Genomic DNA, 57,671 nt, shown 5'->3' on the forward strand with positions numbered 1-57,671 from the left:
AAAACAATAAACAAGATGAAACTGACAATCAAGAAACTTTCCTGTATGGCGTTGCTGGTGGCAATGACCATGATGCAAACATCGTGCGACGAACTGTTGGGCGAAACGGATAACCCAACGCCTCCCGTATCGGACGTCACGCTCGACGAGTCGACGCTCGAGATGGGCTATGCTGGCAAGGCCGTGACGCTCGAGGCCACGGTAAGTCCCAGCGATGCTGAATACGACGATATCACATGGTCATCGTCTGACGAGAGTGTCGCTACGGTAGACGATGAGGGTGTGGTTCATGCCGTGGGCACAGGAACGGCCGTCATCACCGCCAAGGCTGGCGACAAGAAGGCCACATGCGACGTCAGCGTGGTGATCAACCTGGAGACACCGCTCACCTTCGAGGCCGCTGTGGATGGGGCGACCGTCAAGTTTAATAAAAATAGTGGCGATGTCGTTGCTCCTAACGTGGAGTACTCGCTCGATGGCGGCATCACATGGAAGGACGACCTGACAGCGGATGGTGTTACGCTGGCTGCCGCGGGCGACAAGATCTCGTTCCGAGGCACGAACGAGACGTACGGGGCTGATAATTATATCGATTGTTATCGCTTCGAGCTCTCTGCCGAGACATTTGTTTACGGCAACGTGATGAGCCTGATAAACAAGGACAACTACCCCACCAATAAGACGTTGACAGCCGACAATACTTTCATGGGATTGTTCAATGGTCAAGATATGCTGAAGAACAAGGACGCTGATCACCAGATATTCCTGCCCGCCACGACGCTGACAGAATACTGCTATGATAGCATGTTCAGTTTGTGCACAAGCCTGACCACAGCGCCAGAGCTGCCCGCCAAGACGCTGAAAAAATTGTGCTATTATAGCATGTTCTTTGACTGCACAAGCCTGACCACAGCGCCAGAACTGCCTGCCACAACGCTGGCAGAAGAGTGCTATAATTCTATGTTCTCATTCTGCAAGAACCTGACCACAGCGCCAGAAAAACTGCCCGCCACGACGCTGGCAGAAGGGTGCTATGATAACATGTTCAGTTGGTGCGAAAGCCTGACCACAGCGCCAGAACTGCCTGCCACGACGCTGGCAGAAGAGTGCTATGATACTATGTTCTCATTCTGCACAAGCCTGACCACAGCACCAAAACTGCCCGCCACAGAAATGAAGAAAAACTGCTATTCTTGCATGTTCTTGAACTGCGAAAAACTGACCACAGCGCCCGAGCTACCCGCCAAGACGCTGGCAGAAGGGTGCTATCATGGCATGTTCCAGGGCTGTAAGAAATTATCCAGCGTCACCTGTAAGGCTACGGATCTCAGTGCTTCTGGCTGCCTTGCAGACTGGCTCAATGGTGCTGGCACGGATGAATCTGTAACGACAAAGACGATTTATATCAGCAGCGCTTATTCGGCTTATATAGCAGATATGAATAGCAATCTGGCAGGAACAGCTGATGATGCACAGATCAATGCGAATGTGCCCTGGAAAAAAGGCGGTGTAGGCATCCCCGCTGGCTGGACCATCGCCGCCGCAGCAGCAGAATAACCCCGCCACGCAATAAAAACAGCAATCCCCGCTCTAAACGCTCAGGACGGGGATTTTATATTGTTAAGATTTCTCGCTTAAAGTAATACTTAAGACACGGGTGGTCTCGGGGGTGACACGATAACGATGATCGGGCCTATGGCCTACGAGCCAGAGAATGTCGCCATTGGCGTTGACGACGACGAGCGTTCGACGCTTCTCGAGGAGCGACAGCTTGCGATCAGTGAGGTAGTCGCTCACCAGCTTGCGCCCTTCCATGCCCAAGGGACAGAAAGCGTCGCCTTCCTGTACCAGACGGATGGTCAGCGGATACTGAATGTTTGCTGCATCGAGCGTCGCACAATCGGCTGATTTTGAAATCGATACTTCTTCGGATTCCTTGAAAGAGAACAGTTTTTCGCCATTGAAACGGTAATTGCCTGATTCCGGCACTCTGAGCGGCTTCACAGGCTCGGAAACGGGCTCTAAGACGAGCGTACGGCGATCGATGAGCAGGACGTGACTGGGCGACAGGAACTCCCTACCCGGCTCGCCCATCAGTGCAGCCAGTATGCGCTCTATCTGCGAGGCATTGAAGCCATGGGGCGACAGCCACTCGAAGAGGAAAGACTCGGGCGATGGTTGTCGGAGAATTTCATCCGCAGAAATGGTCTGAGAGGCTGAAGAGGCGGTGCTGACGGCATTCTGCATGAATGCATCGTAGACTTTCTCGGCCTCACGGAGATAAGAGGCGGTTTTATCGATGTTTTCGACCGCTTTCGGGTTAAGCTGCTGTAAGAGCGGGATAACCTGCAAGCGAAGCTTGTTGCGCAGCACGATGGATTCGAGGTTTGTAGAATCCGTGACGTAATCCTGAGCGATGGAATCGAGGTATTCGAGCACTTCCTGACGGCTCACGCCCAGCAGCGGGCGCACCACGATGCCGTTCCGGGGACGGATGCCTGTGAGTCCATGAATGCCCGAACCCCGAAGCAGGTTCATCAGGAAGGTCTCGACGGCATCGTCGCGATGATGGGCCACGCACACCGTAGAGGCTCCGATATCCTGACAAAGACGCTCGAAATAGCCATAACGCAGCTCGCGAGCCGCCATCTCGATGCTTACTTGATGAACACGGGCGTATTCGTCTGTGTCAAAATGGATTAAGTGAAGTGGAACATTGAGCGATTCGCAGAGATGCTTCACAAAAGCCTCGTCGCGGTCGCTCTCGGCGCCTCGTAAATGAAAATTACAGTGAGCAGCCTCGACACGATAGCCCAGAGCGATGAGAACGCGCAAGAGCGCCACGCTGTCGGCTCCCCCGCTCAGCGCCACGAGATGGAGCCCTGAGGGGTCGAGAAGCCTGTGCTTCGCGATGAAACCTGCTACTTTTCTCTTCATTTCCAAAAATTATTCTACATAGAGCACCAGGCCCTTGAGGTATTCGCCCTCGGGGTGGTAGATGTTGATGGGATGGTCAGCTGGCTGGTGAAGCTGGTGCAGGATACGGACCTTGCGACCAGCCTGGGCCGCTGCCGTGAAGACGGCATTGCGGAAATGATCCTTCGTGACAACCTGAGAACAGCTGAACGTGAAGAGGATGCCGCCTGGCTGAATCTTCTGGAAAGCCTTGTTGTTAAGGCGGGTATAGCCCTTCAGGGCGTTATGAAGCGCACCGCGATGCTTGGCAAAGGCGGGCGGGTCGAGGATGATCAGGTCGTACTGGTCGCCAGCCTGCTCGAGATACTTGAACGCATCCTCGCAATAGGCCTGGTGGCGCTCGTCGCCCGGGAAGTTGAGCTCGACGTTGCGATTGGTGAGCTCGATGGCCTTGGCGCTGCTGTCGACGGAATGGACGAGGCGGGCGCCGCCACGCATGGCGTAGAACGAGAAGCCGCCCGTGTAGCAGAACATGTTGAGCACGCTCTTGCCCTTGGCGAAACGCTCGAGCAGGGCACGGTTCTCGCGCTGATCGACGAAAAAGCCCGTCTTCTGCCCGCGCAGCCAGTCGACGTAGAACTTCAGGCCGTTCTCGAGGGCCACGTTGTCGTCGCTGCCACCATAGATGAAGCCGTTCTGCATCTCTTCCATGAAGGGCAGCGTGGTCTCGCTCTTATAATAGACGTTCTCGAGGCGCGAACCCATCACGCCGACCAGCTGCTCGGCAATCTGCTTGCGACAGAGATGCATGCCGATGCTGTGAGCCTGCATGACGGCCGTCTTGCCATAGACGTCGATGATGAGTCCGGGCAGGTTGTCGCCCTCGCCGTGAACCAGGCGATAGGTGTTGTTCTGAGGGTTGTCGGCGATGCCGATGGCCTGGCGCATCCTGAGCGCTGACGAGAGGCGCGAAGCCCAGAACCGGGCGTCGATGTCTACGTCGCTGAACGTCAGCACGCGGACAGCGATAGAGCCCTGCTGATAATGGCCCACAGCGATGAAATCGCCGTTGGCGGTTACTACACGCACGATGTCGCCTTCGGCGATGCCTTCGTCAGCATGCTGAATGGCGCCAGAGAACACCCAGGGATGGAATCTCAGCAGACTCTCCTCCTTACCTCGTTTCAGATATATCTGTTTCATCATTCTGTTTTGTTTCTTCTGCTACTACAACAAGTTCGTAATCGCCCGTCTGCTTCAGTCGCAGCATCTCGCGGTAAAGATTCACGCAAGCCCACGCGTCGAGGGCGGCATAGTGCTTCTGAGAGTCCTTCAGCACGTCGCGCTCCCAGTTGGACAGGCGCTCGGCCTTACTGATGCGACCATTGAAGATGTTGGCGTAGAGCTTCACCAGACTCTGGTCTTCGATGCCCAGTTCGCGGGCCATATCCTGAAGGTCGACAAACGTTCCGGGCTCGAACTCGCCCAGCTCGCGGAGCGACATCAGATCGTTGTTCCAGGCCAGGCCAACCTTGGTGACCGTCTTGTCGGAGAGCAGACGAACGATGGCTGGCGAGAGTCCGATGTGATTGAGACGGAACAGAAAGCAGCAGTCGTCGCTCGCAACCTGAAGGAGCGAACACTTGTAATGGACGCCCTTGCGGAAAGACGGACGTGTTTCGGTATCAAATCCAAGAACAGGTTGCGACAGCAGGTAATCGACGCTGCGCTCGGCTTCCTCAGCTGAAAGAACGACTACGGTCTTGCCCGTATACAGCACCCTTCGCAGGCTCGCAATCTTGCTCTTTTCGAACTTATTATATATTAACTTTTTCATTTCTGAGTGCAAAATTACAAAAAAAACTGCGATTTATGATGAAATCTGAGTTTTTTCAACTACTTTTGCAACAAAATATGCAAAAGAACAAGGAAATGGCCAAGAAAAAGAAAACCAGAAACGACAAAAACAGCTCCAGCCTGAGCGGTGTGCTGGGCTTTAAAGATATTTTCCTGAACGAAAGACTGAAATTCGTATTTGGCGTGCTGCTGCTGGCAGTGGCCATCTACATGATGTTTGCCTTCATCTCGTATTTCACCACGGGAGAGGCTGACCAGAGCGTGATTGAAGACCCCAAGGAGGGCGAGCTGCTGAACCGGAATCACGAGTACGCCAACACATGCGGCAGCATGGGAGCCTACATCTCGTGGTACTTCATCAAGCGATGCTTCGGACTGTCGGCCTTCCTGGTGCCCGTGTTCATCTTCCTGCTGAGCATTCATCTCATCAAGGCCTATCGCGTAAACCTGCTGAAATGGTTCCTCTCGCTGATGGTGCTGATGGTGTGGAGCTCGGTGACGTTCGCTAAATTCCTCTCGCCGCTCTTCGTCGACGCAAGCTATAACCCCGGGGGCGACCACGGCATGTTTATCAGCCAATATCTCGAGAACATCATAGGTACGCCGGGACTTTCGGCGCTGCTGGCTCTGGTGGCCATCGCCTTCCTGACCTATCTGAGCGCTGAGACCATCTTCGTGATACGCAAGATTCTGAACCCGTCGAAGTTTATCGACAAGGTGAAGTTCAAGGTAACGAACAACGATCCCGACGAGCCCGTGGAGTCGTATGAGACTCAGATGGACGAGGAGGAAGAGCTGGTTTACGACGACCCCGCCACGCAGACCGTGGAGTTTAAGAGCAACGGCGACGCCGTGGTGATAGACGAGGGTTATCAGAACGAAGACAACAACGTCATCAAATCCAAGAAGCCCGAAAGGCACAGAGTGGCTGACAGCGAGGAGATGATGATGGAGGTTGAGGTGGCCAAGGGCGACGAGGAAGAGGCCGACGCCAACACGCTCGTCGACACAGACAGCATGGAGCCCTACGACCCCAAGCGCGACCTGGAGAATTACAGGTATCCGACGCTCGACCTGCTGAAGAAGTACGACAACGACGGAAAACCCTATATCGACATGGCTGAGCAGACGGCCAACAAGAACCGCATCGTCGAGGTGTTGCGCACCTTCGGCGTCGAGATTGCCAGCATCAAGGCTACCGTGGGGCCTACGATCACGCTCTACGAGATTACGCTGGCGCCTGGCGTGAGAATCTCGAAGGTACGCTCGCTCGAAGACGATATCGCGCTGAGCCTCTCGGCACTGGGCATCCGTATCATCGCGCCTATCCCTGGCAAGGGTACTATCGGTATCGAGGTGCCTAACGCCAAACCGTCGATCGTGTCGATGGAGTCGATCCTGAACTCGAAGAAGTTCCAGGAGAGTCAGATGGAGCTGCCCTGTGCGGTGGGTAAGACGATTACCAACGAGGTGTTCATGTTCGACCTGGCCAAAGCGCCCCACTTGCTTGTGGCTGGTGCCACTGGACAGGGTAAGTCGGTAGGACTGAACGCCATCGTGACCTCTTTATTATATAAGAAGCATCCGAGCGAGCTGAAGATCGTGCTCGTTGACCCCAAGAAGGTGGAGTTCTCGATATACAACCCGCTGATTAACCACTTCTTGGCAAAGGTGCCCGACGAGGATGCCGACCCCATCATCACTGACGTGACGAAGGTGGTGCGCACGCTCAACTCACTATGTAAGCTGATGGATACACGATACGACCTGCTCAAGGAGGTTGGCGCGAGAAACATCAAGGAATACAACAAGAAGTTTATCGAGCGCAGGATTCCGCCTCGCAACGGACACGGATACATGCCGTATATCGTGGTCATCATCGATGAGTTCGGCGACCTGATCATGACGGCAGGAAAGGAGATCGAGCTGCCTATAGCCCGTATCGCACAGCTGGCGCGCGCGGTGGGTATCCACATGGTGATTGCCACTCAGCGACCTACGACGACCATCATTACTGGTAACATCAAGGCTAACTTCCCGGCCCGTATCGCCTTCAAGGTCTCTGCGGGCATCGACTCGAAGACCATCCTCGACCGTACGGGCGCCCAGCAGCTGATAGGTAAGGGCGACATGCTCTACCTGGGCGGCGCAGAGCCTATCCGTGTGCAGTGTGCCTTCGTGGATACGCCAGAGGTGGAGCGCATCAATGAGTTCATCGCCTCGCAGCAGAGCTTCAACATGCCGTTTGAGCTGCCTGAGCCTGATATGCCAGAGGCTGATATGGGCGGCATGGGCGAAAGGGATGTGGACATGCAGCACCTCGATCCGCTGTTTGAGGAAGCTGCCCACCTGATTGTGGTGAACCAGAGCGGAAGCACTTCGCTGATTCAGCGTAAGTTCGCTATCGGATACAACCGCGCAGGACGACTGATGGATCAGCTGGAGAAGGCTGGCGTCGTGGGCGCAGCGATGGGCTCGAAACCGCGTGAGGTGATGATTCAGGACGAGAACAGTCTGAACAACCTGCTCAACGCACTGAGGTGAAAAGTAAAAAGCTAAAAAGGTAAAAAGAATAAGGATAATGAAAACAAACATGATCAAGATGGCAGTGATGGCGCTACTCGCCATTCACTGTTCACTATTCACTGCAACGGCTCAGACAGCTAAGAGCGTTCTCGACAAGGCTGCCGCAAGCATCACGGTAAAAGAAGGCGTAAAGGCAAACTTCAGAATGTCGGGCACGCACGGAATGACAAACGGCTCGATCGCTATCAAAGGAAAGAAGTTCTACGCCACAACGCCACAGGCCACCATATGGTTTGACGGAAAGACCCAGTGGACCTATATGAAGAATAACGACGAGGTGAACATCAGCACGCCAACAGAGGCACAGCTGCAGGCTATCAACCCCTACAACTTCATCAACCTCTATAAGAAGGGCTACAACTATACCTTGAACAAGTCGGGAAAGGACTATGTGGTGCATCTTACTGCGGCGACTGCTGACAAGAAAATCAAAGAACTGTTTATCAGCGTCAACAAAACGACGTATCAGCCTACTCAAGTAAAGATGCTACAGGGAAAGAAGTGGACCATCTTCGACATCACAAACCTGAAGAAGCAGGCTATCAGCGACAGCCAGTTCCGCTTCAACTCGAAAGATTTCCCACAGGCAGAAGTTATTGATCTCAGATAATACCCCTCTTCGACAATATGAACAGATTCCAACTATACAAGTTACTCCGTAAGAACACAACCCTGAGTTATAAGCGCAGTCCGGCATTCGAACAGAACAAGTGGGCCAAGGCCATTATCTATGTGGGCGGCGCCTTTTTCGCCATCTATCTCATTATGTACGGAACGCTGATCGGTATGACCGCAGAAGGCGATGTTGGCACGATGATAGCAGCCATGACCCTTGTGATGCCTATCGACTTCATGCTGAGATTCATCGTTCAGACCACTCCGGGCATGATGGTGAAACCGTATATCCTGCAGCCTATCTCGCGCTATACGGCCATCGAGTGCTTCCTCATATCTGAGCATGTGAGTGCCTACAACCTGTTGTGGTTGGCGATGTTCATCCCCTACTCTGTCATCATCCTGGTGGGCGGAGCTGGCTTCGGACCTATGCTGCTCGAACTGCTGACTGTAGAGCTGCTGATTATCTTCAACAGTCAGATCTATCTCTTCTTCCGCACGCTCATCAATCGCAACGTGCTGTGGTTCATCCCTGCTGCCGCATTCTATGCGCTGCCCTTCAGTCCTGCGCTGATCACGATGAACAAGAAGGTGATCAACAAAATGATCGATACCTATATTGAGGTTGGCACAAGCTGGTACTTCATCCTCATCGTTCTGGCGCTGATTGTCGCGCTGTTCTTCATCAACCGCTGGTTCCAGTTCAAATATGTCTACGAGGAGATTTCGAAGAAGGAGGAGCGCAAACTGAAGCACGTATCGCAGTTCAGCTTCCTGAACCGTTTCGGCATCGTGGGAGAATACCTGAAGATTGAACTGAAGTCGAACATGCGCAACAAGACCATGCGCTCGCGTTGTATCATCAGTCTGACGGTGGTGATCTTCTTCTCGCTGATCATTGCCTATACAGAAATCTATAACGGGGAACTGGCGCTGAACTTCTGGGGTATGTACTGCTTTGCTATCTACGGCATCACGGTCTTGGTGAAGATTATGGGTCAGGAGGGCAACTATATCGACTTGCTGATGACACATCGCGAAAACATCATCGCTGTGCTCGAGGCTAAGTACTGGTTCTATACCGCCGTACTCGTCATCCCATTCCTCATCATGCTGCCTGCCGTGTTTACTGGCAAATACAGCGTGCTGATGCTGCTGGCATATATGCTGATGACTGCAGGACTGCTCCACTTCATCATCTTCCAGTTGGCTGTCTACAACAAACAGACGCTGCCGCTTCAGCAGAAGATGACGGCCAAAGGAAACTTCGAGAACGGCAGACAGCTGGCTATCGAACTGACGGCACTCATCGGACCTATCGTGTTGACGAGCATAGGACTCTATACCATCGGGATGACGAACACTTATCTCGTCATGATTGGCATCGGAGGCGCCTTCGTCGCAACACATAAATTATGGATCAGAAACATCTATAAGCGCATGATGGAGCGCAGATATGAGAACTTAGAAGGTTTCCACGGCACAAGACAATAACTTTTTTGAAGAAAATCGCCAAAAAGTTTGGTGGAATCAAAAAAAGTGCGTACCTTTGCACCCGCAAAACAAAAATGATGCACCCGTAGCTCAGTTGGTAGAGCACCTGACTCTTAATCAGGGTGTCCAGAGTTCGAGCCTCTGCGGGTGTACAAAAGGGAGGAAAGAAACCTCCTTTCATCATGAAAAGGGATGCACCCGTAGCTCAGTTGGTAGAGCACCTGACTCTTAATCAGGGTGTCCAGAGTTCGAGCCTCTGCGGGTGTACAAAGAGTTAGAGAGAGATGAGTTTTAAAAAGACTTGTCTCTCTATTTTTTTACTAAATTATCAAAACCGTATGATTAACAAGAAACTGAAGGCTGCCGCAATTCTTATGATTATTCACGGCGCTATGATTGAAGCGATTCCTTCGCTGCTGATGATGCCCTCTATCGCCTCAGGCCTTGGCGGGACAGAAATGCCCCCTATCTTTGCCATCGACTTCTTTAAGGACAATCTGATGCTGATGATGCCTATGGCCGTTATGTTTGGTATCACAAGGGTTATTGGCGCGATGGGCGTACTGAAAAACAGAATGTGGGGATTCTACCTCTCTGTGATAAACTGTGTGATAACCATGAACCTGATGCTGTTCATGATTCCTGCAGGAATAGCAGACGGAATCCTGGCCTGCTCGGCACTGATACTGTTGCTGATAGGATACTTCGGAAAGCAGACCATCAGATAATACAAAAAAAACAGAGGCATCCCCAAAAGGAATGCCTCTATTTCAATAACAACAATAACCTTATTATATTGTGATTCTTACTTGTTGAGACCACGATTGTTGATGGTGGCGTTCAGCAGACGAAGGTAAGTGTGCATCTGATCCTCATCGAGTACACGACGCATGCTCTTAACATCGTTCTTGATAGCCTTCTCAACCATTGAGTCGCGATCGCTGTTACCATAGTGAGCAGCAAACATCAGCTCTGAAGCGAAAGTCTTGTGAATGTTCTCTACAGCGTCCTTCTGGAAACCGTCCAGCTTCAGGGTCTGAGCGAGCTTGTCGCAATTAATGTTCAACTCGTAAGCCTCTGCGTTCTTAACCTCGGCTACTTTCTCGTCCTCAGCAAATGCGGTTGTCATACTCAGCATTGCTACCATTGTCAAAATCATCTTTTTCATCTTTTTACCTTTCTTTCTTTACTCGGAACGGTGTGTCGAGCCGCCCTACTTTAATAATTAATTTGTTATCCTTATGTCTTTTGACGGTGCAAAGGTACAACGATTTTTGATACTGAACAAACAATTTGTGAGTTTGTGTGCGAACACAGCCTTTTTATTGATACAAATCAAATATCCTATATCATTAGTTTTTTTTAATCAAATTCAAATAAACCTTTGGTAATTACAAATAAAAGTGTTACCTTTGCACGGTTTTAAATAACAACTTATAATCAACCAACATAGAATAACTTTATTATTTATGAAAAAAATCATTACCTGCCTATTATTGGCTAGTACAGTTGCCGCCTCGGCACAAATCGCCCGTTTCTCGGGCAAGTCAGCTTTGGAAGAAATTACGGAAGACAAGTTCTTGGCTGCTGGTAACATGGTCGACTACGACCGTCTGCCCAAAGGCAAGCTGACACCTACCCCTAAAGGTTACGAACCTTATTATTTCTCACACTACGGTCGTCATGGAGCACGCTATCTGCTCGAAGAGAACGATTATGCCATGCCCGTACAGACGCTGCGCAAAGCAAAGTTCGCAGGCAAGCTGACACCTCTGGGTGACAAGGTGCTGGCAAAACTAGACTCAATGCAGAAGACTACAAAGGATCGTCTGGGTGACCTGACGGCTGTTGGTCAGCGTCAGCATCACGGCATCGCCAAGCGTATGACTCAGAACTTCCCAGAGATTTTCAAGAGTCCCAACCTGCCCATACATTCTGTATCTACAACCTCTATCCGCGCTATCATCTCGATGATGGCAGAGTGTGAGGAGTTTCAGGCTGCCAACCCTTCGGCTCGTATCTACAACGATGCCAGCAAGGCTGATATGTTCTATATGAACTATTCGCCCTCACGTCAAGGTGGCGGCGGTGGCGGTATGCCTCAGATGAACGTCATGAGGGCTATGCAGAAGCAGCAGGCCATGAGCGACAGCCTGAAGCATCCAGAACGCCTGATGGAGCAGCTCTTCAACGATCAGCACTGGGTATATCTGAATGTACAGACGGGATCGCTGATGAGTAAGATCGCTGATGTTGCACTCAACATGCAAAGCCATGATGGCGACGACTCGCTGCTGGAACTGTTTACTCCTGAAGAGTTGCGCGACTTGTGGCGCAGCAACAACCTCTATTGGTATATTCTCTACAGCAACGCGCCTCAGACGGGACACAAGATGCCCTGGAACCAGAAGAACTTGCTGAAGAACATTATCGAGACTGCTGACACCGTAACCCAGGTTCAGGCTTCGCTCAGATTCGGACATGATACCGTCGTGCTGCCTCTGGCTTGTATGCTCGACCTCGACGGAAGCGCTGTATCAGTAGACAATCTCGACGAGCTCGAGAATTCGTTCCGTAACTACTATCTGATTCCTACTGGCAGCAACGTACAGTTTATCTTCTATCGCCCCAAGAAAGATAAGGATGGCGAAAAGCTGGTGAAGGTATTGCTGAACGAGCGCGAAGCAAAGCTACCACTCGAGACCGACAACTGGCCCTACTACAAATGGTCGGACGTTCGCGAATATTATCTGGCACTATTAAACAAGTAAGGTATAGCCCTTCGATAAAAGAAAGAGAGCAGCCCTCGTCGGGACTGCTCTCTTTTCTGTTTAACAAATAGGGGAACTCCTATCGACATATAGGGAATACCCTTAGGCTGTGTTATGAAGAACCAATACCTTTGCAGTAGTAATAAAACAAACAGTGAAAGTATGAAACAGCTATTTGCAACTCTACTCATGATGCTCTTCGCATCAACCGTCTCAGCCAGTCAGGTTGGCGTCTACTGCATGATGGCCGCTGAGGGAACGGAAGTCTATTCCGACAATAATATCCGACTGAAGATTGTACTGACAACAGACGGCACAGCCCTCCTCGAAATCTCGAACCTTACCAGCAAGATCATCTACGTAGACCGAGGCCGTTCGTTCTCATGGGTCAACGGCATGTCGAGACCTCTGGATATTTCGCCCTTCTACGAGAACCGTCTACAGGCCATAGCTCCTCACGGCACCACACCAATCTATGTATGGGAACATCTGCCACTATTGCTTAATCCTGATATGATATATATAGGTAAACCCAGCGAATGGTTCTCAAAGCGCTGTAAGGGTAAGTTTCTGGATACAGGGAGGAAGTTCACCAAGGGGACCAAACGTCGCTACACTCGTAACAGAACTCCATTGTTGCTGGGAGCCGACATACAATATAGTTTCAAGGAACTTGGCGAGCCTGAGACCAGAGCTACGGTGTCTGACTATGTAGAGACCATCAGAATCGACTCACGCAACTATGTGAGCAAGTATGGCCGACTGCAACAGACCAATATGTTCTCAAAGCCCTGCTTTGCCTTTCGCAGCGGCAAGTCCACGGGTACGATTCTTGGCGAATGCTTAAGCGTTGCCGCAGTAGCGGGAGTGGTTCTTATCTGTACCGCAGCTACACCAGATGAACCTGATTTTGATTGGTAAACGATAAAAGAAAGAGATTTCAGCGAAAAAAAGAGGTCTAAAATTTGCATGTACCAAATAAAATGAGTACTTTTGCACCCGCTAAAGGTGATCGCCGATATGGCTCAGTTGGTAGAGCAACGCATTCGTAATGCGTGGGTCCCCGGTTCGAGTCCGGGTATCGGCTCATAAGGAATAATCAGAAACTTTATTTATTGCGGAATTAGCACATCGGTAGTGCACGGGCTTCCCAAGCCTGGGAGGCGGGTTCGATTCCCGTATTCCGCTCTTCCGAGGGTGGCTCGATTCATCCACAATGTAAAGAAAGCATGCTTAAAAAAGCGCCTCTCTGTCTGCTCAATCTAGAGAAACAGAGAGGCGTTTTTATGGTGTTTGGGAGTTTCCTTACGACTAACTGGGAGTTTCCTTACGACTAACTGGGAGTTTCCTTACGACTAACTAGCAGTTTCCTTACGACTAACTGGCAGTTTAGACGTCACAAACCTAGTGTTTGGATAGGACCTTCTAGTCGTCTGTTTACAAAGATGGCATTATCTCGAGTCGCTTTGCAGCAATGTTTTACCACGAGGGGGCACCATCCACTTTGGCTGATTGCCATCATTATCTCAGTCGGAGGCCTTCGCCAACAAATATCTGATGATCGGGCTCCAAATGGTTCAGCTTATAAAGGCTCTTCAGGCGGATGCCATACTTCTGGGAGATAGAGTACATGGACTCGCCAGGCTGAACATAATGCAGACGCCCCTTATAATCCTTGGGCGCTTTCTTCTGCTTCTTCTTCAACCAGATAATCTCACCCTCTTCAAGTTGGTCCTTCCTGTTTCGCTCGTTGTATCTGGCTATCTTACGATAGCTGATGCCTATTTCCTGACCTATAGCCTTAAAAGTGTCACCACGACGAGCTACAAGATAGTAGTTCTTGTTGAAGATACGAATGATATGCAGACTGGCACCATTAATCTGCTGATCCTTGGTGCGCTGCGACATAAACTTATCGTAGCCCTTGGCATTATCGTACTGGTCGAGCTTGTAAAGCTGGATTATCTCTATCAGTTTATTGGCATACTGAGGATTGGTAGCATAGCCTGCGGCTTTCAAACCTCGCGCCCACCCTTTATAATCGGTGACGCCCAACTGGAACAGCTGACTATAGCGGCGACTGCCTGCAAGGAAACGGGAATGATCCTCGTAAGACTCATAGGCTGAGCTATAGGCTCGAAAACACTCGCCACGAGCATCATCGTCATGATAGCTGGTTGGCCCCGTCCAATCATTATGACACTTAATTCCAAAGTGGTTGTTAGCCTTACGGGTAAGCTCACTACGCCCCGCCCCACTCTCAAGAAGACCTTGAGCCAGCGTAATAGAAGCAGGAATCTTATATCGCTGCATCTGCTCGATGGCGATATCCTTATATTGGTCGATATATTGCTGATAAGCCTGATTCCATCGCACCTGGGCAGAAGCGCCCAAGGCCAAGAATAAAGCAGTAGTTATAAAAAATTTCCTCATAGACCTGATATTTCTCTGCAAAAGTAGTGATTTCTCTTGAATTATTCGTAAATTTGCCGAAAAATAACGATTTTTATGAAGGAACTCGAACTGAAATCAGTCATCAAAGTCTGCCAGATGGAGGAATTGACTCAAGAAGAGCAGCATTTGATTGAGCTGGCCATTGAAGGCACAAACCGCAGCTATGCCCCCTACTCAAAGTTTCACGTTGGCGCTGGTGTCAGACTTGACAACGGTGTGGAGATTATAGGATGTAATCAGGAAAATGCTGCTTATCCCTCGGGACTTTGTGCTGAGCGTACGGCGTTGTTTGCCGCAGGCGCCCAATATCCAGACGTTCCTGTAAGAATGCTGGCGATTGCCGCTCGAGGAACAAATGGGAAGTTAGTAGAAGAGCCTGTTGGTCCTTGTGGAAGTTGTCGCCAGGTGATTATCGAGTCGGAAACGCGTGCAGGAGGCCCTATCCGCATCTTACTCTACGGGCAGAAGCACATCTATGTGATTGATGGAATCAGAAAACTGATGCCGCTCACATTCTCTGAGTTCTAATAGCATCCTAATCCTACAGCTGGCGATTGAGGCAAGAGATGGAAATCGTAATACAGATTATCTTCGTCGATTGTCACAAAATGTTTCGTACCTTGTATAGAGTCGCTGGATGATTCCCAGATAATCTGCTCGTAATGCTCCGCGTCTTCTACCTTTGGCGTACGAAGCAGACTATTACTGAAATGATAGACAAACGGCGTATCATCGTTTTTCTGAGAGCCCAGCACCACATCATCTTCATAACCTGTGATGATACTCGCTTCACAAGCGAAACGACGTAAAGGCGAATCTTGATTTGAAAGGAAAAGTGCTGCACCTCGATTGGCAGAGAAAGGATAGAACTGACCAATAGTACAGCTTTTAATATCTACCTCACCACCCGATATCGACAAACAAGGTCCTAAGGTGTTTGTGAGCTGACATCTCTCCAGAAGTGCACGAGTATGTTTCAACTCTACTCCTGAGCCCTTACAGTTATGGACCACACACTGCATCATTATAAGATGGGTGGTGTCATCTACAACTTCAGAATCACAGACGATACCGTTTTCAGAATTACGGATTTCGGTATTAATCAGTATATTGTCTGTGGAAGAGGCATAAAGACGAACTCCCTTCCACTGACCGCTAACACGATCATAAGGCAGATAAGAGAACATACGGTCGAGGCGATCACCTCGCATCAGACAGTTCTCTGTGTTCAGACTGCCATAGACCTCTAAACCCGAATCATCGTGAAAATAAAGCGTAGTATTTCGAATGGTAAGTTTGACGCCTTCCATCACTTTCATATCGCCATATATAATATAAGGTACGCGAGAATCAATTACAGAATCTCTCGTAATGACTGGCGAATAGAGCTTCACGGCATCCCAAGTCCAGGCCCTTAAAGCCACTTTCTGCTCTACACCACTCTCCAAGTCAAACAACAAATCGTCTTCTACCAAAGTCGGCTCCTCGCGAAAAGCCTCTGGTGCCGTCAGTTCCACGAAAACAAGGATACTGTCATTCCTGCGAATCTCAACATCGCTGGTCTGCGAACCATTGGCATTATCAAGATAGACGCCATCGACATTCACACGATAGCCAGACTGATTGCCTCGCTTCAAACGTACAGCCTGCAAACGGAGCCCATCATTATTGCGATTATACACCCAGAAAGAGTATGTTGAAGAAGGGGTACGGCTGAAAACGGTGTCGAGTTTCAGGGTATCAACCGAGAAAGACAACTTGAGTGATGAGCTTGTAGAAAACGAGTCTTCGTCTGCACAAGCCACAAGCAGTAGGATAATCAGAAAATAAAAAATCCGTCTCATCGTATAGATAAAACGGATTCGCTATAGAATTATTGTATGACTACTTACCGAAATAGCGCTTCAGCAGGCCAGCAAAGCCAGCACCATGACGGGCTTCATCCTTAGCCATCTCATGAACGGTATCGTGAATGGCATCAAAGCCAGCAGCCTTAGCGTTCTTGGCAATACGAAACTTGTCCTCACAAGCACCAGCTTCAGCAGCAGCACGCTTCTCGAGATTAGTCTTAGTATCCCATACACATTCGCCCAGCAACTCTGCAAAACGAGATGCATGGTCAGCCTCCTCAAACGCATAACGCTTGAAAGCCTCGGCAATCTCAGGATAGCCCTCACGGTCAGCCTGACGAGCCATAGCCAGATACATACCAACCTCGCCGCACTCGCCATTGAAATGGTTGCGAAGATCGTCTATCATCTCCTGTGACACACCCTCAGGCTTACCATCACCAATACGATGAACGGTAGCATATGTGGTTTCACCATCTTCCTTCAGTTCTGAAAACTTTGAAGCAGGAGCTTTACAAATTGGGCACTTCTCGGGAGCAGCATCGCCTTCATAGATATATCCACAAACGGCGCAAATAAACTTTTTCTTCATAATCGTATTTGTTTAGTTAATAAATAAAACCTCATAAATTCTGTTTGCAAATATACAATAAAAAAATGAATTCCACAAGTATTTTGTAGAATTCATTCTTATTTATACGATGTCTAAACTTACTTCTTACGATATCTGTTTAACAGAGGTACTTCTTCACAGAGAGCGTCAGCCAGAAGATTGGCAACAACCTTTGCACCATATTTATTATAGTGCGTGTTGTCCTGTTTGCCTTGCGGTTCTGAAGGTTCTTCACCTGGGCGGAACCACATGTGAAGTTTCTTTGACGCTTCAGTACCCAGTCCTTGCTCAAGATCATGGGTTATCTGATTTGCATCGATGAAATGGCAATTCATACGTTGAGCTACAATCTTTGGAGCAATACGATAAAGTCCATGAGTATCAATAAGCGAATCGCCCTCAATCATCTTAGTACCATCCAGAAAAGTTGAAGTGCGAAGTATCTCGTCATCATCATTTTCTGGAGCCTTTACGAAAAAGTTACGGCGAACCACACTATTCATGAGAACTGGAATACCACCCTTTTCACGCGTTTCTCTCACATACCTGGCCAGATTGTCGTCGAAGGTAGAACCAGGATCCGTATGACGATCAGCTTTCGGCTTCTCATCGTTGTGACCAAATTGGATGATGACATAGTCACCAGGTTTGATGCGTTCGAGCACTTTATCCCATCGTCCTTCTTCAAGGAAACTCTTTGAAGAGCGACCATTCACAGCATGGTTATCTACAACGATATAATCGGAATCGAAACAATCTTGAAGCATCATCGCCCACCCCCGTTCCACTTTTCCACCCGTAGTATCCTTATTAGCTGCGGTGGAATCGCCTATCACGAAGATGGTTGTGCTCTTGTCTTTAGTTGCCGCTGTCAAGCCACATACAATACAAGTCAATATGATGACGCTCTTAAGAGACCTCACTGCTTTACAATATCGATAAGCTGTTCTGCATCAACAAGTTGCTGATCGCCAGTCAACATATTCTTCAATGTAAGTTTTCCATCCTTTATCTCGTTCTCACCAGCCAGCGCAACGAAAGGTATCTGCTTGGCATTAGCATACGACATCTGCTTCTTCATCTTCGATGAATCGGGGAAAATCTCCGTACGGATACCTGCAGCACGAGCCTTAGCCACAGCGGGGAGGCAATAAGCCGTTTCCTTCTCACCAAAATTGATAAACAGGAGCTGCGTACCATTAACGGCATCCTTAGGATATGCATCGAGCGCATTAAGTACATCGAAGATACGGTCAATACCGAACGAGATACCAACACCAGAGATGCCAGGCATTCCGAAGATACCAGTCAGGTTATCATAGCGGCCACCGCCAAGGATAGAGCCCATGGGAACATCAAGCGCCTTAACCTCGAAAATAGCGCCCGTATAGTAATTCAAACCACGGGCCAATGTGAGGTCAAGCTGAATTTCATTATTCAAGCCCAATGTCTTCAGTGTATCAAGGATATAACGAAGCTCATCTACACCCTTCAGACCTACCTCGCTAGAGGCAAGCACCTCAGCAATAGTGTTCAGTTTCTCATCGTTACTCCCTTCAAGGGTGATGATTGGCTGAAGCTTAGCAATCTGATCATCGGAAAGGCCATCCTCACGAAGCTCAGCATTCACATTATCGAGTCCGATTTTATCGAGTTTATCGATAGCTACGGTAATATCCACAATCTTCTCTGCAGCACCGATGACTTCGGCTATTCCTGTAAGAATCTTACGGTTGTTGATCTTTATCTGAACACGAACACCAAAACGGGTGAATACGGTATCTACAATCTGCATGAGCTCTACCTCATTCAAAAGAGAATCAGAGCCAACAATATCACCATCAAACTGCCAGAACTCGCGATAGCGTCCCTTCTGAGGACGGTCTGCGCGCCACACAGGCTGCATCTGATAACGTTTGAATGGAAGTTGCAATTCTTCGCGGTGCATCACCACATAACGTGCGAAAGGAACAGTAAGGTCATAACGAAGTCCCTTTTCACAAAGTTTAGCCGCCAAGTGAAGAGCATGACGTTCCTTCAGTTCCTCATCGGACACCTTAGAAAGATAATCACCACTGTTAAGTACTTTGAAAAGCAACTTATCCCCTTCCTCGCCATACTTACCCATCAGCGTACCGAGAGTTTCCATTGCGGGGGTCTCTATCTGCTGAAAGCCATAGAGCTGATAGGCCTGCTTGATGGTGTCAAAAATATAATTGCGCTTAGCCATCTCCATTGGAGAGAAGTCGCGCGTTCCTTTAGGAATACTTGGTTTCTGTGCCATTTATTACTTTCTTACAATTGTCTGGTCGCGGTCAGGACCGATAGAGATAATCTTAATAGGAGTCTCGAGCTCTTTCTCAAGGAAAGCAATGTAGTCGCTGAACTCTTTCGGGAACTGATCCTCAGAAGTGAACTTGGTCATGTCAGTCTTCCATCCTGGCAGTTCCTTATAGACAGGTTCGATACCCTCCTCGATGTTATAAGGGAAATAATCGATTTCAACGCCGTTCTGCTTATAGGCTACGCAGGCCTTAATGGTATCAAAGCCATCAAGTACGTCGCTTTTCATCATAATAAGCTGGGTAACGCCATTCACCATAATAGAATATTTCAGTGCAACAAGATCAATCCATCCGCAACGGCGCTCACGACCTGTAACAGCACCATACTCATGACCGAGATCACGGATCTTCTTTCCTGTTTCATCAAACAGCTCTGTGGGGAAAGGACCAGCACCAACACGTGTGCAGTAAGCTTTCATAATACCAAATACATCCCCAATTTTGTTGGGACCAATACCCAGACCTGTGCATGCTCCAGCACAAATGGTGTTTGAAGAAGTTACGAAAGGATAGCTACCGAAGTCGACATCGAGCATAGTACCCTGAGCTCCTTCGCAAAGTACGCTCTTACCACTCTTCAGGATGTTGTTAATTTCATGCTCTGAGTCAACAATGGGGAACTGGCGGAGATACTCAACACCCTCAAGCCATTTTTTCTCGACTTCAGTGATATCATATTCAAAATTAAGCGACTTCAGAATAGCCTCATGACGCGCCTTTGCCTTAGCATATTTTTCTTCGAAGTTGTCGAGAATATCACCAACACGCAGACCGTTACGACTTATCTTATCAGTATAGGTAGGACCAATGCCTTTACCAGTAGTACCAACCTTATCCTTACCCTTCTGAGCCTCATAAGCAGCATCGAGTACACGATGGGTAGGCATGATAAGATGTGCCTTTTTAGAAATATGCAGACGTGAATGCAAATCGTGACCACTTGCCTCCAGTGCCTTAGCCTCATCCATAAAGAGGTCTGGGGCCAAAACGACGCCATTACCGATAATGTTCACCTTTCCTCCTTGGAAAATACCAGAAGGAATAGAGCGCAGCACATATTTCTGCCCCTCAAACTCCAGCGTATGACCAGCATTAGGACCACCCTGGAAACGGGCAACCACATCGTACTTCGGGGTCAGAACATCGACCACCTTACCTTTTCCTTCGTCGCCCCACTGCAATCCGAGCAGGACATCTACCTTACCTTTGTTCATAACTATTTTTTGTTCTGTTTTAAATGTTCCTGTTTTTCTAACTTCTCTAACTTGGCGCGCTTCTTCATCTTCGACTGACAAGAGCTGCAAACACCATATACATATAATGTAAAGCCATCCTTGCGGAATCGCTTGAGATGCATACTATCTACCGCACGAATGATCTCCTGAGACTTAACCTCAGTTACATTTCCGCACATCGTACATATCTGATGGCAATGACTGCTATTGTCATAGCAGGCTTCATACTTGGTTGTTCCCTGAAAACGGTGTCTTGTGACCAAGCGCAACTCAAGAAACAGATTAAGCGTATTATATAACGTAGCACGACTGACAGGAAAATTAGATTCCTGCAGATAATCATTCAGTTCCTCTATTGTGAAATGCCCGTTAATACCATAGATGGTTCTCAGAATCTTGTAGCGCTCAGATGTCTTGCGATGATGATTCATCTCAAGATAATTGTCAAGAATACGCTCTACAGCGGCAATTACATTATCTCTGTTTCCCTTAATAGCCATCTGATTTCCTTGAAAACCGCACAAAGGTACTCATTTTCAGTCAGAAGAAAGAGAGTTTATTTATAAAAAATCTAAATTAGCTCGTTTTATTGCACTTTTTGCAATTCTTTCGTATACTAATCCAAGTTCTGCGAATCTCTGAACGGCAGACAGCGCTGCTTTCTTAACAGGAATGCTACTACCCTGAAGAGCCGCCAATGCCTGATCGATGAATTCATTTATGCCACGTTCATTGGGCTCTTGGCCATTCATAAAAAGTCGAGAAAGGATATGGAAACCACACAACTGATACAGTTCTTTCTCTGAAGCCATCCACGTATATGCCTTAGCTGGAGCATAAGGCAAATACTGATAGAGGTTGAAAGCCGCCTGTTCGGCAATCTCCTGGGTCGGAGTCTGTTCCATCCAAATATCAACGACCTCCGACAACATACGATCTGCTGGCATAATCATGGTGGCCAATATCTTACATTCGCGTACATTTTCTTTCCACAGAGCAATAGCCAAATCGTAATTCTTACCGATTTCATCAGCTTTTTCCCGAAGTCGTGGCAGGGTTGCTCCCCAATTGAGTTTATAGTCAAGGCCTTTATCACGCATTGACTTTGCAACCGCTCCATCCATCATCAGACGAAACGATTGTTTGATTTCCTTTATTGTTGTATTAATATCCATCTGACATTGTTTATATTAAGGTACCATACTCTGTGCTATAACGAAGCATCTGATGGGTATAGCTCTCACCGTAGTCCAACTGAATATCACAGATATTCCCGTTTTCATCGTATACAGGCAACATCTGAGGATTAATGAAACCTTTATACGGCGCTAGCCCCAGTTTCTTATAGCGTTCCAAAACCTCCTGATGCAGTTCGGGATCAACCTTCACGGCATAATGCTCCACCAACTGACGAGCGGCTTCAAAGTCACCTTCGCTCTTGATACGCTGAATTTCAGCCAACAAACAAGCAAAGAGACGACGGAGTTCTTCAAAATCAACGATTTCAACATAGGTCTTTCCGTCGCGTTTCTTCAGACGTACAACATCACTGTTCTCATAACACCAATGAGCGATCAAGGCACGATTACGCATGTGAGCCTCTTCTATCTGATTACCGGGAGTGATACGAATCAGCTGTGTCATCAAGCCATTCATCATATAAGTATAATATTGCGACTTATACGCCTCCTCATCGGGCGTCAGACCAAGCTCCACCAGTTTCTTGTCTGCAATATAGTACAAGCCGAAAAGGTCTGCTCTCGCCTCTTCTATCGTGTTGCCATAGGCCTTCAACGCATCAGGATCAACGCCAGGAAGCAGTTGTCCGCTCCCGTGTCCTAAACATTCATGCAGATCGGTATGCAGGTCATCGCAAACGTCACCATATTTATCTATTAGGCTAAGCATCTCAGCATCGATGACAAACTCCTCTTTAAAGCCATTACCATGAGCGGCTTTATTATAAGCATCAGTGATATTGCTGATGGTAATACTCTTACTGCCGTATTCAGCCCGTATCCAGTCAGCATTAGGCAGATTGATGCCGATAGCCGTTGACGGATATTCATCACCACCGAGCATAGCAGCGCAAATAACATTGGCCGACACACCCTTTACAACAGGTTTGCGGAAACGGGCATCGACAGGTGAATGATCCTCAAACCACTGGGCATTATTACTGATGGTTCTGGTGCGATGAGTCGCCTCTTCGTCGATATATTCAACAAGACCTTCCCATGAGCCCTTTAATCCCAGCGGATCACCATACACTTCGATGAAACCATTGATAAAATCAATCGTGGAATCATGGTCTTTCAACCATTCAATGCAATATTCATTAAAAGTTTGCAAATCGCCTGTCTTATAATAGCTTATAAGTATAGAAATAACATCCCTCTGTTGTTCGTTCTCCGCTACAGATAGTGCTTTTTCAAGCCAATATACAATATGGCGAATAGCATTAGCATATCTGCCATTAGCCGACCACGCCAACTCCTTTATTTCATCATTCTCCTTAACCAATGTTGAATTCAAACCATAAGAAGAAGGTGTCTTTGAATCAGCCTGTTCCTGTTTCATCCGCTCATAGAAAGCCTCAGCCTCCTGTTGCGTAACACCACCATCATAAAAATGACAGGCCGAAGTCAATATCAAATCTTCACCATCAGTTTTATTGACCCGTTTAGGAAGCACCGTTTCATCAAAGATGACAGGGAATAACTCTTCACACATCTCATCAATACTCTCCCCTTCTTTCAAAGGGAGTTTACGGGCATCTACACACCGTATAGCGTTATGAAGATACGCTGCGCTGAATCCTGGTCTGAACTTCTCGCACCCATAATGATGATAGATGCCGCTTGAAAACCAAACACGCTTCAGATATATCTCTAAAGCGCGGAACTCATCGGTATCATGTGGAATGGTAAGATCACAATAAACCACTTCAAGCAACTTCCTTATGCGGAGATTATACTTACCAAACTGATCGAAAGTGATATCTCTTCCATACAAAGTTGCCTGAGATAAATAATAAACTAAGACTTTCTGCTGAACAGAAAGTCTTTCAAAGCCGTTCAAACGGTATCTGAGCAACTGCAAATCAGCAAATCGCTCATCCTGATAATTAAAACCCACGCGACAATGCCTCCTTAACCCTTACGGACATTCTTAACCTTCATAGCGGGATGTTGTCTCAAGTGCTGCAGACGATACTCACGAGGTGTAGTGCCCACAATACGATAGAACGAAGCATAGAACGACTGGCGGTTTGCAAAGCCAACCATATCACTGACCTCCTCCATACGAAGATCCTGATAACGCTTGTCTACCAATATACTCATGGCTTCGTCAATGCGGTATTTATTGACAAATGAAGTATAGTTCATATGAAAACGCACATTGACAACAGCCGAGATGTACCTTGTGTTGGTGCCAAGATCTTCTGCCAGTTTCTTTGCAGAGTATTCCTTGTCACGATACTTCTTCTGCATGACGATGATGTTCATAATCTTTTCTTGCATCTCGTCCATCATGTGAGGACTAACCAGACTTCTGTAGGCAGCCTCTTTTTCTTTCTTTTCTGTAATGTTGTACTTAGCCATCTGTGATCGCTTTTAAATTTATTTATGTGCAAATTTACAAAAAATACCAATAGGTGCAAAGGATTTTCAAAAAAAATAACTAACTTTGTACAAAAATTAAAGAATATGGACATTTTTGAAGCACTTAGGTGCTATTTCGGATATAATTCATTCAGGCAAAATCAGGAGGAAATAATCAGACATGTCACAAATGGCTGCGACGCTCTGGTTCTCATGCCTACTGGAGGGGGCAAAAGTATCTGCTATCAGATTCCCGCATTGACCATGAAAGGTACAGCCATTATCATCTCACCACTTATCAGTCTCATGAAGGATCAGGTTGAAACCTTACGGGCCAATGGAATTGAGGCTGAAGCACTTAACAGTGGGAACGACCCGGCAATAGACCTTGTAATACGAAGAAAATGCCTGGCCGGGAGTCTAAAGCTTCTTTACATTTCGCCAGAAAAGCTCTTAGCAGAATTAGACTACCTGATAAGCCATATAGAAGTATCATTATTTGCTATTGACGAGGCTCATTGTATCAGTCAGTGGGGACACGATTTCCGACCAGAATATACGCAGTTGGGCATTCTCAGAGAGAAGTTCCCCAACACACCCATCATGGCTCTTACGGCTACAGCCGACAAGATCACAAGGCATGACATCATTGAGCAGCTCAAATTAAAGAATGCCCGTGAATTCATATCAAGTTTTGACCGCCCAAACCTGAGTCTTTGCGTCAAACGAGGCTATAAAGCCGCCGACAAGATGCATTTCATTCTAAACTTCATCAAGGCGCGTCCTTTTGATGCAGGTATCATCTATTGTCTGAGCAGAAAGACTACAGAGAAAGTGGCAGCCGATTTAAGGAAGAAAGGCATCAACGCCGCTCCTTATCACGCAGGACTTTCTCCACTTGAGCGCAGTCAGACTCAGGAACAGTTCAAGAACGACCAGTTACTGGTGGTATGCGCCACCATCGCTTTTGGCATGGGAATCGACAAGAGTAACGTGCGCTGGGTGATACATTACAACATGCCGAAAAGTATTGAGAGTTTTTATCAGGAAATTGGGCGTGCAGGCAGAGATGGCGCTCCAGCAGAAACCATTCTGTTCTACTCATTGGCAGACATTGTACAACTCACCGAATTTGCCAAGCAAAGTGGGCAACAGGACGTCAATATGGACAAATTGAAGCGCATGCAGGAATATGCAGAATCAAATGTGTGCCGACGCCGCATTTTATTAAACTATTTCAGCGAGCAGACCGATCACGACTGCGGCAACTGCGATGTTTGCGAGAATCCGCCCCAGCGATTCGACGGCACACGCTATGTACAAATGGCTCTCAGCGCTGCTAAGCGCTCTGACGAAAAGATACGCATAGCCACCATCATAGAGATCCTGAAAGGCATGCGTTCGCCAACTGTTGAACGCAACGGATATGACAAACTGAAGACTTTCGGTGTAGGGAAAGACGTCTCATTGAACGACTGGCAGGATTATCTGTTACAGATGCTACAGATGGGATTCATCGAGATTGCTTACAACGACGGCAACAAGGTAAAGATAACAGATATCGGCAACGATGTGCTCTATGGACGGAAAGAGGCCTCACTATGCGTGGTCGATCACAGCACTAAGGAAGAACCGAAGAAGCGAAAGCTGAAACTGGAGATTCCCACAATCACCATTCCTGGTCTTCCACCAACCACTGGCGTCGAAGACCCTAAGCTTTTCGAAGCCCTGCGTGTTTTACGTGCAACATGCGCTAATGAAGAAGGATTTCCACCCTACATCATTTTCAACGACAAAGTGCTCCATTCGCTAGCCACCATCAAGCCCACCACCCTTGAACAATTCGGTCATATTTCAGGCATAGGAGAACACAAGAAGCAGAAGTATGGAAACCGTTTCGTTGCACTCATACAGAAATACGTCTAACGTGCTTTTTTACACCTTGTTTTATGGAAAAAGGGGAAAATAAACTAAAAAATCAGCCTAAAAGTGTCACTTTTTGCTAAAAACTGATGATTTATAGCGGTTTTGTGAAGAGAATTTTGTAAATTTGCAGGGCAAAATTACCAAAGATGGCAAAGAAAAAGATATTATTCATTAATCAGGAGATCTCTCCTTATGTACCTGACAGCTCATTGTCGCTGATGGGTAAGGGTGTTCCACAGGCTATGCAAGAGCAGAGTCATGAAATCCGTACGTTCATGCCCAAATGGGGAATCATCAATGAGCGTCGCGGACAGTTGCATGAAGTTATCCGACTGTCAGGTATGAACCTAATCATTAATGATACTGATCACCCACTGATTATTAAGGTGGCATCAATTCAGTCAGCCAGAATTCAGGTTTATTTCATTGATAACGACGATTATTTCGGCAAACGTCTGATGGCAAAAGACGAGAATGGCGAAGATTATCTTGACAATGGTGAGCGCGCTATATTCTTTGCACGTGGCGTATTGGAGACAGTCAAGAAACTGCGTTGGGTGCCCGATATCATTCACTGTCAGGGATGGATGAGCGCCGTTGTGCCTCTCTATGTCAAGACCGCTTATCACGATGAGCCTTCGTTTGCAGAAGCAAAGGTTGTAACATCGCTCTTTGAGAAGAACATCGACAAGGACCTTGGCGAGAATTTCAAAGAATGCCTTGAGTTCCGTGAGGCCAAAGCAGAGTTACTGAAGGACTATAAGAACGAATTCGATTTCAACGAGTTGAGCAAGCTGGCCATCGATTACAGCGACGGCGTGATACAAGCCGATCAGAAAGTCGATCAGAAGTTGCTGAAATATGCAGCTGGCAAGAACATCCCCGTACTTGATTATCAAGAGGACTTTGCCGACTCATATGAGAATTTCTACAACCAGCTGTTTCCTGAAGAGCAGCCAGAAGTAGAAGAAGATTAAAAATATAGAATACCTCGACACATGAAATGTAAATGGATAACAGCGATTGCTTTTACTGCAATGGCAATACTCTCTTGTAGTGAAGATACAGAAGGCATCGGACAGTCACTGACCGATGAGACGGATAAATTAGAGATAACGACGGGCGTTTTCAGCGCTACCAGCCGCTCTATACAAGTCGACTCTGTCTTTTCAAAGCACTTTGACTGCTACTTCGGCAAGGTGAAAGACCCTGAAACAGGTGCCTATGTGAAGAGTGAGTTCATGACCCAGTTCAACATACTGGAGGATATGGTTATGCCTGACCGCAGTAAAATACTCGGCTCATACGATGGTGATATCGCAGCCGACTCTTGTGAGATATGGCTGATATTCGACCGTTCAAAGTGCTATGGCGACTCACTCACTCCGATGAAGATCAATATCAAGGAGCTGAGTAAACCCATGAGCGACGCGAAGACATACTACAGCAACTTCGATCCCATCAGCGAGGGTTACATCAGAGAAGACGGACTGAAGAAAAGCATGGCATTCTCGTTGGCAAATCTTACCGTCAAAGACAGTCTGCGCAATACCAATGGCTATACCGACTATTCCATTGTCGGATTGAACGATCCTTATACCGACAAGAGCGGCAAGACATACAACAACTACGGCACTTATGTGCTTCGCAGTTACTACGATCACCCTGAGTATTTCAAGAACGTATACACATTCGTCAACAACGTGTGTCCAGGCTTCTATTTCGAGGTGAACGACGGTCTTGGAGTAATGGCAAAGATTTCGGAAATAGATATTAATATGTATTTCCACTATCAGGCTGACACTACCGTATATTACGGTTCTCTCTTCCTCTCGTCGACTCCCGAGGTGCTTCGAACCACAAGGGTGGTTAACGACAATGCAGCCTTGCAGCGACTGGTTAACGATAAGAGCTGTACTTACCTGAAAGCGCCCGCAGGCATTTTCACAGAGGTTACATTGCCAGTTGACGAGATCAGTCAGGCACATACAAAAGACTCACTGCTCTCCGTAAGCATTAACTTCAACAGACAAAACAGCAACATCAGCACACAATACCCGCTGAACACTCCTGACTATATTCTGATGGTGCAGAAAGACAGTCTGAACACATTCTTTGAGACCCAGACTATATACAACTACACCAGTTCCTATATGGCTGGTTTGTCGGCAAACGCCTATTCATTCAGCAACATCGGCAATCTCATCACCCTGATGGCTAAGAACAAGGCAGAGGGATTGAAGAGCGATCCGAACTGGGTGGCAAAGCATCCTGATTGGAACAAGGCCGTACTCGTCCCCCTTGCTGCAACTATCACATACGACAACTACAGAAATCCTACGGTTACAGCAATAGCTAACCAGATGGGACTTTCGAGTACGAAGTTGGTAGGAGGTGACGGTAATCCTATCGAAATGAAAGTGATTTACGCCCGATTTAAGGAGAAATAAGATATGGCTGACGGATTCTTAGAGAAACATCATGAGGAGTACGAGGCACGCAAAGAAGCCTGGCTCCGAAAGAAGAAACATCTGCCAAAGATAAATAAGAAATTAGAGCGCCCCGTTGATGAGGCGCTCTAATTTCTTATCCGATAACCTTGAACTTGGCAAACTTCAGCAACAACTGCTTGGTGCCCGCATTACGGAATTGTACGGTCGCCTTGGTATTCTCGCCCGTACCTTCTATTCTTATCACCTCTCCAATACCAAAGCGTTGATGCTCAATCCTACATCCTTCATGCAAATCACTGACACTCGGGTCTGTTGCCAATGGTCTCGGTGCCACAGCCTGATGCAGACGTTTGAAGTTGGGGCCAAAGGGGTCAACAGGCTTCTCAGGACGTCTGGGAGCAACGGCTCTCGGCTTGGGATCGGCCTTGAACTGGGTAGCCACAGGCCTCGGATTCTGCATCCACTCAGGAGCCTCGCTCTCATAGCCTCGTGTATTCCTGCTATATCCGCCAGTATTACCTGTACCATAGGCACCGCCATCATATCGGTTATAAGCCTTACGACTCGCTGAGCCGAATATACTTTCACCCCCACCCGCTTCAGAATGCACTTCCAGCAAGTCAGAGTCAATATCGCGGATGAAGCGCGAAGGCGTGTCATACTCCATGCGGCCATAGCGGAAACGATTCTGCGCGCATGTCAGTATACAATGCTTCTCTGCTCGCGTGATGGCTACATAGAGCAGTCGGCGCTCTTCCTCGAGCTCGCGCATCGAGTTGGTGCACATAGGACTGGGGAAGATGTTTTCCTCTAGTCCGACCACAAACACCGTCGGGAATTCCAAGCCCTTAGCCGAATGGACGGTCATCAGCGTCACCTTATCATTTGAATCGCCGTCATCACTGTCAAGGTCGGTCAACAAAGCCACTTCCTGCAGGAAGTCAGTCAGATAAACCTGCTCACCCATATCCTCCTCGCGGCGACTCTCCACGAAATCCTGCATACCCGAGAGGAACTCTTCAAGGTTCTCCTGGCGCGAGATGTCCTCAGGATTACGACCGCTATAGATATCCTTACTAATGCCCGAGTTCATGATGATGTCGTGACCGAGAGCGTAAGCATCCTCCGTCTGCAGTCTGCCTATCCAGCCCTCTATCAGTTCGCGGAAAGCCTGAATCTTGGTCATCGTCCCCTTGTTCACATCCATCGGGAAGAGTACAGGTTCCTTTATTACCTGCCACAGACTGACGCCATAGGTCTGCGCCGTCTGAATGATTTTCCCTACCGTTGTATCACCGATGCCACGTGCCGGATAGTTGACAATACGCTTAAAAGCCTCTTCGTCGTTAGGATTGGCAATAAGACGGAAATAGGCAATCACGTCCTTGATTTCCTTGCGCTGATAGAAACTCAGTCCGCCATAGATACGATATGGGATGTTATCCTTACGCATCTGCTCCTCGAAGCTACGGCTCTGCGAGTTGGTGCGATACAGGATGGCAAAGTCGCTCCAGTTACACCCGTCCTGACGCCGGATGCGCTTAATGTCCTGCGTCACAATCAGCGCTTCTTCCCTATCCGAATAGGCAGGTTTCAGTTGCAAGCGCTCACCATGCTCGTTTTTCGAGAACACGTTCTTCGGAATCTGCCGTTCGTTACGGCGAATCAGCGAGTTGGCGGCCTGAACAATCAACTGCGTTGAGCGATAGTTCTGCTCCAGCTTGAATAGTTTTGCATCGGTATACTGACTCTGAAAGTTCAGGATATTGTCGATATTGGCACCTCTGAACGAGTAGATGCTCTGGGCATCGTCGCCTACCACGCACACACGCTGGCGCTCTTTTGTCAACTGATAGACAATGGCCTGCTGCGCAAAGTTAGTATCCTGATACTCATCTACGAGCACAAAATGGAACTTCTCGACATATTTTTGGCGGATCTCCTCATGTTTTTCAAACAGAACCCACGTCTGAACCAACAAATCATCGAAATCCATCGCATTAGCCTGACGGCATCTCTCCGCGTACCTTATATATATATGTGACATCTGAGGGCGCTTCTGAGCAGCGTCATCGCTGGCCCATGAGCTCTGCTGATACTGCTGAGGCAGCAGTAAGTGGTTCTTTGCCATGGAGATACGGTCGGCCACCGATGAGGGCTTATAGACTTTGTCGTCGAGCCCCATCTCTTTGATGATTGTTTTCACCAGTGAACGGGCGTCGCTCTGGTCGTAGATGGTAAAGTTGGAATTATAGCCCAAATGCTCGGCTTCAGCCCTCAAAATGCGTGCGAAAACGCTGTGAAAAGTGCCCATTTGCAGATATCTGGCTTGCTCGCTGCCCACCAAACGGCCTATACGCTCCTTCATTTCACGCGCCGCCTTGTTGGTAAACGTCAATGCTAATATCTGCCAGGGGTTCATTCCCTGCTCTAACAGCCACGCGATTTTATACGTCAGGACACGGGTTTTACCCGACCCTGCACCAGCAATAACAAGACTCGCTCCGTCGCAGTATTCAACCGCAACACGTTGGCTATCATTTAGTTGTTGTAATATATCTGTGTTCACGATGCAAAGTTACGAAAATAATTCGAAACCACCAAATGACTCAAGAAGGCTTTCATCCGATGAAAGTATCGCTTTCTGCCGTGGAAACTCCTGCTTTCATCCGTATTCTTATAATAATCAAACAGTTATCACTTTATTACATCTATACAGGAATGGCGTTTGCTGCAGTTGTTGCAGTGTTGCAGTTCAAATCATGAATGGAAAAAGTGAAGAATTAATTCTATATATTTATATATATATAATATATATAATATATAGACCTTACTTTTGGGGATGCGCCACTCTTACAAACAACTGCAACACTGCAACAACTGCAGCAATTACGCCCGATTTATGAGAATGACACGAAATTTAACTTTTTTGAGCGATTAAAATTTGGCAGTCTCATTTTTTTGCTGTACCTTTGTAGCCAGTTATTATCAACTAAATAATTAATAAACCCAAAAAGTAGAATCGAAATGAAAAAGATTATGATGATTGTTGCTGCACTGGCTATGACAGTAGCTATGCAGGCACAAACGAAATTCCACGATGTTGAGGCTAATGAGGCCAAAGGTCCAGTAAAGACAATGACGCTGAGCATGATGGGCAACGAGCGCACCATCAACTTCTCGCAGGATGGTAAGATGCAGTCAAGTGACATGTCAGACGCTGTATATGATGCAGAAGGCTACCTCCAGTCAGCCAAGATGAACGTACAGGGACAGAGCGTTGACATGAAGTTCGAATGGGAGAACGGCCGTCTGAAGAGCCAGACCATCAACATGATGGGTCAGGACATCAAGACAACGCTCAACTACGACGAGAATGGTGTCATCAAATCACAGAGCATTGACATGGGTGGCCAGGTAATGGAATCCCCCTACTCTGACTACAAGTTCGACGATCATGGCAACTGGATCAGCCGTAAGGCATCGATGATGGGCCAGGAGATGACAGCCACACGTTCGTTCACCTATTATGAGTAAATATATTAATAAGGTGTAACCCACTTTGCCACAAAGCGGATCAGAATGTACCTTCTGGTCCGCTTTTAATTTGCATAAACATACCAATTTGCCTACATATATGACACAAATTAAAAAAGTCCGCCTATTTTAACACATTCAGTGGGATAGAATTTTGGTGGTTTCGCAAAATCTTCGTAACTTTGCACGCGATTTAAGAACAAGGATATCAAAATCAGCCCAAAAATGAAAAAAGAACTGAAAAAGGTGTTGGTACTCGGATCGGGTGCCTTGAAAATCGGACAAGCCGGAGAGTTTGATTACTCAGGTTCACAAGCTTTAAAAGCTCTTCGCCAAGAAGGCATTAAGAGCGTTCTCGTTAACCCTAACATCGCAACTATCCAAACCAGTGAAGGTATTGCTGACAAGGTGTATTTTCAGCCAGTGAATACTCACTTCGTAACAGAGATCATTAAGAAGGAGCGCCCCGACGGCATTCTGTTGGCATTCGGAGGTCAGACCGCATTGAACTGCGGAACGGAGCTTTATCTGAATGGAACGCTTAAGGAGTACGGAGTTGAAGTTTTAGGAACAAGTGTCGAGGCCATCATGAATACTGAGGACCGCGACCTTTTTGTTAAAAAGCTGGCAGAGGTCAATCTGAAAGTACCCGTATCGCATGCCGTAGAGTCGATGGAAGATGCGTTGAAGGCAGCCCACGAAATCGGATTCCCTATCATGATTCGTTCGGCTTATGCACTTGGAGGTCTGGGGTCAGGTATCTGTCCCGATGAGAAGAAGTTCAAGGAGCTGGCAGAGTCAGCCTTCACCTTCGCCCCACAGATTCTCGTTGAGGAGTCGCTGAAGGGATGGAAGGAGATTGAGTTTGAGTGCATCCGCGATGCCAATGACCGCTGCTTCACCGTAGCCTCTATGGAGAACTTCGATCCCCTGGGCATTCACACCGGTGAGTCAATCGTTGTAGCGCCTACCTGCTCACTCCGTGACGACCAGGTTAAGATGCTGCAGGACATCACCATCAAGTGTGTGAAGCACCTCGGCATCGTTGGTGAGTGCAACATTCAGTTCGCTTTCAATGCTGAGACCAACGACTACCGCATCATCGAGATTAATGCCCGTCTGTCTCGTTCTTCAGCCCTTGCCTCTAAGGCAACCGGTTATCCCCTCGCCTTCGTAGCAGCCAAGATTGCTCTTGGATACACACTCGACCAGATTGGCGAGATGGGCACCACAAGCTCAGCATACGTTGCTCCACAGCTCGACTATATGATCTGTAAGATTCCCCGCTGGGACCTCACCAAGTTCGCAGGCGTAAGCCGTCAGATTGGTTCTTCAATGAAGTCTGTTGGTGAGATTATGTCTATCGGACGCTCTTTCGAGGAGATGATTCAAAAGGGTCTCCGCATGATCGGTCAGGGCATGCACGGTTTCGTTGGCAACGACCACACCAAGTTCGAAAACCTTGAAGAGGAGTTGGCTAATCCTACCGATCTCCGTATCTTCGCCATCGCACAGGCTCTTGAAGAGGGCTACACCATCGAGCGCATTGAAAAGCTCACGAAGATCGACGTCTGGTTCCTGGAGCGCCTGAAGCACATCGTTGACCTGAAGCATGAGCTGCAGAAGTACAACAAGCTTGAGGAACTGCCCGACGAGTTGCTGCTTGAGGTGAAGCGCTGCGGATTCAGTGACTTCCAGATTGCACGCTTCGTGCTGAAGCCCCAGGGCGGCAACATGGAGAATGAGAACCTGGCCGTTCGTAAGTATCGTAAGCAGCGCGGCGTGATGCCTTCAGTAAAGCGCATTCCAACCGTTGCTTCTGAGAATCCCGAGCTGACCAACTATCTCTACTTCACCTACACCCACACGCCAGCCTTCGGCAATCCTGAGGGTGAGAAGTACACAGCTGCACACGATATCAATTACTATAACAACGAGAAGTCGGTTGTAGTTCTCGGTTCTGGTGCCTACCGCATCGGTTCTTCTGTAGAATTCGACTGGTGTTCGGTTAACGCCATCAACACCGCCCGTAAGCTGGGTTACAAGTCAATCATGATCAACTACAACCCTGAGACGGTATCAACCGACTACGACATGTGCGACCGCCTCTACTTCGATGAACTCTCACTGGAGCGTGTGCTCGACGTTATCGACCTCGAGTCTCCTCGCGGCGTGATTGTATCAGTAGGTGGTCAGATTCCTAACAACCTCGCCATGAAGCTCTATCGTCAGGGTGTTCCCGTACTGGGCACCAGCCCTGTCAACATTGACCGTGCAGAGAACCGCGATAAGTTCTCGGCCATGCTCGACAAGTTGGGCATCGACCAGCCGGCATGGAGAGCGCTGACCAGCTTCGAGGACGTTAAGGACTTCGTCGACAAGGTGGGCTATCCCGTCCTCGTCCGTCCGTCATACGTACTCTCTGGTGCAGCCATGAACGTCTGCTACGACGAAGAGGAGCTGCATCGCTTCCTCAACATGGCTACAGAGGTAAGTAAGGAGTTCCCCGTAGTCGTTTCTAAGTTCATGACCGAGACAAAGGAGATTGAGTTCGACGCCGTAGCCGACAAGGGTGAGGTTATCGAGTATGCCATCTCCGAACACGTAGAGTATGCTGGTGTACACTCAGGCGACGCCACGATGGTATTCCCCGCACAGCACATCTACTTCTCTACCATCCGTCAGATAAAGAAGATTGCACATAAGATTGCAGCCGAGCTGAACATCTCGGGTCCGTTCAACATCCAGTTCCTGGCAAAGAATCGTGAGGTAAAGGTTATCGAGTGTAACCTCCGCGCCTCTCGCTCATTCCCATTCGTGTCAAAGATCCTGAAGCGCAACTTCATCGAGACCGCCACGAAGATCATGCTCGACGCTCCTTACCAGAAGCCCGAGAAGAGCGAGTTCGACATCGATCGCATCGGTGTGAAAGCCTCTCAGTTCTCTTTCGCCCGCTTGCAGAATGCCGACCCCGTACTCGGTGTAGACATGAGCTCTACCGGTGAGGTTGGATGCTTGGGTGATGACTTGAATGAGGCTCTGCTCAATTCACTCATTGCCACAGGCTACTCTATTCCTAAGGATGCCGTTCTCATCAGTTCTGGCGGTGCCAAAGGAAAGGTTAGTCTGCTTGAGCCCGCCCAGCAGCTGGCTAAGAAAGGCTACACCATCTACGCTACATCAGGTACAGCCAAGTTCTTCAACGACAACGGCGTAAAGGCTCAAGCTGTAGCATGGCCTGATGAGGATGGTGACAACAACGTGATGGATCTCATCAGCCAGCACAAGGTTGGATTGGTTATCAACGTACCGAAGAACCACACCAGCCGCGAGCTGACCAACGGCTATCGTATCCGTCGTGGAGCAATCGATCACAATATTCCTCTGATGACAAATGTTCGTCTGGCTAAGGCATTCATCGAAGCCTTCACAGCAATGAGCCTCGACGATGTGAAGATTAAGTCTTGGCAGGAATATAACAACTAATGATTGTCGACGAATACAAGACGATAAAGACCGAAGGCGAGGGCTACTACACGGAGAAGCGTAGCAAGTTCCTCGCCTTCGTTCATCATGTAACGTCAGTAGACGAAATCAAGGAGCTGCTGGCCAGTTACCGGAAAAAGTACTACGATGCCCGCCACGTGTGCTATGCCTATATGTTGGGGCCTGAGCGTACAGACTTCCGTGCTAACGACGACGGCGAGCCCTCATCAACAGCAGGCAAGCCCATTCTCGGGCAGATTAATTCCAACGAGCTTACCGATATCCTCATCGTTGTGGTACGTTACTATGGCGGTGTAAACCTTGGTACCAGCGGACTCATCGTGGCTTATCGTGAGGCAGCTGCCGATGCCATCGCTCACTCTGAAATAGAAACACGTCAGGTTGAGGAGATTATCACCTACTCTTTTGCTTACCCCATGATGAACGACGTGATGCGTATCGTCAAGGACATGCAGCCACGCATCATCTCACAGACTTACGACAATACTTGCGAAATCAAATTGGGTATCAGGAAGAGTGAAGCCGAGCAGTTGAGAAACCGCCTGCAAAAACTTACTTTCGAATAATTATTCGTAAGTTTCCAACATTTCTTTTGGTGATTTCATTTTTTTGCACTAACTTTGCATCCGCATTTGGAGAAATGCAATAATACATTTGGAAGGTTGGCAGAGTGAACGATCGCGCTGGACTCGAAATCCGGTATACCCTTTTCGGGTATCGGGGGTTTGAATCCCTCACCTTCCGCCAAAGGAGCCTCACTCTCCGCAATTAACACCAAAAGAGAACCTCACGGTTCTCTTTTTTAGTACCTGTAAATCAGTGTCTTACAAGAATAACTCACTAACAGTGAGTCATTTAGGGGTATGGATTCCCATAATAATTCATGTGATATCATGATGCATCATGCGGCATCATAATCCTGAAAAGAATTACAAAAGGAATTACAGCCCCAAAGGATAAAAATGAAAGTGTAATTCTTAGTGACATTGATTGGATGAAAACGACATTATTTGCAGCATTATTCTTTTACCATCAACAAATGATGGTATTGGATACTATTTCGCGCGCGAACATTATTATATTATTATACCAACTACCACACCCCCCACCATAGTTTGATTCAGTGTCATTTCAAAACACTGTTTGCCACCCAATTTTCTTTTAAATGTTGCAATTTGGGGCAAAATGGTTCACCTTTTAGCGAAATAATTGTGTTGTAATGATGTCGAGTTTGAATGAGTCCACTCACCCGTGAGTTGACTGTCCGCTACGATGCCAATAAGACTTCAGCCCGCAATATCAAGCACTTCATGGCATAGTTGCCATTCCATATATAATCAAAGAGGCCCCGGCTTGCATTGCTGCAGGTCGGGGTCTTGCTGTTTTGAAGTGGAATCACTTTATGATACCTCGATAGCCTTGGTGACCTTCTGCTTCGGCTCGGTCTTCGGCATGGTGACGGTCAGGATGCCGTCCTCGACCTTGGCAGAGATCTGATCCTTCACCACATCATCAGGCAGCGTGTAGCTCTGCTCGTAGTTCGAGTAGCTGAACTCGCGGCGCAGATAGTGATGGTGCTTGTCTTCATGCTTGTGTTCCTGTTTGTTCTCAATGGCGATGGTGAGGTTGCCCTCGTCGTTGATGCCTACGCGGCAATATTCTTTCTTAATGCCAGGGGCTGCAAGCTCCATCGTGTAGGCCTTCTCACTCTCCTTGACATTGACTGCGGGTGCTGTACTGTTGGCACGAGGCATCCAATCATTGTTAAAGAAATCCTCAAATACTGTTGGCATCCAACTGTTCTGAAACATTACTGGTAACATAATCAATACCTCCTAATTATACTTTTTAGTTTAACGTATGTTCTGAGTGCCTTTGCCTTTTAAGCTCCGGCTCTCACACACCTAAAAGCAACTTATGTGCCGAATGCCAATCTGACACTCGAAAAAGGTCATTATGGCATCAATTTTAAACTACGATAAACATTGCTGCCAATTACTTAAACTCCTTTAAACATTGGCAGTTCATTCGGGGGAAAGTAGGTTATTCCCCGAATATTTCCGCCAGTTTCTTCTCTATCTCGTTGCCGCGCAAGCCGCGCGCGAGGATGGTTCCGTTGGGGGCGAAGAGGATGATTTCGGGGATAGCGTCGATGCCGTAAAGTTCAGAGGCAATTGCCTGCGAGTTCAGGATTTGCGGATATGGGACAGACTCGTCTTTGATGGCACGCAGCGTAGCCTCAGGCTTATCTTTCACTGCCACTCCAAGTGCAGTAAAGTTGCGGTCTTTGTACTTCTCGTGGGCGGCGATGATGTTCGGTATCTCCTTGCGACAGGGACCGCACCACGAGGCCCAGAAGTCAACAAGTACATATTTTCCGCGCCCCACATAATCGCTCAGACGGGTAGTTTTGCCTTCGTACTCTACAGCAAAGTCGCGGAACCTGTCGCCCTCCTGCGGACGGGTTAGCAGCTTGTTCAGCCTTTCCTTATACTGAATAGTGAGCGGATGCTGCTGTACCACCTCGCCACACTGGCTGATAAGCGGCAATACCTTCTTGACATCGGCCACCGTAGAGTGAGGCAGTGCTGTGAGCATCAGTGCAGCTGTAAGGTCATTTCGGTGGGCAAGGATATAATCTTTGGTGAGCTGAATGGCCTTGTCCCTATCGCCAGCCTCACTGGCCTGTCCTATCTCGCGTGTAGCAGTAAACATCGCATCGTTGAGCGGTGTACCTTCTACGCGGCACGACATCCAATCATCCTGCGTAATAACAATATCACCCGCTTCAAGGAATAACGGAAAGCGATTGGTACGAATGCCATATTCAATCTTCATCTCCAATATGAGAGCTGCTATCTGAGGATTATCTACCTTACCGCTGATGGCAATCTTGTTTCCTTGTAAGGCAAACTTTTCTGTGATAGGCTCCTGGCTTACGAAGTCGGCAAGGTAGAAGCTGTCAATCTTGACATTTTCCTTAGCCAGTTCTTCACTCAGAAGAACTGGATCAAAGTTTAGCGTATAAGTGTTTTGTGCTGTCGCGGTCAGTGCGGCGACGGCGAGGATGATTGATAGAATGCTTTTCTTCATAGGACGCAATATGATACGATCAGTTTCCAAAATTATTAATAATATGTATGCTTTTGTGGCGAATGGCAAGTATATCCTGCACATTACTGAGGATGCTCATGATGCCAAAACTCATCAGTAGCGCGAGGGCTGTGGTGGCGATAATTCGGGAGTTTTCGGCTACCCACAATAGGATGCTACTCTCTACGCTAAGGGTAAAGAGAGGAACGTCGGTAGGCATAGAGAGGACGAATGCCATAGTGACAGCACCGCTGACAATGCCCACGACGAAGGCGGCAACCATCGCCAGTTTATAACGACGGAGGGAGGCCTCCTGATGCTGACGGACGAACTCTACGGCATCCAGGCGACGAGTAACCGTAGCCATGAATTCTGCCTTATCGTCAAACGTTGGCTTCTGAGCGAGGAACAGTTCCTCAAGTTTTTTATCTTTTTCCATAACTGTCAATTCTTAATCATCCATTCTCAATTCCTGTCTCAGTTTGTCTCGCCCTCGTGAGAGTTGTTTCTTCACGGCATCCTCCGAGGTCTCAGTAATCACGGCTACCTCTTTGATGCTGTAACCGTTCAGATAGAACAGCGTGATGGCGGAACGCTCCTTGGGTGGCAGGGTGCGCAGGGCGAGGTAGAGTTCCTGATGCTCAAAGGCATTGTCGGCTGTGGTGCTGCTGATGAGCGTGCGGGCATCGTCGAGTGTCTCCATCGTACGACAGCTAGCCTTATGGTTGAGGAACGTGTTGTGGGCTATCTTGAAGAGCCACGAACGGAACTTCCCCTGCTCCTGATAGCCTGCAGACGAGAGGTAGGCCTTGACGATGGCATCTTGTGCCAGGTCGTCGGCATCGCTCTTGTTGCCACAGCAGAGGGCGAGCAAGAAGCTACGAAGGGCCTCCTGCTCACGCTCTACCTGTGTGATGAATGCTTCGCGGGTCACTTGTTCTCTGCCTCTGTTACCAACAACTTCTCTTCGGCCTCTATCTCCTTGGCAAGCATCTTCTTGCTCAGGCGGTAGTTAACGAGGAAGGCAATACCGACGGCCAATAGGATGCCACCTGCGAAGTATATATGAATAAGGCCGTCAGTGTTCATTCCACCCCTGAAGTCAATCAATAATCCATAAACCAGGAAGCTGATACCGAGCAATCCGATAATGCTACCCCACAACAGCTTTGAGAGCAGTTTCTCCTTCAGCAGTTTCTTCTTGGGTGAAATCTTCTCCATGAGTTCTTCGATGTCCATATCGGGGTTCTTCTCGATAGCGGCCAGCATAATTTTTGTCCGCTGGTTGGTCTTGTTCATGCTCTCACGGATAGTAAGCCATACTATCATAATGGGAAGTACGCATCCACATGCGATGGGTACTAAGATTTGAACTAAATGATACATTTTCTTACTTATTTTTATTGTTAGACATTTTGTTTTCTGAACCGATTCACATATATAACAGTCCAGAAGAACAAAAGGTGACGTCCGTCCTTAACTTTTTACTTCCTCCAACGTTTTAGCATCGGGAAAAAGCCACGCATCATCTGCTTGAACTCTTCCTTTGTCATGGATTGAACTTCATTTCCTTATAGTTTATCTCTTTCATATCACGCAAATGCTTAATATTTGTTGCAAATTTAGTCATTTAAGGTGAAATATGAATAATAATGCGTAATTTGTGCCTGAAATTGAGAAATATTAGGATTTATGGGTAACATTAAGATAATCAAGGGTGTATTTGACACCAAACTGGAACTGGGACATGCGGGGGTCAAACACGCTCGGCTTTTCCATTATTCTTCTCAACGAAACACCTATATGGATCCTTCGTAAAAATATAGCTATAGCACAAGTTGATGACATAGAGAGGATATCTTTGTTTTGTCTCGTTAATGTCGTTGGACAAGAGACAATCCTCATCGAAGATATCCATAGCGACAAGATACTTCAACTTTTCAAGGTTGAGGTAAAGAACCGCCATTTCAAGTTCCTCACGATAGGTAAGATATTCAATAATAGTTTTTATCATATTTCAGTTACGATTTCGATAGAAGATGAAAGTGTACCAATAATTGCGACTTACATCGTATATCTTTGAAATGCTAGTGATGCTGGAGCTCCTAGAGAATATAGGGGAAATATGGATATTTGATGTAGAATCCCTCACTCTCCGCTAAGAGGTGAAATAAATCCCTCACCTTCCGCTAAAGCCCCTGAAAAGGGGCTATTTAAATTGGAACAAGTTTACAAAACCTGTTGTCTGAAACACATCCAGAACCCTCTCCTGCAATCCCATAATGTATAGTTCACAATGATTGGCACGACAGCGCTGATTAATAATCATCAATAATCGCAATCCACTTGAGGATATATAATCCAACTGGCTGCAGTCTATCACGATTTCACAGTCGCTATAGTCGAAAAGCGGTTCTACTTCCTTTGCTATATGTGATGCCACAGAGGCATCAAGGCGCCCGTCAAGTATCAGGGTTACACGGTTATCGCCTTCTTTTCTGATTATTGCATTCATACTCTCTCTTCGGTTTAATGGTCTTCTAAAGATTCTTTGTCATCGTCAGCACATTCTGTCCATCAATGCGTTGATAGCTGATGCTGTCCATATAGTGGCGAATCAAGTAAATGCCAAGTCCTCCAACATTACTTTTCTCAATAGGCTGGGCTACATCTTTGTTTTTAACAGATGTTGGGTCGAATGGCATACCGTCATCACAGAGCTTAAAGGTAATCTTCTCTTCGTCGGCCATTACCTCTAAAAGGATATTGGCCCGACTGCCCTTCGGATAGGCATAGTTTATCACGTTGACCACTGCCTCCTCAATAGCGATATTCACACCAGCGGTGGTCAGTTCGTTAAAGTGCATGTCCTCACAGACGCTCCTCATAAAGACAGCTAGCGCCGACACTTCCTGCACTTCATTCACAAGCGAGAAACCTCGGTGATAATGTTTCATATCAGTTTTCCCTTTATAATTGATGGCAAGGAGTGATATATCATCCCCCTGTGGAGTATCTCCTACAAAGGTCTGCTCTGCCTGCTGAATGGCCTTAATGAAGGAGCGAGAATCAAGCCGCCTGTGAGCCAGCCTGCTGGCTTCCTGGCGCATCCTGCTTCTACCATACTGCTCACTGGAAACAGTTTCTGCCTCGGTGTGACCATCAGTGTAGAGCAACAGAGTCGTACCTCTGTCAATAAACGCCTTCTGCTCAGTATATTCCCAGTCTGATTTCAAGCCAAGAGGAATATTGTTGTCTACGTACAGGAAGCGGGTATAACCTTCTCTTACCAGCACTGGAGGTTCATGGCCTGCATTGGTATACAACAGGCGGCCATTTGCCAAATCAAGCACACCGATAAAAAACGTAACGAACATACATGAGTCGTTGCCTTCGCATACAGAGCGGTTGATATATTCAATAATGAGTTTAGGCGATGCATATGCCATGGATGCACTACGGAACATAGAATGCGCCATAGCCATCACCAGTGCAGCAGGAGCTCCCTTACCAGCCACGTCGCCAATACAAAAGTAAAGTCTCTCGTTACGTATAAAGAAATCGAACAGATCGCCTCCCACCATCTTGGCAGTTACCACCTCACCATAGATGTCTATATCGGTACGCTCTGGGAATGGAGGATAAACCTTAGGTAGCATCTGCTGCTGAATATCACTGGCGATCTTCAGTTCCTGCTCCATTGCAGCCTTCGAGGCTGTCGCCTTCTCATAATCTATCAGCGAGATCTGCATATCCTTGAAAGCACTACGTAATGCATCTATCTCGCGACTCTTTACCTCAGGCAACTGTACATCGAATTGTCCCTTAGCCACTCGGCCCGCAGCAACTACGAAACGCCTCAACGGCCTCATACTTTTCTTTATGAAATGATGACACAACATATAGACAATCGCCAAGCCGATGAATAGGACTGCCAATATAATAGCCGCCAACATGTTACCGTTATGATAGATAATAGCTTCAGGCACAACTATCACGACAGTCCACTCTGCATATTTCACAAACGAATAGAATATCCATGAGTCGATGCCGTCGTTTTGCAACCTACAGGAGCCACTCTCGCCCTGAAGCATCTTCCGAGCTACCACATCGTCAAGCGTATCGGGACTCTGTGCAGTAATTTCCTGAAATTTCTTTTTCAATACACGGCTCTCATCCGGATGAATCAGGTAGGAACCGTCATTATCGATGATGAAACTGTACGACTGCTCCTTGAAACCTTTTTCAAAACGCTCGTGGTTTTCTGCATCCACACGCTGATGCCTCTGTCGCAGCCATTCCAGCGATACATCAGCACCCAACATACCCACTTTTCGACCACTACGATCGTGGATGTGCGTCGCATACGTCGTCGTCAGCTGACGAGACGCCTCTCTGTCGAAATAAGGAGGCGTCCAGTCCCCCTCAGAACTCTTGAAAGCATCCTTATACCACGAATGAATCTGAAAGTCGGGATGGTTCTCGTTCATCTGTCTGCCTCTCACCATCTCTCCAGAGTCACGCCAGGCACAGATTTCAAACTCATGTCCCTTCTCAGGATAGACGTCTGGCTCGAATATCAATCGGCAGCTCGACATATACATGTTCTGGCTCACCATTCGCTCCAAATGCGCCTGCAACTTATCGGGATCATCGATATCACGCTCAATAATATTCACGTTGTTGATGGCCGCCACATACACATCCGACAGCACACCGCGTATTTTCTCATTAGCATGAAGTATAATACCCTCGTAGCGTGACTCCGCTTCACGGGCCATAGAATCTTTAGTTATCACATAGACTGTAATCATAATGACTGCCGACAAAGCGATTAACACAGCCATAATTCTAAGACTCAATCTATTTGCAATAGATTTCTTCTTCATCATTACTTATTGGTTAGATATAGACTTTGACTGCAAATATAAGCACTATTTCCGAAATATGCAAGTTTTTTATACTAAAAAATACATGTTAAACAAAAAAGCCGTTCTATAACAGAACGGCTATATAAATACAATAATAAAAAATTAGCAGAGTTTGTGGATAACCAAGCCTGAACGGAGTTTTGGCTCGAACCATGTAGCCTTGGGAGGCATAATCTTACCACTGTCGGCAATGTCCATAATCTGTTGCATAGATACGGGATAAAGCGCCAAAGCAGCACGCATCTCGCCAGAGTCTACACGGCGCTTTAACTCACCGAGTCCGCGAAGTCCACCAACGAAGTCAATACGCTGAGATGAACGCAAATCACCGATATTTAAAATCTCATCGAGAATCAGACGACTCGAGATGTCAACATCAAGCACACCAATAGGATCATTGTTATCGTAAGTACCCTGTTTAGCCTTAAGACTATACCAATGCTCATCAAGATAGAGTGAGAACTCATGCAACTCCTGTGGCTTATAAATCTCAGTTCCTTTATCCTCAACCTCGAAGTTCACCTGAAGGGCAGCCAAGAACTCCTCAGACGACATCCCATTGAGGTCTTTAACAACACGGTTGTAATCAAGAATCGTAAGCTGTGAAGCCTGGAAACAAACAGCCATGAAGTAGTTATATTCCTCGGTGCCATTGTGGTTGGGGTTCTGCTTCTGCTTTTCTGCTCCGACAAGAGCAGCAGCAGCCGAACGATGATGACCATCGGCAATATAGAGTGACGGCATCTTAGCAAACTCATCGGTGATGGTCTGCATGTCTTTATCATCACTGATAACCCAGAACTGATGGCGGAAACCGTCAATAGGGGCTATGAAATCATACTCGGGCTCAGTAGCGGCATAACGCATGATGAGCTGATCGAGGGTTGCATTGTCGGGATAGGCAAAGAATACAGGCTCGATGTTGGCATTATTCACACGAACATGCTTCATACGGTCTTCCTCCTTATCACGGCGGGTAAGCTCGTGCTTCTTGATATTGCCCTTCATGTAATCGTCTACATAGGCACCAACCACCAGTCCGTACTGAGTCTTACCGTTCATAGTCTGCGCATAAATATAATAATGATCGCGCGTATCCTGAACCAGCCAGCCCTTGTCTTGGAACTTCTGGAAGTTCTCAGCAGCCTTCTCGTACACACGTGGATCGTACTCCGATGTGCCTACAGGGAAGTCAATCTCGGGCTTGATGATGTGATACAAACTCATCTCGTTATCGCCAGCTTCGGCGCGAGCTTCTTCAGAATCGAGTACGTCGTATGGACGTGATTCTACTTTCTCGACCAGATCTTTTGGTGGTCGAATACCTTTAAATGGTTTAATTGTTGCCATATTGATTATAAGTAATGTATAATTTCAGTGGTGCAAAATTACGCAAAATCTTCGGATTTTCAAAATCTTTCTGTAGATATTTATCTTTAAACTTGGTTACCTCAGAAAATAGCAGTATATTTGCCAGCAGAATTATAAACCAAATCAATATGAAGAAAATATTTACTCCTATCCTAGGGCTGCTCCTGACGTTCTGCACACAGATTCAGGCTGCCGAGTTTGAAACCGCAAAAGACGCCGTCAAGAACATGGGCGTGGGTTGGAATCTAGGTAATACTCTTGATGCCAACGACATGTCGAAAACATGGACCAGCACAAGTCAGCATGAAACTTGCTGGGGACAACCCGTAACGAAACCAGAGTTGATGAAGATGATGAAAGACGCAGGCTTTGGTGCCATCCGTGTGCCCGTTACCTGGTATCAGGAAATGGACAGCAACGGGAAAGTGAACGAAGCATGGATGAACCGCGTAAAGGAAGTAGTTGACTACGTGATAGACAACGGCATGTACTGTATACTGAATGTACATCACGATACCGGTGCCGATAGCAACACTTTCAAGTCGTGGCTGAAAGCTTCGAATAATAGCTACACTTCCAACAAGGAGAAGTACGAATATCTATGGAAACAGATTGCCGAGACATTCAAGGATTACGACCAGAAACTGCTTTTTGAGGCTTACAACGAAATGCTTGATGAGAAAAGCAATTGGAACGAGCCTGCTGACAAGACGGATGGCTATAAGGCTATCAACGATTATGCCAAGAGTTTCGTAACCACCGTTCGTAATACTGGAGGCAATAATAAGGATCGTAACTTGGTGGTTAACACCTACTCTGCCAGCAGCACTGCCGACGCTATGAAAAATCTGGATCTGCCCGAAGAAACAGGACACATCGTTTTCCAGCTGCACAGCTATCCTAACTGGAAGAGTGAAAGTAACGCCAAGAGTGAAATCGACAACCTGATTAGTAATATCAAATCGAATCTGTTGAACAGAGCTCCTGTAATCATCGGAGAATATGCCACCTTTACCACATGGCCTGCTGACCTCGATTATTACACTACTGATCGTAAGGTAGCCCTCTACGCCATGGACTATTTCATCAAGAAGACAAAAGAAGCAGGCATCGGCACTTTCTACTGGATGGGCCTCTCGGATGGTTTGAACCGTAATTTACCAGCCTTCAATCAGGCTGACCTTGCACAGACCCTTATCAAGGCATACTATGGCAGTACCGACGGTTATAAGTATCCCACAGCCAGCGACTTTCAGACCGTATATACGGTAAACTACAATAGTCAGTGGGGAGAATTGTTTCTCTATGGCGACTGGAATAGTACATCCACACTCAAATTAACTGAATATAAAGGAGTTCGCATAGAGATGGATAATGACTATTCCGGAAAGTTGCAGATTAAGGTTTATGGTGACAAAGATGGAAAGAATACCGATGGCAGTGATAAGTTCAAGGAGCAATACATCCCTCTGACTGCAGGTTCTAATACATCGACACTCGACTTTGATGCCTCTGTGCTAGGATCAACTGTACTGCGTATCACACTCCAGGCGCTTGAAGGAACAGCATTGACAGCCAAGGTGAACGACGCTAAGCTGATCAAGACCGATGGTACTGAAGTTTCCGGGGCTGTCTCTGTTGGTTGGGGATGCAGCGTTACTTCCGAGTCAACACCAAAAACTTCAGCTATCCAAAGCATTCACTTCAACGAATCCCATATTGATGGTGCCATCTATAACCTTCAGGGCCAGCGCATTACCAAACCCCAAAAAGGTATCTATATACAAAACGGCAAAAAGTTTATAGTTAAATAAAAAAGAATCCCTCTCCGATTTGGAGAGGGATTTCTTTTTCTATCTGATTTCAGAATTTATTTGTTCACCTGGAACTTGGTGTCGCCATCCTTGAAGAAAGCGTTGATCTGCTTGGCAGCAGCAATACCAGCATTGATGTTGGCCTCGGCTGTCTGAGCACCCATCTTCTTAGGAGTTGAGAAGTAACGACCCTCGAACTTAGCGAACTCGTCGTTGGCATCGGGCATGATGTCGGTAACGAACTTCAGGTCTTCGCGCTCAGCCATCAACTTAATCAGCTCGGGCTCGTTGATAACTTCCTTACGGGCTGTGTTAACCAGTACACCACCCTTCTTCATCTTGCCAACCAAAGCAGCGTTAATGCTCTGCTTGGTCTCAGGAGTAGCAGGGATATGGAGTGATACAACATCACAAGTCTCGAACAGTTTCTCCTGACAGCAAACAGCATGTACGCCAGCAGCCTCGATAACCTCTGCTGGGCAGAAAGCATCATAAGCGTAAACGTCCATACCGAAGCCCTTGGCGATGCGAGCCACATTGCGACCTACATTACCGAAAGCCAGGATACCAAGCTTCTTACCCAGCAGTTCTGAACCGCTCTTACCGTTGTAGAAACCACGAACAGCCATCACCAGCAGACCGAATACCAACTCGGCTACAGCGTTTGAGTTCTGACCAGGTGTGTTCTCGGCTACTACGTTGTGAGCTGTAGCAGCAGCGAGGTCGATGTTGTCGTAACCAGCACCGGCACGAACCACGATCTTCAGCTGCTTAGCAGCATCGAGTACCTCAGCGTCAACCTTATCGCTACGGATAATCAGTGCGTCGGCATCAGCAACGGCTGCCAGGAACTGAGCCTTTTCTGTATATTTCTCGAGCAGTACCAGCTCATTGCCGGCTGCCTCAATTTCTGCCTTAATACCATTAACAGCAGCAGCTGCAAATGGCTTCTCTGTTGCAACTAATACTTTCATAGTTATTTTTATTTTAATTTTGGCACGGATTACACGGATTCACACTGTTTTTTATTAATCCGTGTTAATCCGCGTAATCCGTGCCTAATTCTTAATTAATGATTAGCTTCGAACTCCTTCATGCAAGCTACGAGGGCGTTAACACCTTCGATAGTCTGGGCGTTGTAGCAAGATGCACGGAAACCACCAACTGAGCGGTGACCCTTAACACCTACCATACCCTTTGATACTGCGAAGTCGAGGAAGTCCTTCTCCAACTCCTTGTACTCGTCGGCCATAACGAAGCAGATGTTCATCAGCGAACGATCCTCGGCCTGAGCTGTACCCTTGAACATCTTGTTGCGGTCGATCTCACCGTAAACAATCTCGGCACGCTGCTGAGCCAACTTATCCATAGCCTCTACACCACCCTGGGCCTTAATCCAGCGCAGGTTCTCGAGAGCGCTGTAGATAGGAACTACAGGAGGAGTATTGAACATAGAACCCTTATCTACGTGTGTACGATAATCGAGCATGGTAGGAATCTCACGTGGAGCCTTACCCAGAGCATCGTCCTTAACAATCACGATTGTAACACCAGCCATAGCCAAGTTCTTCTGAGCACCAGCGTAGATAGCATCGTACTTAGCAACGTCGATAGGACGGCTGAAGATATCAGATGACATATCGGCAATCAGACGAACGGGAACGTCAAGGTCCTTACGAATCTCAGTACCATAGATAGTATTATTTGTTGTGATGTGCAGATAGTCAGCATCAGCGGGAACAGTCCAATCCTTAGGGATGAAGGTATAGTTGGCATCAGCAGAAGAAGCCACCTCTACTACCTCACCGAAAAGCTTTGCTTCCTTCATAGCCTTCTTAGCCCAAACACCGGTGTTCAGGTAAGCAGCCTTCTTAATCAGGAAGTTATAAGGAATCATACAGAACTCCAGACTGGCACCACCACCAAGGAAAATCACGGAGTAACCCTCGGGAACGTTAAGGAGTTCCTTTACGAGAGCTACAGCCTCGTCAACTACAGGCTGAAAGTCCTTTGCACGATGGCTGATCTCCATCAGTGAGAGACCTGAACCGTTGAAATCAAGACACTGTTGAGCGGTCTTCTCAATCACCTCGCGAGGAAGCATCGAGGGACCGGCGTTAAAGTTGTACTTCTTCATTTTGATTGTTATTTTAATAATGGTTTATATCCTTGCTTTTGAAAAACGCTGCGAAATTACACTTTTTATTTCAATCTACCAAATATTTGAGCAGAAATTCACGAAAATATTCTTTTTTCTTTCATATTGTCAAGTCTGCATATCAGTTTTCTTCTTTTTCTGATTGCATAACCACCTATATATATTATAAAGACAGCGGCAAAGTTACTAAGATTTCCCCATATTTATGACTTTTTCCTTTATTGTTTTCTTGCTTTTTACTTTTTTTCGTAATTTTGCATTCGTTATGAATCAAAAAGAGCATCAAGTCATCATCAGTCTGGCCTCAAACTATAACCAAGAGGCCAACATGGTTGCAGCCAGAGAGCAGCTTAAACAGTTGCTTAAAGAGGTATATTTCACCTCCTCCATCTGGACGGAGCCTATTCATTCTATCCGACAGGAACAATATCTCAATCAGCTCTGTAAAGCTAAGACTTCATTCAGTTTCAATCTATTGGAAGAGGTATTGAAAGAGGTTGAGAAACGATTAGGCAGAACACATAATGAGGATGGTATAGTGGCAATCGACCTTGATTTGTTAGCATATGACGATGAACGATATCACTTAAGAGATTGGGACAGAAATTATGTAAAGGATTTATTAAATGAATTATGAAAAAAATACTTATATTCAGCATATTACTATTACTATGCATTAGTACGAGAGCTCAGAAGTTTGATGATTGTTTTGAAGATCGCACATTGCGTTTGGATTACATTTTTGCGGGTGATGTGAATCAACAACAGATATACATAGACGAACTTGTGAGTCTACCCCATTGGCATGGACGCAGAGAAAGACTTTCCGAAGTGCCTCTCATTGGCAATGGCCAGATTATCGTCAAAGCAAAAGACAGCGGAAACGTAATCTATCGTCACTCTTTCTCTAGTCTGTTTCAGGAGTGGCTGGCTACCGATGAAGCCAAACACGTCCAGAAATCATTTGAAAACGTGTTTCTTATTCCCTACCCTAAGACTCCTGTAGAGATTACCATTGAAATATACGACTACCATGGGAAGATAATCAGCAGCATGCACCACACTGTAGATCCAAATGACATCCTCATACGCAAGGCAGGAGAGAAACCTGAAGCGGTGACACCATTTGAAACGCTGCAGCAGGCAGCTGACACCAATCACTGCATACATATTGCTTATGTAGCTGAAGGCTATACTGCTGATGAAATGGAGCATTTCCTAAACGATTGTAAGAAAGCATCAGAATCGCTATTCCGTCACGAGCCGTTCAAGGCTATGCAAGACCGCTTTAACATCGTGGCCGTAAAGTCGGTATCAGAAGAGAGCGGCACCAGCGAACCTTCTAAAGGTATATGGAAAAATACGGCACTGGCTTCTCACTTCGACACTTTCTATAGTGATCGCTATCTCACAACGCTGCACCTAAAACGTCTGCACGATATATTGGCAGGAACTCCCTACGAGCATATTATCATACTCGTAAATACAGATCATTATGGGGGCGGCGGTATATACAATTCATATAACCTCTGCTATACAGGCGGCAAGCACTTCCTGCCAGTTGTGGTACACGAGTTTGGTCATTCTTTTGGAGGACTAGGCGACGAATACGCCTATGGCAACGACGACCCGATGTATTTTGCAGACACAGAGCCCTGGGAGCCCAATCTGACGACGAAGGCACATTTCGTAGGTAAATGGGAAAACTTGGTAAAAGAAGGAAAAGCAGATCTTATAGAAGGTGGCGGCTATCTGACCAATGGCGTATGGCGTGGCTTCGAGAACTGCCGCATGCGTACTAATGAGGAACCGGAGTTCTGTCTTGTTTGTCAACAAGCCCTCACTCGTCTTATTAAGTTTTATACCGAATGATTTACGAAATTTCATCGATACACGACGAACGTCTCAAGTTGTTCACCTCGATGACTGAGGCGCAATTACGTAATCGCCTGAACCAGCAACAAGGTATCTTTATTGCAGAGAGTCCCAAAGTAATACGTGTAGCTTTGCAAGCCGGCTATCAGCCTATAGCATTACTTTGCGAGCGTCGTCATATTGATGGCGATGCAAAGGATATCATAGAGGGCCACCCCGATATGCCTATCTACACAGGAAGCCGCGAAATGCTTTCTGAACTGACAGGCTATACACTGACTCGTGGCGTATTGTGCGCCATGAAACGCAAGCCAGAACTTGCGCTTGAAGAAATATTACGAGATACCCAACGTGTATGTGTCATTGATGCCGTCTGCGACACCACAAACATAGGAGCGATTTTCCGTTCCGCAGCAGCATTAGGCATCGATGCCGTGTTACTAACACGAAGTTCATGCGACCCTCTGAACCGCAGAGCAATACGTGTATCAATGGGAACGATATTCCTCGTTCCATGGACATGGCTTGATGATTATTCACAACTTCATGCTCTTGGATTCAAGACTGCTGCCATGGCACTTACTGATAACTCCATATCACTCGCCGATCCCATTCTGAAGCAACAGTCAAAATTAGCCATCATTATGGGAACCGAGGGCGACGGACTTCCATCCGAAACCATCAGAAATGCAAATTATACCGTCCGCATACCAATGTACCACCATGTCGACTCCCTCAACGTAGCCGCTGCCGCAGCCGTAGCTTTCTGGGAACTGGCTGGTATACATAAATAATTACGAGCAATCCGTCTGTACTAGTGGGAAGATGGCGTCTGAAGGACTCGAAACAATAGCCTTCACAAAGCCACATAGGATATTTATCCTGGTTATTTGGGAAGTTCTGACACATAACGCATCTCCCTCAGAATACGAGCCTGGCGGTTGAGCATATAGGAAGAAGGAGACTTACTGGAGAACTTACGGGGATTGGGAAGAGTGGCTGCAATCAGGGCACACTGGGCCTTAGACAGGTTAAGAGCATCTGTATGGAAATGTTCCTCAGCCACAGCGTCAGCACCATAGATACCATCACCCGTCTCGATAGAATTCAAATAAACTTCCATGATACGTTGCTTAGACCAGAAGAGCTCAATCATAAACGTGAAATACACTTCGAAGCCTTTACGCACCCAAGAACGTCCAGGCCATAGAAAAACATTCTTAGCTGTTTGCTGTGAAATGGTTGAAGCACCCAACCTACGTTTTTCAGGATGTTCACGATTACGCTTGGCCGCGTGTTCAATGGCTTTATAGTCAAAACCGTGATGTGACAGGAAGTTTGCGTCTTCACTAGCCATGACTGCACGAGGAAGATTGGGAGAAATTTTCTCAAGGGGAACCCAATGATGAGATAGTTTCAACTCCTTGCCCTCCTTTACTTGTTCATAACAACGAATAAACATCAAAGGAGTGAAATAGACAGGGAGAAAACGAAGTGCCACCACCGCAAGGATTGTGGAAGCCAAAAAAGCTACCACAATCCAGCGTATGACGGCCCCAATTTTCTTTAGGATAATATGCATTGTTACTGAGCCTGCTGCTGAGCATCCTGAATCATCTGCTGAGAGGCATACATATAAACCTCTACACGACGATTCTGAGCCTGACCTTCCTTAGTAGAATTGTCGGCAACAGGATTCTGCTGCCCAAAGCCCTGTACACTCTTAATCTGAGTGGCGGGAACGCTCAAAGCCTGAAGGTATGAAGACACAGAAGTGGCACGGTCCAAAGACAGAGCCTGATTCTTCACTGCACTCTGCTCAGCGGTAGAGCCTTTCCAACCCTGATTGTCTGTATAGCCCTGGATGGCTACATCGCATTCACTGTTATTCTTCAGAACGGTAGCCAGCTGCAGAAGTGAAGCCTTTGAAGCAGAAGTCAAATCGCTCTTACCTGTAGCAAAGAGAATACCAGAATCGAAAGTCATCTTAACAGCCTCAAGTCCGTTGGCATCAGTAACCTCCTCTACCTGAGCATTCTGGATTGCCTCAGCCTCCTTCTTGGCCTTATCCATCTTCTTACCAATGATAGCACCAGCACCAGCACCTACGGCAGTACCGACAGCAGCACCAATGGCCGTGTTACCGGCAATAGCACCGACGATAGCGCCTAACGCAGCACCGCCACCAGCACCGATGGCCGTACCCTTAGCCGTATTACTCATGTTACACCCTGCTAGAACCAAAGTAGCACACAGTGCCACGCAAATTGACTTTAAACTTTTCATTTTTCTTTCAGTTTTTAATCGTTAAACGTTTATTTTGTTTGCAAAGATAGTAATTAATTTATTATAATGTATGCGAGTTTCATATTTTTTATGTAATTTTGCACACAAATTTGATAAATAGAAAAAAACAATGGCAAAAGAATTAAAAGAACTAACAAAAAGAGCTGATAATTACAGTCAGTGGTTTAACGACCTTGTAGTGAAAGCCGACCTTGCAGAGCAGAGTGCTGTTCGCGGCTGCATGGTAATTAAGCCCTATGGTTACGCCATCTGGGAGAAGATGCAGCAGCAGCTGGATAAGATGTTCAAGGAGACAGGTGCTCAGAACGCATACTTCCCTCTGCTCATTCCCAAATCGTTCTTGAGCCGTGAGGCTGAGCACGTAGAAGGCTTCGCCAAAGAGTGTGCTGTAGTAACCCACTATCGTCTTCGTGCCAAAGAGGACAAGAGCGGCGTTGAGGTTGATCCAACAGCTAAACTCGAAGAAGAGTTGATCGTACGTCCGACGTCAGAGACTATCATCTGGAATACGTATAAAAACTGGATCCACTCTTGGCGCGACCTGCCTTTGATGTGTAATCAGTGGTGTAACGTCATGCGTTGGGAGATGCGTACTCGTCCGTTCCTGCGCACCTCAGAATTCCTGTGGCAGGAAGGCCATACAGCTCACGCAACTCGCGAAGAGGCTGAGGCAGAAGCACAGAAAATGCTGAAGGTATATGCCAAGTTTGCAGAAGAGTGGATGGCTGTACCTGTGGTTCAAGGTGTGAAGAGTGAGACAGAGCGTTTCGCGGGTGCACTTGACACCTATACCATCGAGGCTATGATGCAAGACGGTAAGGCTCTTCAGAGTGGTACCTCTCATTTCTTGGGTCAGAACTTCGCAAAGGCTTTCGAGGTAACATACCTTAATAAGGATAATAAGCCAGAGTACGTATGGGCAACCTCTTGGGGAGTATCTACCCGACTGATTGGCGCCCTCATCATGACTCACTCTGATGACAACGGACTTGTTCTGCCTCCGAAGCTCGCTCCAATTCAGGTTGTTATCGTTCCTATCTCAAAGGGCGACGATCTCGTACATATCACAGAACGCCTGACTCCGGTTATCGAGGAACTTCGTAAGGCTGGTATCACCGTGAAGTATGATGATGCAGACAACAAACGTCCAGGCTTCAAGTTTGCCGACTACGAGTTAAAGGGCGTTCCCGTTCGTCTGGTTATGGGTGCTCGCGATTTGGAGAATGGCACTATTGAGGTTATGCGTCGTGACACTCTCGAAAAAGAAACCCGTCCAGTTGACGGTATCGTAGAATATGTAGAGCAGCTTTTGGAGGACATCCAGAAGAACATCTTCGAGAAGGCTAAGGCTTATCGTGATGCTCATATCTACGAGTGTGACAACTACGAGGAGTTCAAGGAGAAGGTAAAGGACGGTGGATTCTTCCTCTGCCATTGGGACGGTACTGCAGAGACCGAGGCAAAGATTAAGGAAGAGACTCAGGCCACTATCCGTTGCGTACCTTTTGGCGTAGAACAGACAGAGGGTATCGATATGGTAAGCGGAAAGCCTTCAAAGGCTCGTGTCATCATTGCAAGAAGTTATTAAAGAATGTCCGAATAATAACAAGTAAAAGGGGAACCTTCTCAGGTTCCCCTTTTTTTAACCATAAAATTCTACAAGTAATCACCTGTAACATTTTAATGGAGGTCGAACCGATACTTACCTCTCGATAAATATGATTCTTAAATTAACCTTAATAATCTAATACCATGAAAAACACAGTTGCAAAGATACGAATAATTCTTAACGTATGTACCAAAAAGATTACAAAAGTACCGATATTTTAACGTTTGTTCAGTACTTCGTCGTCTCTTTTTAGAATATTTTGCAAAGTGTGTTCGTTAATTCTTTTCCCTTGTTCTTCACTTAACATTGGCTGATGCTGAAGCGGCAACCACTGAGGCGAATAATAGCGAATCTGGCTCTCGCCATAGATAGAATCAACCACAAAAGTCTCTATCATGACTACAACCTGCGTCATGCTGTCAACAGGCTGCTGCAAAGGCAAGAGCAACAGATCAAGCTTTGATGTCTCACTCATACGTATAGACAAACTGTCATCCGCCAACGAGGTCATCTCACTAGTGCCACCAAGTAAATTCTTGACTTCGGCCTTCATATTGGAATCAAGAAAGTCAATGAAGTCAAGTCGGTTGTTATGTGTAAGATAAGGCATCAGAGAATCAGGCATCTGCCTGAAGACATCACGCATTTTCATGTCTTGGGCAGATGCACTGCTAAGGGCCAGAAGCCAAAAGCTAAAAGCCATCAGAAACTTCTTCATCCTCTACTGGGTCTTAAGTCTTTTACGCGGACAGCCTTACCCTCACTCTGAGGCAGCGAGCCCTTCTTAACGAGTTTCACCTGAGGCGTCAACAGGATCTCATCTTTCAAAGCACGCTGGATATCCTTCATCATCTTCTGCATCTCAGGATAGATATCAGTCTCCAATCCATCGAGTTCAACCTCTACTGTCATCACGTCATTATCGTCAATGGTTTCAAGGGTAATCAGATAATTACTGCCCAGACCGGGATACTGAACGAGAATCTTCTCTACCTGCATGGGGAATACGTTCACACCCTTAATAATAAACATATCGTCAGTACGTCCCTTGATACGGTCGATACGACGGTGTGTGCGTCCGCACTTACAAGGCTCGGCAATGATACGGGTCAGGTCACGAGTACGATAGCGCAGGATAGGCATCATATTACGGTCGAGTGTGGTAAGTACCATCTCGCCCATCTGGCCATCGGGCACAGGCTCGAGAGTATCGGGGTCGACAATCTCTACGATATAGTTATCCTCCCACAGATGCATACCTTCCTGATACTTACATTCAAAGGCTACACCAGGACCATTCATCTCGGTCATACCAAACGAGTTGTAGGCTTTTACGCCCAACATACGCTCGATGCGGCGGCGCTGCTCCTCGGTATGGGGCTCGGCACCAATACAAAGGGTGCGCAGCTTGGTGGTTGAGGGGTCGACACCCTCTTCTTTGAACACCTCAGCCAAACGGATGGCGTAAGATGGAATGGCGTGAAGACAAGTTGTACCAAAGTCCTTAATAAACTTTATCTGACGTTTAGAGTTACCCGCAGCAGCAGGAACAGTCATTGCCCCAAGCCATTCTGCCCCATACTGGAAGCCCAAGCCACCAGTAAACATGCCATAGCCTGATGAATTCTGGAACACATCGCTCTTACGGCATCCCACCATATAGAGGTTACGCGCAATCATATTGGCCCATGAACAGATGTCATGCTCAGAATAAATAACGACACAAGGATTACCTGTGGTACCACTTGTTGAGTGAATACGTACGGCATCATCCATATCTCCGCCTACCAATCCGAAAGGATAGTTATCACGAAGGTCTTGTTTTGTGGTGAAGGGGATCTTACGCAGATCGTCCAACGAATTGATAGAGTCTGCTGTAATCCCTAACTCGCCCAAACGTTTCTTATAAAAAGGCGACTTTAAAGCGACATTAATAGACTCCTTGAGTTTCTTCACCTGCAGCTGTTGCAGCTGCTCTCTTGGCATGGTCTCAATTTCCGGTTGCCAGTACTCACCATCCGGTTTGATGGTTGACATGATTTTCTCGTCAGTCATATTTTAAGTTTTCTAATCGTTATTGATTCATTCTTTTGCAAGCTGCATCATCATGACAGCAGTAAGGCCCGCCGTTTCAGTACGCAAGCGGCTCTTTCCCAAGTGTACCGACTTCCATCCTGCTTCTACGGCTTTCTTAACCTCATCGATAGAGAAGTCGCCTTCAGGTCCAATCAACACTGTAGCATCCTCTATATTTGATGAATTCCTCAACTCATCAAAAAGATAAGATCGGGGCACTTCCTCGTAGCAATGGGCAATATACTTACGTCCCTCAATAGGTTGGGCAATGAAGGATTTGAAAGACGCCATCTCGTTTAGCATAGGCTTCCACGCCTTATGGCTTTGTTTGACAGCAGAGACTGCAATCTTGTCGAGTCTGGTTGTCTTCATGAGGCGACGCTCAGAGAACTGACAGTTCAAGAACGACACTTCATCGACACCGACCTCCGTAGCTTTCTCAATCATCCATTCTATACGGTCGAGCATTTTCGTTGGTGCAATAGCCAGGTGTACCTTTCCCTGCCATTGACGCTCCTGAGGCAGTTGCTCCAGAATTTCATAATAGCAGTTGCGTGTTGCAGCTATAGTGACCTGTGCCCGATAAAAATTCCCTACTCCATCCATGAGGAAAATCTCATCACCGCCTTTCAATCGAAGCACACGCAAGGCATGCATAGCTTCCTCGGCAGGC

Annotated in this window: 51 protein-coding genes and 5 tRNA genes (1 of these 56 running past the window's edge); 25 read left to right on the plus strand and 31 right to left on the minus strand. The window is 47.1% G+C overall.

The genetic code is table 11. The features are described 5' to 3' along the window. Positions 1-1,557 (plus strand): Ig-like domain-containing protein (locus T325_RS12430; RefSeq protein ID WP_369794043.1); only part of this gene is annotated, 1,557 nt, incomplete at its 5' end. A gap of 63 nt (positions 1,558-1,620) precedes the next feature. Here the strand turns inward: T325_RS12430 and tilS are convergent. From tilS to T325_RS08500, 3 genes are all read right to left on the minus strand, one after another. Further along, entirely contained in the window at positions 1,621-2,871 is a 1,251-nt protein-coding gene (gene tilS / locus T325_RS08490) for a tRNA lysidine(34) synthetase TilS (protein ID WP_231622212.1), read from the minus strand. Positions 2,872-2,946: 75 nt separating this feature from the next. Then, positions 2,947-4,122, minus strand: a complete 1,176-nt coding sequence (locus T325_RS08495; RefSeq protein WP_036912456.1) for a class I SAM-dependent rRNA methyltransferase — start codon at positions 4,120-4,122, stop codon at positions 2,947-2,949. Continuing rightward, positions 4,091-4,753 (minus strand): 3'-5' exonuclease, encoded by a 663-nt coding sequence (locus T325_RS08500; protein WP_036912458.1) that lies wholly within the window; start codon positions 4,751-4,753, stop codon positions 4,091-4,093. The genes T325_RS08495 and T325_RS08500 overlap by 32 nt, the downstream gene beginning before the upstream one ends. Positions 4,754-4,848: 95 nt before the next feature. On the opposite strand from T325_RS08500, the gene T325_RS08505 reads away from it, so the two are divergent. From T325_RS08505 to T325_RS08530, 6 genes are all read left to right on the plus strand, one after another. Beyond that, positions 4,849-7,317 carry an FtsK/SpoIIIE family DNA translocase gene (locus T325_RS08505; protein WP_036913596.1) on the plus strand — a complete coding sequence of 823 codons (2,469 nt, stop codon included), beginning with the start codon at positions 4,849-4,851 and terminating at the stop codon, positions 7,315-7,317. 37 nt (positions 7,318-7,354) lie between these two features. After that, a complete protein-coding gene (locus T325_RS08510) occupies positions 7,355-7,969 on the plus strand; it encodes an outer membrane lipoprotein periplasmic chaperone LolA1 (protein WP_051949801.1) in 615 nt (204 codons plus the stop codon). A 17-nt stretch (positions 7,970-7,986) separates the two neighbouring features. Beyond that, on the plus strand, positions 7,987-9,468 hold the full coding sequence (locus T325_RS08515; protein ID WP_036912464.1) for a DUF5687 family protein: 1,482 nt from the start codon (positions 7,987-7,989) through the stop codon (positions 9,466-9,468). A gap of 79 nt (positions 9,469-9,547) precedes the next feature. Then, a tRNA-Lys gene (locus T325_RS08520) sits at positions 9,548-9,620 on the plus strand. Positions 9,621-9,662: 42 nt separating this feature from the next. Beyond that, a tRNA-Lys gene (locus tag T325_RS08525) sits at positions 9,663-9,735 on the plus strand. Between the two features lie 71 nt (positions 9,736-9,806). Beyond that, on the plus strand, positions 9,807-10,196 hold the full coding sequence (locus T325_RS08530; protein ID WP_051949803.1) for a hypothetical protein: 390 nt from the start codon (positions 9,807-9,809) through the stop codon (positions 10,194-10,196). Between the two features lie 77 nt (positions 10,197-10,273). Here the strand turns inward: T325_RS08530 and T325_RS08535 are convergent, their stop codons facing one another. Next, complete coding sequence (locus T325_RS08535; RefSeq protein WP_036912466.1) at positions 10,274-10,636, minus strand: hypothetical protein; 363 nt, start codon at positions 10,634-10,636, stop codon at positions 10,274-10,276. 301 nt (positions 10,637-10,937) lie between these two features. Between T325_RS08535 and T325_RS08540 the strand changes: the two genes are divergently transcribed. From T325_RS08540 to T325_RS08555, 4 genes are all read left to right on the plus strand, one after another. Continuing rightward, positions 10,938-12,239, plus strand: coding sequence for a histidine-type phosphatase (locus T325_RS08540; RefSeq protein ID WP_036912469.1), 1,302 nt, complete (start codon positions 10,938-10,940; stop codon positions 12,237-12,239). Between the two features lie 162 nt (positions 12,240-12,401). After that, positions 12,402-13,160 carry a hypothetical protein gene (locus T325_RS08545; RefSeq protein WP_036912473.1) on the plus strand — a complete coding sequence of 253 codons (759 nt, stop codon included), beginning with the start codon at positions 12,402-12,404 and terminating at the stop codon, positions 13,158-13,160. Positions 13,161-13,253: 93 nt separating this feature from the next. Continuing rightward, positions 13,254-13,326: transfer RNA gene (locus T325_RS08550), tRNA-Thr, on the plus strand. Positions 13,327-13,356: 30 nt separating this feature from the next. After that, positions 13,357-13,427, plus strand: a tRNA-Gly gene (locus tag T325_RS08555). Positions 13,428-13,760: 333 nt separating this feature from the next. On the opposite strand, the gene T325_RS08560 is transcribed toward T325_RS08555, so the two are convergent. After that, positions 13,761-14,672 carry a glucosaminidase domain-containing protein gene (locus T325_RS08560; RefSeq protein WP_036912474.1) on the minus strand — a complete coding sequence of 304 codons (912 nt, stop codon included), beginning with the start codon at positions 14,670-14,672 and terminating at the stop codon, positions 13,761-13,763. Positions 14,673-14,747: 75 nt separating this feature from the next. Between T325_RS08560 and T325_RS08565 the strand changes: the two genes are divergently transcribed. After that, a complete protein-coding gene (locus T325_RS08565) occupies positions 14,748-15,221 on the plus strand; it encodes a cytidine deaminase (RefSeq protein ID WP_036912477.1) in 474 nt (157 codons plus the stop codon). Here the strand turns inward: T325_RS08565 and T325_RS08570 are convergent. The 9 genes from T325_RS08570 to T325_RS08610 form a co-directional block, all read right to left on the minus strand. Next, on the minus strand, positions 15,218-16,537 hold the full coding sequence (locus T325_RS08570) for a right-handed parallel beta-helix repeat-containing protein (RefSeq protein WP_156097666.1): 1,320 nt from the start codon (positions 16,535-16,537) through the stop codon (positions 15,218-15,220). The two genes, T325_RS08565 and T325_RS08570, sit on opposite strands and share 4 nt — an antisense overlap. A 40-nt stretch (positions 16,538-16,577) precedes the next feature. Continuing rightward, positions 16,578-17,135, minus strand: a complete 558-nt coding sequence (locus tag T325_RS08575) for an NADH peroxidase (RefSeq protein WP_036912480.1) — start codon at positions 17,133-17,135, stop codon at positions 16,578-16,580. Positions 17,136-17,254: 119 nt separating this feature from the next. After that, the gene (locus tag T325_RS08580) at positions 17,255-18,079 is read right to left on the minus strand and encodes a rhamnogalacturonan acetylesterase (protein ID WP_231622213.1); all 825 of its coding nucleotides are present in this window, start codon (positions 18,077-18,079) and stop codon (positions 17,255-17,257) included. Then, entirely contained in the window at positions 18,076-19,440 is a 1,365-nt protein-coding gene (hisS, locus tag T325_RS08585) for a histidine--tRNA ligase (RefSeq protein WP_036912485.1), read from the minus strand. Before hisS ends, T325_RS08580 begins: the two co-directional genes overlap by 4 nt. A 3-nt stretch (positions 19,441-19,443) precedes the next feature. Continuing rightward, entirely contained in the window at positions 19,444-20,715 is a 1,272-nt protein-coding gene (locus T325_RS08590) for an adenylosuccinate synthase (RefSeq protein WP_036912488.1), read from the minus strand. Between the two features lie 2 nt (positions 20,716-20,717). After that, positions 20,718-21,236 (minus strand): Fur family transcriptional regulator, encoded by a 519-nt coding sequence (locus T325_RS08595; RefSeq protein WP_036912490.1) that lies wholly within the window; start codon positions 21,234-21,236, stop codon positions 20,718-20,720. Positions 21,237-21,296: 60 nt separating this feature from the next. Continuing rightward, positions 21,297-21,911 (minus strand): DNA alkylation repair protein, encoded by a 615-nt coding sequence (locus T325_RS08600; RefSeq protein ID WP_036912493.1) that lies wholly within the window; start codon positions 21,909-21,911, stop codon positions 21,297-21,299. Positions 21,912-21,921: 10 nt separating this feature from the next. Further along, a complete protein-coding gene (locus T325_RS08605; RefSeq protein WP_036912496.1) occupies positions 21,922-23,874 on the minus strand; it encodes a dipeptidyl-peptidase 3 family protein in 1,953 nt (650 codons plus the stop codon). A 14-nt stretch (positions 23,875-23,888) separates the two neighbouring features. After that, positions 23,889-24,341: a helix-turn-helix domain-containing protein gene (locus T325_RS08610; protein WP_036912499.1), complete on the minus strand. Its 453-nt coding sequence runs from the start codon at positions 24,339-24,341 to the stop codon at positions 23,889-23,891. Positions 24,342-24,446: 105 nt separating this feature from the next. On the opposite strand from T325_RS08610, the gene recQ reads away from it, so the two are divergent. The 4 genes from recQ (at position 24,447) to T325_RS08630 (ending at position 28,849) form a co-directional block, all read left to right on the plus strand. Continuing rightward, positions 24,447-26,267, plus strand: coding sequence for a DNA helicase RecQ (gene recQ / locus T325_RS08615; protein ID WP_231622214.1), 1,821 nt, complete (start codon positions 24,447-24,449; stop codon positions 26,265-26,267). 146 nt (positions 26,268-26,413) lie between these two features. Next, positions 26,414-27,244 carry a glycogen/starch synthase gene (locus tag T325_RS08620; RefSeq protein WP_036912501.1) on the plus strand — a complete coding sequence of 277 codons (831 nt, stop codon included), beginning with the start codon at positions 26,414-26,416 and terminating at the stop codon, positions 27,242-27,244. A 60-nt stretch (positions 27,245-27,304) separates the two neighbouring features. Further along, complete coding sequence (locus tag T325_RS08625; protein ID WP_051949809.1) at positions 27,305-28,717, plus strand: DUF4270 domain-containing protein; 1,413 nt, start codon at positions 27,305-27,307, stop codon at positions 28,715-28,717. Between the two features lie 3 nt (positions 28,718-28,720). Then, entirely contained in the window at positions 28,721-28,849 is a 129-nt protein-coding gene (locus tag T325_RS08630; protein ID WP_036912506.1) for a hypothetical protein, read from the plus strand. Between the two features lie 4 nt (positions 28,850-28,853). Here T325_RS08630 and T325_RS08635 read toward each other — a convergent pair whose 3' ends face one another. Beyond that, a complete protein-coding gene (locus T325_RS08635; RefSeq protein ID WP_036912508.1) occupies positions 28,854-31,289 on the minus strand; it encodes an ATP-dependent helicase in 2,436 nt (811 codons plus the stop codon). Positions 31,290-31,747: 458 nt separating this feature from the next. On the opposite strand from T325_RS08635, the gene T325_RS08640 reads away from it, so the two are divergent. The 4 genes from T325_RS08640 to T325_RS08655 all read left to right on the plus strand — a co-directional run bounded on the left by T325_RS08640 (position 31,748) and on the right by T325_RS08655 (position 36,511). Next, positions 31,748-32,257: a hypothetical protein gene (locus T325_RS08640; protein ID WP_036912511.1), complete on the plus strand. Its 510-nt coding sequence runs from the start codon at positions 31,748-31,750 to the stop codon at positions 32,255-32,257. A 225-nt stretch (positions 32,258-32,482) separates the two neighbouring features. After that, positions 32,483-35,743 (plus strand): carbamoyl-phosphate synthase (glutamine-hydrolyzing) large subunit, encoded by a 3,261-nt coding sequence (gene carB, locus T325_RS08645; protein ID WP_036912513.1) that lies wholly within the window; start codon positions 32,483-32,485, stop codon positions 35,741-35,743. Continuing rightward, a complete protein-coding gene (locus T325_RS08650; RefSeq protein ID WP_036912516.1) occupies positions 35,743-36,330 on the plus strand; it encodes an IMPACT family protein in 588 nt (195 codons plus the stop codon). Before carB ends, T325_RS08650 begins: the two co-directional genes overlap by 1 nt. Before the next feature lie 90 nt (positions 36,331-36,420). After that, a tRNA-Ser gene (locus tag T325_RS08655) sits at positions 36,421-36,511 on the plus strand. 653 nt (positions 36,512-37,164) lie between these two features. On the opposite strand, the gene T325_RS08660 is transcribed toward T325_RS08655, so the two are convergent. From T325_RS08660 to T325_RS08705, 9 genes are all read right to left on the minus strand, one after another. Further along, entirely contained in the window at positions 37,165-37,575 is a 411-nt protein-coding gene (locus tag T325_RS08660; RefSeq protein WP_231622215.1) for an Hsp20/alpha crystallin family protein, read from the minus strand. A 232-nt stretch (positions 37,576-37,807) separates the two neighbouring features. Continuing rightward, on the minus strand, positions 37,808-38,857 hold the full coding sequence (locus T325_RS12435) for a TlpA disulfide reductase family protein (protein WP_197051334.1): 1,050 nt from the start codon (positions 38,855-38,857) through the stop codon (positions 37,808-37,810). Between the two features lie 19 nt (positions 38,858-38,876). Beyond that, a complete protein-coding gene (locus T325_RS08670) occupies positions 38,877-39,296 on the minus strand; it encodes a hypothetical protein (RefSeq protein ID WP_036912518.1) in 420 nt (139 codons plus the stop codon). 12 nt (positions 39,297-39,308) lie between these two features. Continuing rightward, positions 39,309-39,791, minus strand: coding sequence for an RNA polymerase sigma factor (locus T325_RS08675; protein ID WP_036912521.1), 483 nt, complete (start codon positions 39,789-39,791; stop codon positions 39,309-39,311). Further along, positions 39,788-40,186: a hypothetical protein gene (locus T325_RS08680; protein WP_051949813.1), complete on the minus strand. Its 399-nt coding sequence runs from the start codon at positions 40,184-40,186 to the stop codon at positions 39,788-39,790. The genes T325_RS08675 and T325_RS08680 overlap by 4 nt, the downstream gene beginning before the upstream one ends. A gap of 427 nt (positions 40,187-40,613) precedes the next feature. Beyond that, complete coding sequence (locus T325_RS12725) at positions 40,614-40,871, minus strand: hypothetical protein (RefSeq protein WP_146063105.1); 258 nt, start codon at positions 40,869-40,871, stop codon at positions 40,614-40,616. Positions 40,872-41,066: 195 nt separating this feature from the next. Further along, positions 41,067-41,372 carry an STAS domain-containing protein gene (locus tag T325_RS08690; RefSeq protein ID WP_051949815.1) on the minus strand — a complete coding sequence of 102 codons (306 nt, stop codon included), beginning with the start codon at positions 41,370-41,372 and terminating at the stop codon, positions 41,067-41,069. Positions 41,373-41,397: 25 nt separating this feature from the next. Further along, the gene (locus T325_RS08695; RefSeq protein WP_197051335.1) at positions 41,398-43,704 is read right to left on the minus strand and encodes a SpoIIE family protein phosphatase; all 2,307 of its coding nucleotides are present in this window, start codon (positions 43,702-43,704) and stop codon (positions 41,398-41,400) included. A gap of 186 nt (positions 43,705-43,890) precedes the next feature. Then, entirely contained in the window at positions 43,891-45,138 is a 1,248-nt protein-coding gene (locus tag T325_RS08705; protein WP_036912532.1) for a DUF1015 domain-containing protein, read from the minus strand. A 149-nt stretch (positions 45,139-45,287) separates the two neighbouring features. Here T325_RS08705 and T325_RS12440 point away from each other — a divergent pair, with 149 nt between their 5' ends. Then, positions 45,288-46,973, plus strand: a complete 1,686-nt coding sequence (locus tag T325_RS12440; protein WP_051949816.1) for a glycoside hydrolase family 5 protein — start codon at positions 45,288-45,290, stop codon at positions 46,971-46,973. A 56-nt stretch (positions 46,974-47,029) separates the two neighbouring features. On the opposite strand, the gene T325_RS08715 is transcribed toward T325_RS12440, so the two are convergent. Together T325_RS08715 and serC are read right to left on the minus strand one after the other, a co-directional pair. Then, complete coding sequence (locus T325_RS08715) at positions 47,030-47,947, minus strand: NAD(P)-dependent oxidoreductase (RefSeq protein WP_013065456.1); 918 nt, start codon at positions 47,945-47,947, stop codon at positions 47,030-47,032. A 95-nt stretch (positions 47,948-48,042) separates the two neighbouring features. Beyond that, positions 48,043-49,110, minus strand: a complete 1,068-nt coding sequence (serC, locus tag T325_RS08720) for a 3-phosphoserine/phosphohydroxythreonine transaminase (protein ID WP_036912535.1) — start codon at positions 49,108-49,110, stop codon at positions 48,043-48,045. A 286-nt stretch (positions 49,111-49,396) separates the two neighbouring features. Between serC and T325_RS08725 the strand changes: the two genes are divergently transcribed. From T325_RS08725 to T325_RS08735, 3 genes are read left to right on the plus strand one after another with little or no spacing between them, the layout of a single operon-like run. Continuing rightward, on the plus strand, positions 49,397-49,768 hold the full coding sequence (locus T325_RS08725) for a 2-amino-4-hydroxy-6-hydroxymethyldihydropteridine diphosphokinase (RefSeq protein WP_051949818.1): 372 nt from the start codon (positions 49,397-49,399) through the stop codon (positions 49,766-49,768). Beyond that, positions 49,765-51,003 carry a M64 family metallopeptidase gene (locus T325_RS08730; protein ID WP_036912538.1) on the plus strand — a complete coding sequence of 413 codons (1,239 nt, stop codon included), beginning with the start codon at positions 49,765-49,767 and terminating at the stop codon, positions 51,001-51,003. Before T325_RS08725 ends, T325_RS08730 begins: the two co-directional genes overlap by 4 nt. Then, positions 51,000-51,800 carry a TrmH family RNA methyltransferase gene (locus T325_RS08735; protein ID WP_036912541.1) on the plus strand — a complete coding sequence of 267 codons (801 nt, stop codon included), beginning with the start codon at positions 51,000-51,002 and terminating at the stop codon, positions 51,798-51,800. The genes T325_RS08730 and T325_RS08735 overlap by 4 nt, the downstream gene beginning before the upstream one ends. 92 nt (positions 51,801-51,892) lie before the next feature. On the opposite strand, the gene mtgA is transcribed toward T325_RS08735, so the two are convergent. Together mtgA and T325_RS08745 are read right to left on the minus strand one after the other, a co-directional pair. Then, positions 51,893-52,588: a monofunctional biosynthetic peptidoglycan transglycosylase gene (gene mtgA / locus T325_RS08740; RefSeq protein ID WP_036913630.1), complete on the minus strand. Its 696-nt coding sequence runs from the start codon at positions 52,586-52,588 to the stop codon at positions 51,893-51,895. A 2-nt stretch (positions 52,589-52,590) separates the two neighbouring features. Then, positions 52,591-53,292 carry a YiaD family glycine zipper/OmpA-like lipoprotein gene (locus T325_RS08745; RefSeq protein WP_036912543.1) on the minus strand — a complete coding sequence of 234 codons (702 nt, stop codon included), beginning with the start codon at positions 53,290-53,292 and terminating at the stop codon, positions 52,591-52,593. A 130-nt stretch (positions 53,293-53,422) separates the two neighbouring features. Here T325_RS08745 and proS point away from each other — a divergent pair, with 130 nt between their 5' ends. Beyond that, positions 53,423-54,901 (plus strand): proline--tRNA ligase, encoded by a 1,479-nt coding sequence (gene proS / locus T325_RS08750; protein ID WP_036912545.1) that lies wholly within the window; start codon positions 53,423-53,425, stop codon positions 54,899-54,901. Positions 54,902-55,139: 238 nt separating this feature from the next. Here the strand turns inward: proS and T325_RS08755 are convergent, their stop codons facing one another. The 3 genes in view from T325_RS08755 to T325_RS08765 are tightly spaced (at most 45 nt apart) and all read right to left on the minus strand, a layout consistent with a single transcriptional unit that may run on beyond the window. Further along, on the minus strand, positions 55,140-55,640 hold the full coding sequence (locus tag T325_RS08755; RefSeq protein ID WP_051949820.1) for a DUF3256 family protein: 501 nt from the start codon (positions 55,638-55,640) through the stop codon (positions 55,140-55,142). Further along, positions 55,637-56,959, minus strand: coding sequence for a phenylacetate--CoA ligase family protein (locus tag T325_RS08760; RefSeq protein ID WP_036913636.1), 1,323 nt, complete (start codon positions 56,957-56,959; stop codon positions 55,637-55,639). The genes T325_RS08755 and T325_RS08760 overlap by 4 nt, the downstream gene beginning before the upstream one ends. 45 nt (positions 56,960-57,004) lie before the next feature. Next, positions 57,005-57,671, minus strand: the 3' portion of a protein-coding gene (locus tag T325_RS08765; protein WP_036912546.1) for a 16S rRNA (uracil(1498)-N(3))-methyltransferase. 53 nt of this gene lie beyond the right edge of the window; 667 of the gene's 720 nt are visible here — the last part of the coding sequence; its start codon lies off the right edge, out of view; it ends in the stop codon at positions 57,005-57,007.

The organism is Prevotella sp. FD3004 (genome assembly GCF_000746155.1).
GTDB lineage: Bacteria > Bacteroidota > Bacteroidia > Bacteroidales > Bacteroidaceae > Prevotella.

Bases quoted from the DNA above. Each gene is read 5' to 3' on its own strand.
- T325_RS12725 (WP_146063105.1), bottom strand. From the start codon at position 40,871: ATGATAAAAACTATTATTGAATATCTTACCTATCGTGAGGAACTTGAA.
- T325_RS08545 (WP_036912473.1), top strand. From the start codon at position 12,402: ATGAAACAGCTATTTGCAACTCTACTCATGATGCTCTTCGCATCAACC.
- T325_RS08600 (WP_036912493.1), bottom strand. From the start codon at position 21,911: ATGGATATTAATACAACAATAAAGGAAATCAAACAATCGTTTCGTCTG.
- T325_RS08510 (WP_051949801.1), top strand. From the start codon at position 7,355: ATGAAAACAAACATGATCAAGATGGCAGTGATGGCGCTACTCGCCATT.
- T325_RS08515 (WP_036912464.1), top strand. From the start codon at position 7,987: ATGAACAGATTCCAACTATACAAGTTACTCCGTAAGAACACAACCCTG.
- hisS (WP_036912485.1), bottom strand. From the start codon at position 19,440: ATGGCACAGAAACCAAGTATTCCTAAAGGAACGCGCGACTTCTCTCCA.
- T325_RS08500 (WP_036912458.1), bottom strand. From the start codon at position 4,753: ATGAAAAAGTTAATATATAATAAGTTCGAAAAGAGCAAGATTGCGAGC.
- T325_RS08620 (WP_036912501.1), top strand. From the start codon at position 26,414: ATGGCAAAGAAAAAGATATTATTCATTAATCAGGAGATCTCTCCTTAT.
- T325_RS08695 (WP_197051335.1), bottom strand. From the start codon at position 43,704: ATGGCTGTGTTAATCGCTTTGTCGGCAGTCATTATGATTACAGTCTAT.
- T325_RS08690 (WP_051949815.1), bottom strand. From the start codon at position 41,372: ATGAATGCAATAATCAGAAAAGAAGGCGATAACCGTGTAACCCTGATA.
- T325_RS08730 (WP_036912538.1), top strand. From the start codon at position 49,765: ATGAAAAAAATACTTATATTCAGCATATTACTATTACTATGCATTAGT.
- T325_RS08650 (WP_036912516.1), top strand. From the start codon at position 35,743: ATGATTGTCGACGAATACAAGACGATAAAGACCGAAGGCGAGGGCTAC.
- T325_RS08540 (WP_036912469.1), top strand. From the start codon at position 10,938: ATGAAAAAAATCATTACCTGCCTATTATTGGCTAGTACAGTTGCCGCC.
- T325_RS08735 (WP_036912541.1), top strand. From the start codon at position 51,000: ATGATTTACGAAATTTCATCGATACACGACGAACGTCTCAAGTTGTTC.
- T325_RS08680 (WP_051949813.1), bottom strand. From the start codon at position 40,186: ATGATAGTATGGCTTACTATCCGTGAGAGCATGAACAAGACCAACCAG.
- T325_RS08625 (WP_051949809.1), top strand. From the start codon at position 27,305: ATGGCAATACTCTCTTGTAGTGAAGATACAGAAGGCATCGGACAGTCA.
- T325_RS08570 (WP_156097666.1), bottom strand. From the start codon at position 16,537: ATGAGACGGATTTTTTATTTTCTGATTATCCTACTGCTTGTGGCTTGT.
- T325_RS12435 (WP_197051334.1), bottom strand. From the start codon at position 38,857: ATGAAGAAAAGCATTCTATCAATCATCCTCGCCGTCGCCGCACTGACC.
- T325_RS08715 (WP_013065456.1), bottom strand. From the start codon at position 47,947: ATGAAAGTATTAGTTGCAACAGAGAAGCCATTTGCAGCTGCTGCTGTT.
- proS (WP_036912545.1), top strand. From the start codon at position 53,423: ATGGCAAAAGAATTAAAAGAACTAACAAAAAGAGCTGATAATTACAGT.
- carB (WP_036912513.1), top strand. From the start codon at position 32,483: ATGAAAAAAGAACTGAAAAAGGTGTTGGTACTCGGATCGGGTGCCTTG.
- T325_RS08530 (WP_051949803.1), top strand. From the start codon at position 9,807: ATGATTAACAAGAAACTGAAGGCTGCCGCAATTCTTATGATTATTCAC.
- T325_RS08610 (WP_036912499.1), bottom strand. From the start codon at position 24,341: ATGGCTAAGTACAACATTACAGAAAAGAAAGAAAAAGAGGCTGCCTAC.
- T325_RS08565 (WP_036912477.1), top strand. From the start codon at position 14,748: ATGAAGGAACTCGAACTGAAATCAGTCATCAAAGTCTGCCAGATGGAG.
- T325_RS08560 (WP_036912474.1), bottom strand. From the start codon at position 14,672: ATGAGGAAATTTTTTATAACTACTGCTTTATTCTTGGCCTTGGGCGCT.
- T325_RS08670 (WP_036912518.1), bottom strand. From the start codon at position 39,296: ATGGAAAAAGATAAAAAACTTGAGGAACTGTTCCTCGCTCAGAAGCCA.
- T325_RS08745 (WP_036912543.1), bottom strand. From the start codon at position 53,292: ATGAAAAGTTTAAAGTCAATTTGCGTGGCACTGTGTGCTACTTTGGTT.
- T325_RS08595 (WP_036912490.1), bottom strand. From the start codon at position 21,236: ATGGCTATTAAGGGAAACAGAGATAATGTAATTGCCGCTGTAGAGCGT.
- T325_RS08575 (WP_036912480.1), bottom strand. From the start codon at position 17,135: ATGAAGAAAAAGTTTATTTGCGCCGTTTGTGGATATATCTATGAAGGC.
- T325_RS12440 (WP_051949816.1), top strand. From the start codon at position 45,288: ATGAAGAAAATATTTACTCCTATCCTAGGGCTGCTCCTGACGTTCTGC.
- T325_RS08705 (WP_036912532.1), bottom strand. From the start codon at position 45,138: ATGGCAACAATTAAACCATTTAAAGGTATTCGACCACCAAAAGATCTG.
- T325_RS08495 (WP_036912456.1), bottom strand. From the start codon at position 4,122: ATGATGAAACAGATATATCTGAAACGAGGTAAGGAGGAGAGTCTGCTG.
- T325_RS08640 (WP_036912511.1), top strand. From the start codon at position 31,748: ATGAAAAAGATTATGATGATTGTTGCTGCACTGGCTATGACAGTAGCT.
- recQ (WP_231622214.1), top strand. From the start codon at position 24,447: ATGGACATTTTTGAAGCACTTAGGTGCTATTTCGGATATAATTCATTC.
- serC (WP_036912535.1), bottom strand. From the start codon at position 49,110: ATGAAGAAGTACAACTTTAACGCCGGTCCCTCGATGCTTCCTCGCGAG.
- T325_RS08590 (WP_036912488.1), bottom strand. From the start codon at position 20,715: ATGAACAAAGGTAAGGTAGATGTCCTGCTCGGATTGCAGTGGGGCGAC.
- T325_RS08725 (WP_051949818.1), top strand. From the start codon at position 49,397: ATGAATCAAAAAGAGCATCAAGTCATCATCAGTCTGGCCTCAAACTAT.
- T325_RS08755 (WP_051949820.1), bottom strand. From the start codon at position 55,640: ATGAAGAAGTTTCTGATGGCTTTTAGCTTTTGGCTTCTGGCCCTTAGC.
- T325_RS08630 (WP_036912506.1), top strand. From the start codon at position 28,721: ATGGCTGACGGATTCTTAGAGAAACATCATGAGGAGTACGAGGCACGC.
- T325_RS08505 (WP_036913596.1), top strand. From the start codon at position 4,849: ATGGCCAAGAAAAAGAAAACCAGAAACGACAAAAACAGCTCCAGCCTG.
- T325_RS08535 (WP_036912466.1), bottom strand. From the start codon at position 10,636: ATGAAAAAGATGATTTTGACAATGGTAGCAATGCTGAGTATGACAACC.
- mtgA (WP_036913630.1), bottom strand. From the start codon at position 52,588: ATGCATATTATCCTAAAGAAAATTGGGGCCGTCATACGCTGGATTGTG.
- T325_RS08660 (WP_231622215.1), bottom strand. From the start codon at position 37,575: ATGTTTCAGAACAGTTGGATGCCAACAGTATTTGAGGATTTCTTTAAC.
- T325_RS08760 (WP_036913636.1), bottom strand. From the start codon at position 56,959: ATGTCAACCATCAAACCGGATGGTGAGTACTGGCAACCGGAAATTGAG.